Raw genomic sequence first — 57,671 nt, 5'->3', positions numbered from 1 at the left:
GTATCTGCAAATAGCGGAATTAGACAAGCGTTAAAAGATGCCGAAACCAAGCATGGTTGGACAACCTATGTGCCTAAATTTGAATTTACCACAGACAATGCAGCAATGATAGCTATTGTTGGCTACCTAAAATTTTTAGATGGTGACTTTGCAGCACAAAATGTTATGGCCAACTCTAGACTTAAAATATAATTGCGATAGTACTAAAAGCAATAATTTATCTTCATTTAAATTTTAATTTTGTTTTTTTGTTGAAATTAAAATTCCTTTATAAAAAATGAAAACCCTTATTAAACTTACTATTTGCTTACTAACTGTTTCTATATATGCTCAAAAAGATTTAGAAAAAGAATTAGATACTATTATAACGGTAGAACAAGCTGAAAAATTTTTGGTAAGTAAAAAATCTAGAAAAAATAAAATTTTAATTTTTAACGAAGAAAAGCACAAAACCAAACTGGCTACAAAATTAATGAACACTAGTGTTGGTGGTACAGAGGTCGTTAAATCGGAATTTAATACAACACATTACAAGGTTATAGATAAAACAGACGAGAGACATTACCGTATTAGTTATATCTATTTTGATGGTAACACGCTAGATGCGACACAAATTGTACAATATAAAAATGAAATATTTAAATCTTTTGAAGAAGGTATAAGTTTTGACGATTTAGCAAAGCGTTATTCTATGGATAAAAACGCTAAACGTGGTGGAGATTCTGGATGGCTAAAAGAAGGAAAAATGCCTTTAGAAGTGGAAGAACAAGCCTTTAATTTAGATAATAAACTAGATACCCTTTATACTGTAAGAGTTGAAGAAAGCAATGGTTTTTATATTATTTTAAAAACCGAAAGAATTAAAAAGATTAAGGAAATTAAAGTTTTAAAGGTAATCGCAAAATAAGTGATATGCAATTATTTTACAATCCAGATATAGCTCCAGATACTAATCAATTTTCGTTTCCTAAGGACGAGAGTAGGCACATTGTTAAAGTATTACGTAAAAAAACAGGTGACCTACTTAATATTACCAATGGTAAAGGGTATTTATTTGAAGCCGAGTTGACCATTGCAGATCAAAAAAACTGTGTTGTAAATATTTTGAACACCACACATCAAGCGCCTAAAAATTATCAATTACATTTAGCTGTTGCACCAACTAAAATGAATGATCGTTACGAGTGGTTTTTAGAAAAAGCTACAGAAATTGGTATTACCAGCATCACACCAATAATTTGTGATCATAGCGAAAGAAAAGTGGTCAAAATTGAACGTTTTGATAAGATAATTCAATCTGCAATGAAACAATCTTTAAGCTGCTACTACCCTATTTTAAATGCGCCAATAACGTTTAAAGACTATATTAATCAAGGTTTTGATGGAGATACCTATATTGCTCATTGCGAGGAAACCGATAAAAAATCTTTAAAATCACAAGTACTTCCTAATAAAAAAATTACCATTTTAATTGGACCTGAAGGGGATTTTTCTGTTAAAGAAATAAAAATGGCAATTCAGAATAAATTTATTCCTGTAACTTTGGGAGAAACAAGGTTACGTACAGAGACTGCAGCAATAGTTGCATGTCATAGTATTGCTTTTATAAACGAGTAATTTATGAAACTAAGACACTTAATAGTATTTTTATTATTCTCTGTTTTCTTACATAGTCAAGATTTAGCAATACTAAAATATAAAGGTGGTGGAGACTGGTACAGTAATCCAACAGCACTACCTAACCTTATTAAGTTTTGTAACGCAAATATTGATACCAAAATAAATACAAAACCAGAAACCGTAGAAGCAGGAAGTAGTGATGTTTTTAGGTTTCCTTTGTTACACATGACAGGTCATGGAAATGTAATATTTGACGATGACGAAGCTGAAAATTTGCGTATTTATTTAAAGTCAGGTGGTTTTTTGCATATTGATGACAATTATGGAATGCAACCTTATGTTGTTGCAGCTTTAAAACAAATTTTTCCAAATCAAGAATTAGAAGAGCTTCCAACAACACATCCAATTTTTAGTACTGCTTTTTTATTTAAAGACGGATTACCAAAAATTCATGAGCATGACGGTAAAAGACCACAAGCTTTTGGATTATATCATGACTCTAGATTAGTGGTACTATTTACTTTTGAAAGTGATTTAGGAGACGGTTGGGAAGATCAAGAAGTACATAATGATCCAGAAGATATCAGACTTAAAGCTTTAAAAATGGGAGCTAATATTGTTAAATATGCTTTTGAAAATTAATTTGAATAAGCCTAACTTCTATTACATACTTTAAATTATATTAGCTTAAATCATTTTAATTTTAACTAATATTATCTTTATTTACTAATAGGTATTAAATAGCATCAATAAATTTGCAACTTACACACTACAATTCAAAATTTAAACAACAACAATTTCCTGTAACAGTTGTATGTCAAAACGTTTCAAACGCACCAAATATTGGAAGTTTGTTTAGAGCTTGTGATGCTTTTGGTATAGAAAAATTAATATTTTGTGGAACAGACATTCCTTTAGGTCGAAAAATGACCAAAACTTCTCGTGCTACAGAAAAGTCTGTGAATTATGAAATGCATAAATCAGCATTTGAAGTAGTTAACAAATTAAAGGAAAACAATTATTTTATTCTTTCTTTAGAAATATCTACAAATAGTCAAGCATTAAATGAAGTTAAATTTAATCCTAATCAACCTATCGCTTTAATTATAGGAGATGAAAACTTTGGAGTATCCGAAGATATCTTAAAAATTAGCGATGCCATAGTACATATAAATATGTTTGGCCAAAATAGTAGTATGAATGTTGTTCAAGCTACTAGTATCACACTATATGAAATTACTAAACAGTTTTCGCTAAAATAAATTTCAATAATTATATATTTACATATATGACTTCAAGAACAATTGCAAACGGAATTTTAAAAGCTTGTGCTGTCCTATTAGGATTAGCCTTATTAATATGGTTTGTGTATAAGATACAATCTGTAATTGTTTATTTGGTAATAGCTGGAGTTGTATCCTTGTTGGGACGACCATTAGTCGTGTTTTTAAAAAATAGATTAAAATTTTCCGATACGCTGGCTGTAGTATCTACCATGATATTATTTTTAAGTCTTGTTTTCGGGTTAATTAGTTTATTTATCCCTTTAATTCTAGAACAAGGACAAAATTTATCTTTATTAGATATAGATTTATTACAATCTAATATCGAAAACTTATATAAGGAAGCAATAAGTCATTTTGGCTTAAGCACAAACGAAGTGGAAGAATCTTTCAAAGACTCTAAAATAATGTCAAAAATTAATTTTGGAGTTATACCAGAATTTTTAAACTATTTTATATCAGGATTAGGAAGCTTTAGCATAGGATTATTTTCAGTACTTTTTATTTCCTTTTTCTTCTTAAAAGACAGCAAATTAATGAGTACAGGTATAGTAACTGTGCTTCCTAAAAAGCATGAAAAAAGATTAAGAAAATCGTTTGTAACTATTCGTGATTTACTAACAAGATATTTTGGAGGCTTAGTATTACAACTATTAATACTATTTACAATTTACTCTATTGTACTATTAATTTTTGGAATCGAAAACGCTGTAATCATAGCAACACTATGTGCATTACTAAATATAATACCATATGTAGGACCAATAATTAGTGCATTTTTGCTAATCCTGTTAAGTATGTCTAGTAATTTAGGTGAAAATTTTAGCGATGTAATTTTACCAAAAACAATGTATGTAATGATTGGTTTTATAATCGCACAACTTGTAGATAATTTTATTAGCCAACCTTTTATATTTTCTAAAAGTGTTAATTCTCATCCTTTAGAGATATTTTTAGTAATAATCATAGCAGGATTACTTTTTGGTATAGTTGGTATGATATTAGCTGTACCAACCTATACAGCAATAAAAGTGATTTCAAAGGAGTTTTTATCAGAATACAGAGTGGTAAATAAATTGACACAAGGCTTGGATGACTAATTTTAATAAAGACATTTTAGACCCCAAAATACAAGAATTCATTAATCAAAATATTAATTCTGACGTAGCCAATTTAGCTTTAAAAGGAATTCCCTTTGATAATAATTTAAAACAAGATATAATCACACAAATTGAATCTAAAAAAAGTGTGAAAAAAATTACCGACTTGGTTTAATACTCCTAATATATACTTTCCTCCTAAACTTAATATAGAGCAAACATCCTCAGAAGTTACAGCACAATATAAATCTAATTTAATTTCAGGAAAATCAATCATTGATATAACGGGAGGATTTGGTGTAGATTGTTACTATTTTTCAAAAAAAGTAGATACAGTAATACATTGCGATTTAAACGTTAATTTATCTAAAATAGTAGAAAAAAACACCTCTAAGTTAAAAGTAAACAACATAACGTTTCATGCAAATGATGGCCTAGAAGTTTTAAAAAATATAGGTAAAAAAGTAGATTGGATTTACATTGATCCATCAAGAAGAAATGATATTAAAGGTAAAGTTTTTTTACTTAAAGATTGCTTACCAAATGTTCCAGAAAACTTGGATATGCTTTTTCAGTATTCTAAGAATATAATGATAAAAACGTCACCAATCTTAGATATTACCTCTGGAATTAGCGAATTACAAAACGTAAAACACATTCATTGTGTAGCAGTAAATAATGAAGTAAAAGAGCTTTTATGGATTTTAGAAAAAAATTTTAGTAATAAAATAGAAATCAAAACAATAAATATTACCAATAAAGATACACAGCGTTTTAATTTTAATTTAAAAAACGAATTAGAAACTATTCCTACTTACAGTCAACCTTTAAATTATCTATACGAGCCAAATACAGCCATTTTAAAGTCAGGAGCATTTAATAGTATTGCAGGTGTTAAAAACATATATAAACTACACAAACACTCGCATTTATATACAAGTAATGATTTAATTGAATTTCCTGGAAGACGTTTTAAAATAATCAAAACAATTCCATACAATAAAAAATCTTATAAAAAAGAAATAAACTTAAGTCAAGCAAATATTACCACACGAAACTTTCCTGAAACAGTTGCTCAAATTAGAAATAAGTTTAAAATTAAAGATGGTGGTAAAAACTATTTATTTTTCACCACCATCCTCGAAAACTCAAAAACTATTATAAGTTCAGTAAAAATTTAATCTAAAGTTAAAATGATTGGTTCATTAACTTCATTAAAATTGTTAATTACGATTTCTACTTTAGTACAAGTAGACATATCTAAAACAACTTTACTGTCTGATACATTGTTTGCAGACCCATCAATACTAAAAATAGTTTCTCCTTCATTAAAACTTGACCAAGAAGATGAAGTTCCAGGAGCTAAATTTAAAATTTCAAGAACATTTTGGTCAATATCTATAATTGTAAACGTATACGCTATCGTTCCATTGTTAATTAGTCTAGATTGTGGATCTTGATTATCACAAAAAGTAGTTGCTGTTGCTTCACTCATTTTTGTAGAATTGCTAGAATTCTGACCCTCTAAAGGTTCTAGACTACAACTAGTTGATGTGAAAATAAGGCATAGACATGCCACGAATTTAAGTAGGTTATTCATTTATAAAAATTATTATATGTAAACTTTTGCTTACATATCGATTTGGGAGTGCAAAATTAATCATTATTTCGAAACAAAATAATTTTTTTGAAACATTCGATGAAATGCAATTTAAATAAATAACCGCTTAAAAACCAACACTTTATGTTTGGCTAAAAAAAAGCTTCACTATTTCTAATGAAGCTTTAAGTAAGCTAATTTTTTATTCATATTGCTTTCCTTTTTCGTCGGTAATAAATTTATTAAATATTTAAACTTTCAAAAATAATTAACGCGTACTTAATTGATAAATTAAGAATCTTTTATAATACCATAAAAATGGTATCAAGATTAATTATTAAGAGATATAACAATTATTACTTCTATCTTAAAAGTATTTAAAGAATAGTAAAATATAAGAAATCAATATAAAACAAAAAAGCTTCACTATATCTAGTGAAGCTTTAAGTGAGCCCGACAGGATTCGAACCTGTGACCGCCTCCTTAGAAGGGAGGTGCTCTATCCAGCTGAGCTACGAGCCCGTAGCAATAAAAAGTCGGGGTGGCAGGATTCGAACCTGCGGCCTCCACGTCCCAAACGTGGCGCGATAACCGGGCTACGCTACACCCCGAAAAAGGTTATCAAAATAAAAATTTTGAGAAAATAATAGCGGAGAGACAGGGATTCGAACCCTGGGTAAGTGTTTCCACCTACGACGATTTAGCAAACCGCTCCTTTCGGCCACTCAGGCACCTCTCCGTTAATTATGTTGTAATGAACTTTGCAATTAATTGCGGGTGCAAATCTAAGATATCATCTTAAATTACACAACATTTTTTACTGTTTTTTTTGAAAAATTATTCAGGGTATTCAATTCTAAGATGGTAAATATTTGCAAGCTTGCGTTTTAGCACTTTTTTAATGGATTCAATTTCTTTAAAAGTTATGTTAGCATTCAAAAATTGACCGTCATCTTTTTGTTTATTTATGATATTTTCGACAAAATTATCAATTTTACTTGATGTTGGTTCTTTTAAACTTTTGGAAGCTGCCTCTACACTATCACACATCATTAAAATAGCAGTTTCTTTACTAAAAGGTTTTGGACCTGGATAAGTAAAATCTTCGATGTTTACAGCTTCACTATTAGCCTTTTCTTTCATATAAAAATAATAGACTTGACTTGTACCATGATGCGTTCTAATAAAGTCTATTACACGATCAGGTAGATTATATTTTTTAGCTATTTCAATTCCATCTAAGACGTGGTTAATAATTATTTTTGCACTTTCTTTTGGTGATAATTCATCATGACTATTAATTCCTGAAGATTGATTTTCTGTAAAATAGGTTGGCGATTTCATTTTTCCTATATCATGATACAATGCACCTACCCTAACTAGCATTGCATTGGCTTCAATCTCATTGGCTGAAGCTTCAGCTAAATTTGCTACATTTAATGAGTGATGAAAGGTACCTGGTGCTTTATTTGATAATTCTTTTAAAAGTTTAGAATTGGTGTCGGATAATTCTAATAATGAAACATCAGACACTAAACCAAATAGTTTTTCATAGACATAAATTAAAGGTTGCACAAATAAGGTTGCAAGTCCGCATAATATAAATAGTCCAAAGGTTTCCCATTTTAAGTTATCAATACTTGCTTCATGTATTACAAAAAAAGCAAAGTAAGCTATAATATAAACCAATGTAATTTGTCCAACTGATATAAAAAGGTTTGCTCTTTTATATAATTCTGATACTGTTAAAATAGTAACTATACCTGCTATTATTTGTAAAAACATATACTCATAGCTATTTGGTACAATAGAGCCTAATAACAAAACAGTAATTACATGTGTAAACAAACCTAATCTGGCATCAAAAAAAGCTTTTAATACTAAGGGTAAAATTGCTATTGGTACCAAATAGACGTATTCTGAATTATAATTTATGATTAACGTAGTAAGTAATACAATAATTAAGACGTTAAAAAATATAAAAGTAACTTTAGTATTGTTTTTATAAACATCTAACCTATATTTTCTAATAAATAATAACAGCATTAATAACGCTAAAGCAACTAATAATGTGTATGCAAAAACTATCCAATTATAGCTAGATTTACTCCAAACCTGAGACTCATATTCCTTTGATAATGAATTTAATACCTGATATTTATCATCATTTACCACCTCTCCTTTTGATATTATTAAGGTCCCTTTATCAATTACACCTCGATTACTAGAAATCTTATCTAAAGACTCTTGTAATACATTATCTGTAAGGGTTTTATTATAAGATAGGTTGGATTGTATGATATCAAAAAACAAAGCTGTCAATTTATTTGAATATCTAAATAAATTTTCGTCTTTCAATTCTTTTTCAATATTGTCTTTTATATTTCCTTGTTTTTTTAAATTAGTATATAATGCAGATTTTTTTTCAACATTATCAACTAAAATTACCACGTTACTTTTTTCGTTAATTTTAAGATCTTCATTTAATATACCATACTGATAAAGATTATTCAGTATCACTAAACCTTTAGATTTTAACTTATTAAAGTTACCAATAGAATCATTAAATGTTTTATTAAAAGCATTTTCATATTCATTTTTTACTTTTTCTTCAATGGTTTCGTTTTTATCAAAAAAATAAGTGGTTTGAGCTTTTATAAGCTCTTGCTCTTCTGTAACTTTAAGCTTTGATTTTTGAATTGCAAAATTAAAAGGTGCATATAAATTTTCGGTTTGCCAAGGTTTCCCTTTTTCAAAATTATACTTAAACCGTCCGCTTTTTGGAAAAATAAAAACGATTAAAAATGTTGTTGCTAAAAACAATAATATCTTATAAAACTGAGAATGGTTTTTATAAATGGTATTAATTTGATCTTTCATGCTTTAATCTCGTGTTTATCAAATGTAACAAATTATAACCCTATTATTAAGTTATAATCCCAAGAATAACCTAAATTTTATTAAAAAATTAGTAATTTCGTGGGACTAATATATTACATAAAAATTATGAGTAAAAAAGTCGTTATTGTCTCTGCTGCTAGAACACCAATAGGTAGTTTTTTAGGAGCTTTAAGCACTGTACCTGCTACAAAATTAGGAGCTATAGCTATTAAAGGAGCTTTAGATAAAATAAATTTAAAACCAGAATTAGTACAAGAAGTATTAATGGGAAATGTTGTTCAGGCTGGTAATGGTCAAGCACCAGCTAGACAAGCTGCTATTTATGCAGGAATACCAAATACAGTACCTTGTACAACTATTAATAAAGTTTGCGCATCTGGTATGAAAACAGTCATGCAAGCTGCACAAAGTATTGCTTTAGGTGATAATGATATAGTAGTTGCTGGAGGAATGGAAAACATGAGTATGATTCCGCATTACCTTCATGCTAGAACCGGAACTAAATTTGGTCCAGCTACTTTAATTGATGGTTTACAAAAAGACGGTTTAGTAGATGCATACGATCAAAATGCAATGGGTGTTTGTGCAGATGCTTGTGCTACAGAATATAACTTTTCAAGAGAGGATCAAGACAACTACGCTATACAAAGTTACAATAGATCATCTGCTGCATGGGAAGCCGGGAAATTTGATAACGAAGTCGTTCCAGTAGAAGTTCCACAAAGACGTGGAGAACCTATTATTGTTAGTAAAGATGAAGAATTTACTAATGTTAAAATGGATAAAATACCTGGTTTAAGACCTGCTTTTAGTAAGGATGGAACTGTAACTGCAGCAAATGCATCTACTATTAATGATGGTGCTGGTGCAGTGGTGTTAATGAGTGCTGAAAAAGCTGAAGAATTAGGTTTAACACCTCTTGCAACAATTTTAAGTTATGCAGATGCTGCTCAAGAGCCAAAATGGTTTACAACTGCTCCTGCTAAAGCTTTACCATTAGCTATTAATAAAGCTGGCATCGATCTTAAAGATGTTGATTATTTTGAATTTAACGAAGCTTTTGCTGTAGTTGGATTAGCTAATATGAAAATTTTAGGTCTAAACGATTCTAATGTTAACGTAAATGGTGGTGCTGTATCACTAGGTCACCCACTTGGATGTTCTGGAGTTAGAATTTTAATTACGCTACTTAACGTTTTAGAACAAAATGACGCTAAAATTGGAGCTGCTGCTATATGTAATGGTGGTGGTGGTGCTTCTGCTATGGTTATTCAACGTCACTAAAATCAACAAATGCAGTTCGGAATTTGTAATTTAAGTATTTTACCTTTAAGATTAGAACCATCTGATACTAGCGAATTAGTTTCGCAAGTACTATATGGCGATTTATTTAAGGTTTTGGAGCAACGTAAACAATGGAGTAAGATTAGATTAGCCTATGATAAATATGAAGGTTGGATTGATAATAAACAGTATTTAGAAATTACTGAAGAATCCTATCAAAATCTAAATTTAGAAGCTCTAAAACTATCGTCTGATTTAGTTGAATTTGTTCAAGACGAAAATCAGCTATTAAATACGATTGTTTTAGGTTCAACTTTAAATGGGTTATCGTTATTAAACCATACTTATGAAGGTGTTTATGTTGATAAACAAAATCCTAAATCTGAAATAATTTCTACTGCATTTAAATATCTTAATTCACCTTATCTTTGGGGAGGAAAAACACCTTTTGGAATTGATTGTAGTGGTTTTACTCAAATGGTTTATAAACTAAATGGTTATAAACTATTACGCGATGCTTCGCAACAAGCAAGTCAAGGTGAAGCTTTAAGCTTTATTGAAGAGAGTGAACCTGGTGATTTAGCCTTTTTTGATAATAACGAAGGTGTTATAACACATGTTGGTATTATAATGAAAGACAATTACATTATCCATGCTCATGGTAAAGTAAGAATAGACCGTTTAGATCACAGTGGTATTTATAATTCTGATAAACGAATGCATACCCATAAACTTAGGGTTATTAAAAAGATTATATAACATAAAAAAGCCTTCATTAAATGAAGGCTTTTTTTATTCTACTTAATAAATACTACTATTTATTAATATGGCTTTTAGCTTCTTTAGCTTTTTCTGTTTCACCTAAAGCATTATATATATTTGCCAATTGCTCGTATATTGAATCTGGAGCTTTTGGATCTATTTTTATATAATTTAATAACGTATTTGCACCATCATTAAACAGCTGACCTTTTTGATTTTTTAATTGGTCATATTTTAAATTATCAGCTTTACTAGTTCCTAAGCTATTCATTTGCTCAATCAATGCATTACCTTCTGTTATGTATGAAGTTGATAAGTTTAATGCAGCATCAGAGTTTTTTGGATCTAATTCTAATACCTTTTCAAAAGACTTTCTAGCTTTTGCTATCTCATTACTATTCATATACACAACACCAATGTTATAATGGATTGTAGGATCGTTAGGCACTTTTAAAGCTGCTTCTTGTAATAACTCTTGAAACTTAGCAGTATCACCCATTTTATTATAAATATTAGCTTCGCTAATAATTAAGTTGACATCTTCAGGATTGTTCTTTTTTGCTGTAGCAATAGCCTCTAATGCTTTATCATTTTCGCCTTTATTAGCGTAAATTAAAGCAATATTTTTAGTGATTTCACCTGCTCTAGATTCTGTTTGTCTTTCACCTGGATTTTCGTGTGTTCCAAGTTTTACGTAGTTATCTCTAGCATTTTTTTCTAAAATCTCTTCTTCTCCATTTGCTTTGTTTGTTGCAAAATACTCTGTACCAACACCTGTATAACCTAATTCATTAAGTTGTAAATAGTATTTTAAAGCACCATCCATATCTTGATTGTTAATAGCACTAGAAGCAGCATAATATAAGTACGCTTGCTCTTCCTTATTTACATTATAAAGATTTTCAAAAGCAACTGCTGCTTTACCAAACTCTTTAGTCGTAAAAAAACCATTAGCCTTAGTTAATAGGTCATTTTCAATATCTTGTCTTAAAACAGTTACGTCACTATTATCTGCTGTTACTTTATCTAAAAGTGTTGTTGCTTTTAAAACATCTTCAGCACTAGAAGTTCCATTAGCAAAATATGCATTTGCTGCAGCTAAATAATACTTATCTTTTAATTTATCGTCCATAGATCCTATCATAGGTTCTAATTGCGTGATTAAGCTTTTAGCTTCAGCATAATTATTTTTATTTACTGCCTTTTCTAAAGCTTTTACTTCTTTTTTCTGAGCAAAAGAAAACACTGTTACAAGTAATGCTATCGCAAGAATTAATTGTTTTTTCATTATTAGTTTTTTTTAATTGTTAAATTTAAAATTATTCTTCTTCTGTAATATCAATAGTTGTGCCATCTTCAGCATCTGTACTGTTTTCTAGACCTTCCAAAGTTTCATCTAATTCTTCTTCATCGTCCTTCATTACTTTTGCAACTGCTGCTATTGAGTCTTTTCCTTTTAGGTTAATTAATTTTACACCTTGAGTTGCTCTACCCATAGTACGTAAACTTTCTACAGCCATACGTATTGCAATTCCAGATTTATTTATAATCATTAAATCATCAGTATCTGTTACTGTTTTGATTGATACTAAATCTCCTGTTTTTTCAGAAATCGAGATGGTTTTAACTCCTTTACCTCCTCTATTTGTAATTCTATAAACCGCTTCTCCATCTTCTGGATCATCTATATAAGTACGTTTACCATAACCGTTTTCAGAAACTACAAGAACTGTTTCTTCTTGTGGGTTTTCTACGATTACCATACCAATTGCCTCATCTTTTGGATGTGCTAAAGTTATACCTCTAACACCAGATGCATTTCTACCCATTGGTCTAGTTTTAGCTTCTTCAAATCTAATGGCTTTACCAGATTTAAGTGCTATCATTACTTGACTGTTTCCAGTAGTTAATTTAGCTTCTAGTAACTCGTCATCCTCCTTAATAGTAATAGCATTAATACCATTAGTTCTTGGTCTAGAATATTGCTCTAAAGCAGTTTTTTTAACTTGACCTTTTTTAGTAGCCATTATTACATAATGACTATTAATGTAGTCTTCGTCTTTTAAATCTTGAGTACAAATAAACGCCATTACTTTGTCGTCTTGCTCAATATTTATTAGGTTTTGGATTGCTCTACCTTTAGAGGTTTTACTTCCTTCTGGTATTTCGTAAACACGCATCCAGAAACATTTACCTTTTTGAGTGAAGAATAACATGTATTGGTGATTTGTACCAACAAATAAATGTTCTAAGAAATCTTCATTTCTAGTTGTAGATGCTTTTTGTCCTACTCCTCCTCTATTTTGTGTTTTGTATTCTGTTAAAGACGTTCGTTTAATATAACCTGCGTGCGAAATAGTAATTACTACTTGTGCATCAGGTATCATATCCTCGATGCTTAAATCTCCACCTGCATATTCTATTACAGAGCGACGTTCATCTCCATACTTTTCTTTAACAACTATTAATTCATCCTTAATAATTTGCATTCTGCGATCTTTTTTATCCAGAATATCTTTAAGGTCTTCAATAGTTTTCATTATCTCTTCATACTCACTACGCAACTTGTCTTGCTCTAGACCAGTTAATTGACGTAGACGCATCTCTACAATAGCTTTTGCTTGTATTTCTGAAAGTTTAAAACGTTCTATTAAGTTGTTTCTTGCTTCGTCTGCGTTATTAGAAGCTCTAATAATAGCAATTACTTCGTCTATATTATCAGATGCAATAATAAGTCCTTCTAATATATGTGCTCTTTCTTCTGCTTTACGCAACTCATAAGTCGTACGTCTAACAACTACTTCATGTCTGTGCTCAACAAAATAGTGAATCAATTCTTTTAGATTCAATAATTGTGGTCGACCGTTAACTAAAGCAATATTATTTACACTAAAAGAAGACTGTAGTGCTGTATACTTGTATAGTTTATTTAATACAATATTAGGAATGGCATCACGCTTTAACACGTAAACAATACGCATACCGTTTCTATCAGACTCATCTCTAATAGTTGCTATTCCTTCAAGTTTTTTCTCGTTAACTAAATCGGCAGTCTTTTTAATCATGTCTGCCTTATTGACTTGGTATGGTATTTCTGTAACAATAATACACTCTCTACCTTGAACTTCTTCAATATTAGCATTACCACGCATTACAATACGTCCTCTACCAGTATGAAAAGCCTCCTTTACACCATCATATCCATAGATTGTACCTCCTGTTGGAAAATCTGGAGCTTTAATATGTGTGATTAATTCGTCAATTTCAATATCGTTATTTTCAATATAGGCAATTGTACCATCAACCACTTCTGTTAAGTTATGAGGTGGCATATTAGTAGCCATACCTACAGCAATACCTGATGCTCCATTAACTAAAAGTCCTGGAATACGTGTTGGTAAAACAGTCGGTTCTTCTAAAGTATCGTCAAAATTTAATTTATGATCTACAGTTTCTTTATCAATATCTGCCAACATGTCTTCAGATATCTTACGCATACGTGCTTCTGTATAACGCATTGCAGCTGGACTATCTCCATCCACTGATCCAAAGTTACCTTGACCGTCTACTAACATGTAACGTAAACTCCACTCTTGAGCCATACGTACCATTGCGTCATAAACTGATGTATCTCCATGTGGATGATACTTTCCTAAAACCTCTCCAACTATTCTTGCTGACTTTTTATGTGCGGAACTTGCTCTAACACCCAGTTCATGCATACCGTAAAGTACACGTCTATGTACTGGTTTTAAACCATCTCTTACATCTGGTAAAGCACGTGACACAATGACTGACATTGAATAATCAATGTAAGCCGACTTCATTTCATCTTCAATATTAATTGGAATGACCTTTTCTCCTTCTGCCATATATAAATTTAATTAGTTTTATTCATTATTTCAAAACACGCTAATATAAAACTTTCATTAGTAACGGTAAGCCTTTTAAGTCTATTTTTTGATGTTTTTTATTAACAATTACGTACTCCTTTTTAGTTAATAACTCAATTGTGCTTTATTTTGAAATATTCACTACTTTCAAACCTCAATTAATTAACATATTATTTAAGGTATAGTTTTTGCCATTACTAATTATGTTTACTATTTTTAAAGCTGAAAGGAATAAATATATGGATGATAATTTTTCACCAAGAGTAAAAGACGTCATTGCCTATAGTAAAGAGGAAGCATTGCGCTTAGGACACGACTTTATAGGCACGGAACACTTAATGCTTGGTTTATTAAGAGACGGAAACGGAAAAGCAATAAATATTTTAAATGCGTTGGATATTGATTTAAATCATTTAAGACGAAAAGTTGAAATATTAAGTCCTGCTAATCCTAATACCACAATAATTTCTAACGAAAAGAAAAACTTACACTTAACACGTCAGGCAGAACGTGCGCTTAAGACTACTTTTCTAGAAGCAAAACTGTTTCAAAGTACATCAATAAATACTGCACATTTATTATTATGTATTTTAAGAAACGAAAACGACCCTACTACAAAACTTTTAAATAAGTTAAAAGTAGATTATGATAATGTTAAAGAACAATTTAAGTCTATGATTACAAACGACGATAACTTCGAAGATATAACTGGAGCTCCAAAAGCTGAGTCATTTCAGGATGATTCCTCTGCAGAAGACTCTAGTTCTAAAGACATATTTAATACACCTGGAGCAAAAGGCAATAAAAAATCTAAAACACCTGTTTTAGATAATTTTGGACGCGACTTGACAGCTATGGCTGAAGAAGGTAAACTTGATCCAGTTGTGGGACGTGAAAAAGAAATTGAGCGTGTGTCTCAAATACTTTCGCGTCGTAAAAAGAACAACCCTTTATTAATTGGTGAGCCTGGTGTTGGTAAATCTGCAATTGCTGAGGGTTTAGCAAATCGTATTGTTAAACGTAAAGTATCACGTATTTTATTTAACAAACGTGTAGTTACTTTAGATTTAGCAAGCTTAGTTGCTGGTACTAAATATAGAGGACAGTTTGAAGAGCGCATGAAAGCGGTTATGAACGAGCTTGAAAAAAATGACGATGTTATTCTTTTTATTGACGAAATTCATACCATCGTTGGTGCTGGTGGAGCAACAGGAAGCTTAGATGCTTCTAACATGTTTAAACCTGCTTTAGCCAGAGGAGAAATACAATGTATTGGTGCTACTACTTTAGATGAGTACAGACAATATATTGAAAAAGATGGGGCTTTAGAGCGTCGTTTTCAAAAAGTAATTGTTGAACCTACTTCTGTGGAAGAAACGATTGAAATTTTAAACAATATTAAAGCTAAATATGAAGATCATCATAATGTAACGTATACCGATGAAGCTATTGAAGCTTGTGTAAAGTTAACTAACCGTTATATGACTGAGCGTTTTTTACCAGACAAAGCAATTGACGCTTTGGATGAAGCTGGCTCAAGAGTACACATTACAAACATTGATGTCCCTAAGCAAATAATCGAATTAGAGAAAAAATTAGAGGACGTTAGAGAGACTAAAAATACGGTTGTTAAAAAACAAAAGTACGAAGAGGCTGCACGTTTACGTGATGACGAAAAACGCTTAGAAAAAGAATTAGCTGTTGCACAAGAAAAATGGGAAGAAGACACTAAACTACATAAAGAAATAGTATCCGAAGACAACGTCGCTGATGTTGTAAGCATGATGACAGGAGTACCTGTTAATCGTATCGCGCAAACTGAAAGTAACAAACTTGCCTTACTACCTGATTTAATAAAAGGTAAAGTAATAGGTCAGGATGATGCAGTTGCAAAGGTTGTTAAAGCTATACAACGTAATCGTGCTGGTCTTAAAGATCCTAATAAACCAATTGGTTCGTTTATCTTTTTAGGTCAAACAGGAGTTGGTAAAACGCAATTAGCAAAAGTATTATCTAATCAATTATTTGATAGTGAAGAAGCTATGATAAGAATTGACATGAGCGAATACATGGAAAAATTTGCGATTTCAAGATTAGTTGGTGCACCTCCAGGATATGTAGGTTACGAAGAAGGTGGACAATTAACTGAAAAAGTGCGTCGTAAACCTTATGCTGTAATTCTTTTAGATGAAATAGAAAAAGCACATCCAGACGTTTTTAACATGCTATTACAAGTCTTAGACGATGGTTATTTAACTGATAGTTTAGGTCGTAAAATAGATTTTAGAAATACCATAATTATTATGACTTCTAATATTGGAGCAAGAAAATTAAAAGATTTTGGTACAGGAATAGGTTTTGGTACTGCTTCTCAAAAATCTCAAGAAGATGCTAACTCTAGAAGCGTTATTGAAAATGCACTTAAAAAATCATTTGCTCCAGAATTTTTAAATAGAATCGATGACGTTATAGTATTTAATGCGTTAGAAAAAGAAGATATTAATAAAATTATTGATATCGAATTAGATAAATTACTAAAACGTATTGATGGTTTAGGTTATAAACTAAAATTAACCAAAGCAGCAAAAGATTTTATTGCAGAAAAAGGTTTTGATAAGCAATATGGAGCACGACCTTTAAAACGTGCTATACAGAAGTACGTTGAGGATGCTCTTGCTGAAGAAATTATCACTTCAAAATTACAAGAAGGCGATAAAATAGTAATGGATTTAGATACAAAAACTGATGAAATTACTATTGCTATTGAAAAAGCAGAAAAACCTGCAGAATCTTAAAATTAGAAATATATTTGCATAATATTAAAAGCTTCACTAACTTAAGTGAAGCTTTTTTAATTAATTATATTTGATGAATTTTACGAAAACAAAATTATCTTTTTGCACGCTATTGGTTTCTGACAATATAATGATTGCTGAAGTAAATGAAGGCGTTGTATTTAATCAAGACATATCCGATGAGATTATCTATTTTGCTAGTGTAGCATTTAAAAATAATCCATTTGTATATATCACTAATAGAATACATTCATATGCAGTAGATCCTACAATATATAAAGGCGTATCACAAATAGAAACCCTAAAAGGATTTGCAGTAGTATCCACTACTCTAGCAGCTAGAAATGCAGAAATCGAACGGTTATTTTTAAATAAACCTTTCGAGATATTTTCAGATATTGAAGACGCTAAACTTTGGGCAATTCAAATACTAAATAAGACTATAGAATTAAAATAATTCTTCAGAATCTATACCTAATGTTTGAATAAATTCAATCGAAGCTTGAATATCATCATGTAAAATTTCGTCCTCTTTAATAAAAGGTACTACTTCACGATAACTAAAAATAAATTGCTCTATAAATTGGCTTGATTTTAAAGGTGCTCTAAATGCTAATGCTTGAGACGCATTAAACAGCTCAATAGCCAAAACGCGTTCTACATTATTAATTAAAGTATACGCTTGTGTAGCTGCATTGGCTCCCATACTTACGTGATCTTCTTGACCATTACTAGAGACAATACTATCTATACTTGCAGGAGATGCTAATTGCTTATTAGCACTAACTATACTTGCTGCAGTATATTGCGGAATCATAAAGCCTGAGTTTAAGCCAGGATTATCAACTAAAAACGCTGGCAAACCTCTTAATCCTGATACTAATTGAAACACACGTCTTTCTGATATATTACCTAATTCTGCCATAGCAATTTTTAAATAATCTAATGCTAAAGCTAAGGGTTGTCCATGAAAGTTTCCTCCAGAAATTATTTCATCTTCTTTAGTAAAAATATTAGGATTATCTGTAACCGAGTTAATTTCGGTCTCAAACGTTTTTGCTACAAAAGCTAAAGTATCTTTAGTTGCTCCATGCACTTGTGGTATACACCTAAAGCTATAAGGATCTTGTACGTGTTGTTTTTCTTGACTAATTATTTGACTACCTTCTAAAAACGCACTAACACGACTTGCAGTTTCTAATTGCCCATTATGCGGTCTTACTAAATGTATTAATTCATTAAAAGGCTCAATTCTTCCATCAAAAGCATCAATAGATACACTTCCAATTAGGTCTGCTAAATAGGATAATTTATAAGATTTAAGCAATAAATAAGTCCCATAAGCACTCATAAATTGTGTACCATTTAATAACGCCAACCCTTCTTTAGATAATAATGTAATAGGTTGCCAATCAAATTGTTTTAAGACCTTTTCAGCCTCTAATACCGCTCCTTTAAAAGTAACTTTACCTTTTCCAATTAACGGTAAAGACATATGTGCTAAAGGCGATAAATCTCCAGATGCACCTAAAGAACCTTGAGTATAAACTAAAGGTAATATATCGTTATTATAAAAATCTATTAAACGTTTGACTGTTACTAATTGTACTCCAGAATGACCATAACTTAAGGATTGTATTTTTAATAAAAGCATTAATTTTACAATAGGTTCTGGTACTAAATCTCCAGTCCCACAAGCATGAGACATCATTAGATTTTCTTGTAACTTTGTTAAGTTTTCATTACTAATCTTAACATTATATAACGATCCAAAACCAGTGTTTATACCATAAATAGGTCTTGTCTCTGATTTTAGTTTTTCATTTAAATACGTACGACATTCATTGATTTTATCAACAGATTCTGAAGATAATTCCAATTGTTTTTGTTCTAAAATAATAGATTGAATTGTTGCTAAATCTAAAGATTTTGAGGATATAATGTGAGTTGTATTCATTTGTATTTTTTGTCTGGTCAAAAGTCATCATAACTTAAATAATATGCAAGTATTTGTTAATAATTAAACAAATACTTTAAAACTTGTATTATTCTATATATTTTTGAGAAAATAAAAATTTAAATAATGAAAAAACTATTAGTTTGCTTAGCAGCTTTATCTATCGTTGCTTGTAAAAAAGAAGCTCCAAAAGATTACGCCACTTTTTCTGGTAAAATAGAAAATAAAAACAGTGATTCTTTATTTGTATACCAAGGTCGAGACTTTAAAAAAACAATTAAGGTAATGGAAGATGGTACATTTAGTGACACTTTAAAAGTAACTACTGGTGTTTTTGGAATTTACGATGGTAAAGAGCAAACAACTGTATTTTTAGCAAACGATATGGATTTAAAAATGACTTTAGACGCAAAAATGTTTGACGAGTCAATTAAATTTAGTGGTAAAGGTGCGGAGAAATCTACTTTTTTAGTGGATAGAATTAAATTTGAACAAGATTTAGTAGATGTGGAAGCTTTAAAAAATCTTGAAGCTTCAAATTTAGATGCAAGTTTAGAGGATATTAAAACTAAAATGCTTGCTTATTATGACAAAAATGAAGCTATAGATTCTACAATTATTTCAGAAGCTAGAAAGCAAGTGGATCCAATGTTAAAAGGATTAAAAGGTTATGTTTTAAGTGGTATTAAACTTAAGGAAGAATTTCCTGCAGGATCACCTTCTCCTACTTTTGAAAATTATGAAAACTACAAAGGTGGTACAACTTCTTTATCTGACTTAAAAGGTAAATTTGTGTATATAGATGTATGGGCAACTTGGTGTGGTCCTTGTATCGGAGAAATTCCTTCATTAAAAGCTTTAGAAAAAGATTACGAAGGTAAAAACATTGCTTTTGTTAGTTTATCTACTGATGATGGTAGAGGTTATAGAGCAGATAGTAAAGAGGAATCTTTTAAATTATCTAAAGATGGTTGGAAAAAAATGATTGAAGAAAAAGAAATGGGAGGCATTCAATTATTTGCAGATAATGCTTTTGAATCTGACTTTGTTACAGGTTACAAAATTAACTCTATTCCAAGATTTATCTTAATTGATCCAAATGGAAATATTGTTAATGCTGATGCACCAAGACCTTCTTATCCAAAAATCAAAGAGTACTTTACATCTATGGGTATTTAATCCTAAGTACAATTATTTTATAAAAAAAAGCGAACTGAAAAGTTCGCTTTTTTTGTGCTCTAATTTATTTACTTTTATTTTTTTGCATCGCTATCAGCATTTTCTATTTCTGGTTGCTCTGGTTGTTTAAATAAATCTAGGTAAGCCAGTGGAATACCTTCAATAACATGACTTGCTATAAAACTTTGATATCCTAATTCCTCTACTAATAAATCTGCAGATTTACCATGTAAATACACTCCAAATATAGCTGCTACTAATGGATCATAACTCTGAGCTATTAATCCAGAAATTATACCTGTTAAAACATCTCCTGTTCCTGCTGTTGCTAACCCTGGATTCCCTGTTGCATTAACATATAATTTATCTTGATAAACAGTTATAGTATTTGCTCCTTTAATTATAATAATACATTTATACTTTTTAGAAAACGCCTTGGTCTTTTTAAGTTTATCAAATTCATCTTTCCATTTCCCAACCAATCTTTCTAACTCTTTAGGATGCGGAGTTAAGACTGTGTTTTCTGGTAGTAATTTTAATAACGCTTTCTTTTTAGCTAATATATTAATTCCGTCTGCATCAATAACTAAAGGTGTTTTATTGACTTTTAAAAATGCTTCAAAAGCATCAATTGTCTTAACATCTGTCCCTACACCTACTCCAAACGCAATGACATTAGGTTGTATATCAAATGCTATGGATGTGATTATTTCTTCATCTGCATCTGTAATAACCATCGCTTCTGGAAAACCAACTTGTAAAGGTATGTAACCACATTTAGGCGTATAAGCTGTTACTTTTCCTGCTCCAATTGCAAGTATACCTTGACTAGCTAAAGTAACAGATCCTATTTTTCCGTAACTACCTCCAATAACTAAAACATGTCCAAAACTTCCTTTATGACTATATTTTTCTCTTGGTTTATATAACGGTAAGACTTCATTTTTTCCAATTAATTCCGCTTCGGTTGGTGTGGTGTAAAGATATTCTGGATCAATACCAATGTCTAAAACTTCCCATTGTACAGTGTATTTTGCAGTTTCAGGCAAAAAGAAAACTAATTTAGGCGTCTGAAAACTTAAAGTGTAACCAGCATTTACCACACACTCTGCATCCACAGGTGCTGTATCTGTAGCCAAACCAGAAGGTATGTCTATTGATAATACAAAAGCTTTTGTAGCTCTAAAATAATTAAATAATTGCTTAATCCAACCTTCCACAGGTCTGTTTAAACCTATACCAAAAATAGCATCTACTATTATATCTTTTTCATTTATAGCAGGTAATTCACTAGCATCATTTAATAAAACAGGCCAATCTTTGGTAGTGCTTTTTATGCGTTCGTAGTTATTTAAAAAATCTTTAGAGCGTGTTGTACTATGGTTAACAATATAAGTTTTTACATTATATCCATGAGTGGTCAAGTGTCTTGCAACGACTAAACCATCACCTCCATTATTACCTATCCCACAAAATACGTGAATTGGAACCTGTGCACCTTGCATACGCATATGCAACCAATTAAAGATTTGCGTTCCTGCACGTTCCATCAAATCTGTAGATGTAATACCTTGTTTTTTAGCAGTTAAAGCATCACCTTCATAAATTTGTTCTTTCGAAAATATTTTCATTTTAATAATATATTGGCTAATAATTATCAATCTCGCAAAAATTGACGTTTAGTTTTTTTGATAAAAGTAAAAGTAATACATTTGATAGGTATAGATGCATAAAATGAAAAAAAGACATACTATTTTTACGTTAATTATGACCATTACCCTTTTGGGTTAATAGCTATATATCCTTCCGTTTGGGTAGTTTTTTAACTACAATTCCTATCTTAAATTAATTTGAAATGAAAGTATTAAAATTTGGAGGTACCTCTGTAGGTACTGCTCAAAACATAAAAAAAGTTATAGCCATTCTTCAAAAAGAATCACTATCTAGTCCTATAGTGTGTGTTGTATCTGCTGTTGGTGGTATCACTGACAAATTGTTACAAGCAGGTGAGTTAGCTAAACAAAAAGACAAAAGTTATCTAACTGTTTTTGATAAAATTAAAAGCATTCATTTTAAAGTTATTGAAGGCTTAGTTAATAATCCTAAGTTTATTTTAAAAGAAGTTGATGCAACGTTTGAAAACTTAAAACAACTATTAAATGGTATTTATTTAATTAATGAGTTGTCTCCTAAAACATCTGATAAATTAGTAAGTTATGGCGAATTATTGTCTTCATTTATCATTGCAGAAGTCATGGAAGACTTGAATCTAAATACGGTTTTAAAAAATAGCCAAGAGTTAATAATTACAAATAATAACTTTACAAAAGCTGAAGTCAATTATGATGTAACCAATAAAAATATCGTAGATTATTTTAATAAAGCTAACCAACTTATCACTATTTTACCAGGTTTTGTTTCTAAATCACAAAGTGGAGAAACAACAACTTTAGGTCGTGGTGGATCAGACTTTACAGCTGCTATTGTTGCTGCAGCATTAAAAGTAGACCAATTAGAGATTTGGACAGATGTTAGTGGTATGTACACCACAAATCCTAAGTTAGTAAAACAAGCGTATCCAATAGCCAATTTATCTTATCAAGAAGCTATGGAATTATCTCACTTTGGTGCTAAGGTTTTATATCCTCCAACGGTCCAACCTGTTTTAAATCTATCTATTCCAATACATATCAAAAACACATTGCATCCAGAAGCTTTTGGGACTATTATTTCTAATCAAAAAAAGGAAAGTCATCTAACGGTTAAAGGGATTAGTCATATTGACAATGTTGCCTTATTAACATTGGAAGGTAGCGGTATGGTTGGTATTCCTGGGTTTTCAAAACGATTGTTTGAAACTTTGGCTAACGAGAAAATAAACATCATATTTATAACACAAGCATCTTCTGAGCATTCTATTTGTTTTGGAATAGATGTTAGTAATGCAGAACAAGCAGAACAAGCCATAAACACAGCATTTGAATACGAAATTTCGCTGCATAAAATTAATCCAATAATTGTTGAAAAAGGATTATCCATTATCGCGTTAATTGGTGATAACATGAAGAGTCACCAAGGTATTAGCGGAAAACTTTTTAGTACTCTTGGAAAAAACAATATTAACGTCAGAGCTATTGCTCAAGGCGCATCAGAAAAAAACATCTCTGCAGTTATTAATCAAAGTGATGTTAAAAAAGCATTAAATAGTTTACACGAGCGTTTCTTTGAAGTCAATACTAAACAATTAAATGTGTTTATTACAGGAATAGGAAATGTTGGCGAAAAACTAATTGATCAAATCAAACAACAACATAACTTTTTAAAAAAGAATCTAAAATTAGATGTAAAAATTGTTGGAATGTCTAACTCCAGAAAAATGATTTTTAATCCTAACGGAATAGATTTAAATAATTGGACAGAACCATTTCATCATGCAGACAAATCAAGCATAGAAGGGTTTTATCAAAAAGTAATAGAGCTTAATCTTAGAAACAGCATTTTTGTGGATGTTACCGCAAATAAAGACGTCGCTTCCGTTTATGAAAACTACTTAAAACAAAGTGTTGCTGTTGTTGCTTGTAATAAAATAGCTTGTTCGGACAAGTATGCAAACTATAAAAACTTACAAGATTTATCATTAAAATATAATGCACCTTTTTTATACGAAACTAATGTTGGTGCAGGTTTACCCATCATAAACACACTTAACAATTTAGTTGCATCTGGAGATAAAGTAATTAGTATACAGGCGGTTTTATCTGGTAGCTTAAACTTTGTGTTTAATAATTTTAGTGATAAAAAGAATTTTCATGACACGGTAAAACAAGCGCAATTTGAAGGCTATACAGAGCCTGATCCACGTATTGATTTAAGCGGAATTGATGTGGCTAGAAAAATATTAATTCTAGCACGTGAAAACGGAATTCCGATGGAAATCGAAGATATTACAAACGATTCGTTTTTAACTGAAGCAAATTTGAAAAGCGATTCTGTTGACGATTTTTACGATACTTTAATTAATGACGAAGCACATTTCCAAAAACTATATGCTTCGGCTACAGCCAATAAATGTCAACTTAAATATGTTGCCGAATATAAAAATGGAAAAGCAAAAGTAGGCTTACAAGAAGTACCAGAAGGTCACCCTTTTTATAACCTTGAAGGAAAAGATAACATTGTTATGTTTTACACACAACGCTATCCAGAACAGCCTTTAATAGTTAAAGGTGCTGGTGCTGGAGCAGATGTTACTGCATCCGGATTATTTGCAGATATTATCAGAATAGGTAATAAATAAGGCATATCACAGTTAGCATTTAGTAAAAATAGTACCGCTTTCGCGGAAATTATAAAAAGGAGTTTAAATGAACGAAATCAAAATATTCTCGCCAGCCACAGTCGCTAACGTTTCTTGTGGATTTGACGTCTTAGGCTTTTGCTTAGATACTATTGGTGATGAAATGGTGATTAGAAAAACCACTGAAAAAGGAATCAAAATAACCAAAATTGTTGGTGCAGACCTTCCTTTTGAAACAGATAAAAATGTTGCTAGTGTTTCGGCTTTAGCCTTATATAATGACGCTAATCCTGATTGTGGATTTGAAATAGAGATCTATAAAAACGTAAAACCAGGAAGCGGAATTGGAAGCAGTTCTGCCAGTGCAGCCGGAAGTGTGTTTGCTATAAATGAGTTGTTAGGCAGACCGTATAACCAAACCCAATTAACTGATTTTGCCATGAAAGGCGAAGCTGTAGCTAGTGGATGCGAGCATGCAGATAATATTGCGCCTGCCCTATTTGGCGGTTTTACATTAGTAAAAAGTACTTCGCCTTTACAGGTATTGCAATTGCCAACGCCTGATGATTTATTTGTGACTATTATCCATCCACAAATTGAAGTTAAAACGTCTGAAGCGCGTGCTATTTTACCACAACAGATTCCGTTGCAAAACGCCATCACACAATGGTCAAACGTTGGTAGCTTAGTCCACGCTTTACATACTAACGATTATAGTTTACTTAGCCAATCTTTAACAGATGTGGTTGTGGAGCCTTACAGAAGTCAATTAATCCCTCATTTTAATTCGGTTAAAACCGAAGTTATAAAAACAGGCGCTTTAGGAGCCGGAATTTCAGGTTCGGGACCATCGATATTCGCTTTGTCAAAAGGTAAAGAAACTGCTGAAGCTGTAGCCCAAGCAATGACTACTATTTATACTAAAACGGACATTAGTTTTAATACTTATGTGTCTAAAATTAATACAGAAGGCATGAAAATATTAAGTTAATTGCCATTACTAGTAGATAAAAAATTGAAAACAGATTACCACGTCCTTTGTTTACACAAAGACAAACAAAAATAAAAAAATGAACTACTACTCATTAAACCATAAAGCACCAAACGCAACATTTAAAGATGCTGTTATAAAAGGATTAGCGCCAGATAAAGGATTATATTTTCCAGAAAGTATAACACCTTTACCAGCTTCATTTTTTGAAAATATTGATAATTTAAGTTACAACGATATTGCGTTTGAAGCCTTGCAACAATTTGTAAGTCCAGATATACCAAAGGATGTTTTAAAAACTATTATTGCTGAAACCTTATCATTTGAATTTCCTGTTGTAAAACTGAATGACAACATCTCAACGCTAGAGTTATTTCATGGACCAACTATGGCTTTTAAAGATGTTGGCGCTCGTTTTATGGCGCGTTGTTTAGGCTATTTTAATAAAGACAACACCAATCAAGTTACAGTATTAGTTGCCACTTCTGGAGACACAGGAGGCGCAGTTGCCAACGGTTTTTTAGGTGTAAAAGGCGTTAATGTTGTGATTTTATATCCTTCAGGAAAAGTAAGCGATATTCAAGAAAAACAATTGACAACCTTAGGTCAAAACATTAAAGCTTTAGAAGTTGACGGTGTGTTTGACGATTGCCAAGATATGGTTAAGCGTGCTTTTTTGGATGATACATTAACAAGTAAAATGCAATTAACGTCTGCAAATTCTATTAACGTAGCGCGTTGGTTGCCACAGCTACTCTACTTTATGTTTGCTTACAAACAATTACACAAAACACATAAAGAGATTGTGTTTTCTGTACCAAGCGGAAATTTTGGAAATGTATGCGCAGGAATGATGGCACAACAATTAGGCTTACCTATAAAACATTTTATTGCGTCAAATAACCAAAATAATGTGGTTACTAATTACTTAAAAACGGAACATTACACACCAAAACCATCAGTACAAACCATAAGCAATGCTATGGATGTTGGTAATCCGAGTAACTTTATCCGTATTCAGGAAATCTATAAAAACAACTTTAGCACATTAAAAGAAAACTTATCCTCTTTTAGCTTTACAGATGAAGAAACAAAAGTGGCTTTAAAAGAGATTTATAGCCAATATAACTACGTTGCAGACCCACATGGTGCTGTTGGTTATTTAGGATGTAAAGCCTATTTAAAAACACATCCTAAAGCACATTGCGTGTTTTTAGAAACTGCACATCCCACAAAATTTTTAGATGTTGTTGAAGACGTAATAAAAGTAAAGCAAGTGTTACCACCACAAATTGAGGCAGTAATGGACAAAACAAAAGTAGCCACTAAAATTAGTAATTACGAAGGTTTAAAGTCGTTTTTATTGGCTTAATATTGACGGTTTTGATTAGTTTTACAGTCTAAAATCAATCAGAACAATGACATTTGTACATGACCATATTGCATTATCTGTAAAGAATGTTAACCTATCGGTTAATTTTTATCAACGTGTTTTTAATTTAAAAGAAATTAAAAACACAGCTTCTAACTCCAAAACCAGATGGTTAGCACTTACGGATAAAAAACAAATCCATTTAATACCTAGACCAGAACTGGAGGTTAAAACCAATAAAGCGGTTCATTTTGCTTTGGCAACACCTAACTTTGATTCTTTTGTAAAGCACCTTAAAAGTTTAGATATTTATTATTCTGATTGGCGCGATACACCTAAAAAAGATTATGTGCGTGATGATGGTGTCCAACAAATCTACTTTCAAGATCCTGATGGCTATTGGATTGAAGTAAACAATGCGGAATAGTAGCGTAATTTTAAAATAAAAAAAGCTACCAAATGGCAGCTTTTTTTATAGTTTGGATTATAACTTAATGATTATCCATTAACTTTTGATACTGTATTTAATGCATCACCAATTAAAGTTTCACCTTTTAAAATCTCGAATGTAGCATTATTTGCAACATCATCATTTAATGATCTTACTAAAGTTTGCGCAACATCGTTTCTGCTAATCTCTCCGCTTTTATTTAGCTTTGTTTCTAATTGTATTTTGTTGGTTAATTCTCCGTTAGTTAAGGATCCTGGTCTTACAATACTATAATTTAATCCGCTAGACTTTAAATACTCATCTGCATTGTGCTTAGCTTTTAAGTAGTCTTGTAATTGCTCAGCTTTTTCTGGTTGATCTGCTCCCATTGAGCTTAACATAACAAATTTTCTCACCTTATATTTATTAGATGCATCGATCATTCGTTTTGCACCTTCTTGATCTACTTCCACTACTTTTTTTCCTCCAGAACCTGCAGCAAAAACAACTTTATCAATAGTTTTATTAAAAGCACCAGAAACGTCCTGCTCTAAATCTGCTAAAACTGTTTCGATATTTTTAGCTTTAAAATATGGGATTTGCTCTTCCTTTCTAACCATTGCAATTGGGTTAAAATATTGAGATTCGTTTAAAAGATTTACTATTTTTTTCCTGTGGTACCATTTGCACCTGCTACTAATATATTTTCCATACTTAAATATAACCGCTAATTGCTTGCTTACCAAAAAACAAACATTGGTTTAACTTTAGTTTAATAGAATAAACACGGTTATTTAAGCTTATATTAATTTTTTTAACATTTGAAGTTATCAATTATAATATCGATCTTATAAAAAATAATAACTTCAAAATATCAAATATGACTATAAATAATAAATTAATTAGCAAAGGATTTGTCCTTGCTGGTATAATGAATAGCTCAGTATTACTTTTTTCTAGAGGTTTTACCAATAAGACTATTAACACTTACGATCCAGATGTAATGTCCAATTTTGGTATGTTGATGATTTTAATTTGGGGATTAGCTTATATATCTGTTGCGTATAGATTTAAAAATCTAAAAGGGCTGGTTGCTGTTTTTGCTATCGAAAAATTGATTTATGGATGCGTCTGGTTGCAATGGATAATGACTAATGATGTTGGCCAAGTTTACATAGAAGATAAAATGGCTGGCATATTTTACTCTATATATGGACTAAACGATTGGTTGTTTTGTGTTTTCTTTTTGTATGTTTTTATTAGATTATTAAGACAACAATAAAATTAAAGGCTACTATTTTATAAGATATTACTTAGCTAAAATAATGTCGTATCTTTGCCTTCACTTTAAAATTAAATGTTTTAATGACAGAAATAGACTTTGCGCTAAACCAAAAACAAGATACCGAAATCATAGAATTGGTAGGTACTGTGTTATGGAACAAAGCCAGTGAAGTTAATAGTTTTGAACAACTGTCTGAACCCGAAAAAACGTTTGTTTACATTGATATTTTTGAAGGTGAATTAAATAATGGTGGATTGTTTGACTTTTTTTACAATACATCTGGAGCTTTTGCCCATCAAGTATTGGATGCCTATCAAGCGATTGGTGCTGAGGAATCTGCTACAATTGTAAGTCAAGCTATAGCCTTGTTTCCGGAGTTACCAGTATCCAAAGACCTTTTTGTTAGAAGACAATTGATGTCTAATTTAAAGCAAACTGTATTAGATGAATGGGAAAAACTTGAGTCACAATTTTTTAATTCTGAAGAAGCTATTGTAACCTTACTAATTGCTTACATTACAATTAATAAAACCTATTTTGAATATTAACATGGTATATTCCGCAACACCTTTCTATCTTATGACTTTACATGTCAAAACTACCCAAAGCGCATAAATTTGTTGATCTTTCTGATTATGGAAGACCAATAGCAAGACATATTGCAAATCGTTTAAAACACACCAATTTTACTCCTGTACATGTCACCTTAGCCTTTATAATTTCAGGCTTAATAGCTATTTATTGTATTATTGAAAATCTATATTGGTTAGCTGCATTTTTTTTAATACTTAAATCTATTTTGGATGCTGCAGATGGTGAGTTAGCTAGAATAAAACAAACACCTTCGTATACTGGACGCTACTTAGACTCGGTTGCAGATATTATTTTAAATGCAATTATATTTAGTGCTATTTGGTATGTTACTAATACATCAATCTGGCTTACTATTATAGCTTTTTTAGGTGTCCAATTACAAGGTACTTTATATAACTACTATTATGTGATTTTAAGAAATAAGTTTGAAGGTGACACCACAAGTCGCATTTTTGAAACCAAAACACCTACAGCCTTAGCTGGTGAGAAGCAAAGCAACGTAAATATTCTTTTTAAATTATATAAAATACTTTATGGTGGATTTGACAAAACCATTTACTTTTTAGATCCAAGAGCTGCTTATGGCAAAGTATTTCCTAAATGGTTAATGACAAGTATATCTACTTTTGGATTAGGATTTCAGTTATTACTAATTGCTTTATTTTTAGTCTTAGGGTTAAAACACATGATTATCCCATTTTTTGTAGGATATTCTGGAATGATATTTATTTTTATTGCTATTAGAAAAGGTTTTTACAAATAAAAACAGCACTTGAAAAAGTGCTGTTATGTTTTATAAAGTTGTTACTGTATTTTTATCTGACTTGTTACTATATACATAAGTATATAACCACATAAGTGTAAAAGACGGAATGATATCTAAACCTGGTAAAGCTTCTTCTATAAAAGAAAAAACTGCTGCTATCCTACCTGTTCTTCCTTTATATAATTTAGTCATCAACCAAGCAGATGCTGGAGCCCAAACGATATCTGAAAACTCTCCTATTCCAGGAATAATAAAGGAAACATAACCTAAGGCATCAAAGATTAATCCTAAAAATAGTTTTGTGTACTTGTTTGTGTTATTAAAATTCATTGATAATATTTTGTAATTCTATTTTAGATAAAGCAAATAGTATTCCAAAAAATCTAACTTAATTTTTAAATAATTAGGTTTAAAAACTCAGTTCGTGTTTCAATGTTTTCAAAAGCACCTCTAAAACCTGAGGTTGTTGTTACACTATTTTGTTTTTGTACACCTCGCATTTGCATACACATGTGGCTAGCTTCAATAACTACAGCAACGCCTTCAGGTTTTAATGTGTCATTTATGCAATCCAATATTTGATGTGTCAACCGCTCTTGCACTTGCAATCGTCTAGAAAATACATCTACAATACGTGGCAACTTACTTAATCCAACAATGTGTCCATTAGGTATGTATGCAATGTGTGCTTTACCAAAAAAAGGTAAAATGTGATGTTCGCAAAGCGAATAAAACTCGATATCTTTTACAATAACCATATCGTTGTACTCTTCTTTAAACATGGCTCCTTTTAGGATATTAGCTGCATCTTGATTATAACCTTGCGTTAAAAACTGCATGGCTTTTGCAGCACGTTCTGGTGTTTTTATTAAACCTTCACGAGTGGTATCTTCACCTAAATCTTCAATAATATTTTTATATCTGTTTTTGACATCATCTGTCACTTTTATATTGTACTCTTCAAATTTTTTATAGGGCATTTTTTGAGCTATTTTCTTTTAATTTATTACTGTAATAGGTTTTCAATTTAGTGATTTTTGGATCGATTACAAACTGACAATATGATGCTTCTCTGTTTCGGTCGTAAAAGGTTTGATGTTCTGCTTCAGCTATATAAAAAGGACCTAAAGCGGTAACCTCTGTAACCACCTTGTTTTCAAACACTTTTTCGTTTTCTAAAAACTGAATAAAGCCTAAAGCCTCTTCTTTTTGTTCTTCAGAATTATAAAAAATTGCAGACCTATACTGTGTTCCAATATCGTGACCTTGCCTATTTAATGTTGTTGGATCGTGAGTTGCAAAAAAGACTTCTAACAATTCTATATAACTAATCACTGTATCATCAAAAAATATTTGAATACCTTCTGCATGACCTGTTCTACCTGTTGTAATTTCGCGATATGCAGGATTTTTAATTGCTCCTCCTGTAAATCCAGAAACAACCTTTTCTACCCCTTTTAACCTTAAAAAAACTGCTTCGGTACACCAAAAACAGCCTCCAGCAAAAGTGGCTACTTTTAAATTTTCTTTTTTCATCTTATAAAAATAACTATTTCTGTTTAGCTTATGTCACTGAAAACTATAACAGAAGTGAGTTTTAACGTTTAATTATGAGTTTATTTTAACTTCAAAATTAGATTTGCATTTGTAAACTGTAACAAAGCAAAGTTTTATCTGTCTTTAATACAGTAACAATCAACCAAAAAGCTAAATGAAACCTTTCTTTATTCTAATTTTCGCATTACTAGTATCTAATCAATTACTAGCCCAAGACAAAAAATTATATCAGATAAAACGAACAGAAATACCTATAAAAATTGATGGTGTTTTAGATGATACTGCATGGAAAGATGCACAAATTGCCACTAATTTTACCGAGTTTAAACCTGATGTTGGTGATACTGCAGCAGCCAATAAAACAACTAAAGTCCGAATGACTTATGACGATTCTGGTATATACGTGTCTGCTTACTGTTATGACAATCCAGAAGATATTATGCGTCAATTTACGCAACGTGATAATTTTGGACAGTCTGACTTTTTTGGTTTAATATTTAATCCAAATAACGATGCACAAAACAATACTGAGTTTTTTGTGTTTAGCTCAGGTACACAAGCAGATGCTGTTGAAAGCCCAAATTATGGTGAAGATTTTGGATGGAATGCGGTTTGGGAAAGTAGTGTTCAAATAGTTGAGGATGGTTGGATTGTAGAAATTAAAATACCATATAGAGCATTACGTTTTACGCAACAGGAAGACCCAACTTGGGGTATTCAGTTTCATAGACATTATAGAAAAACGCGCGAACAAATGACGTGGAATCCTATTGATGTTACCAAAGGAAATATAGGTTTATATAATGCCGAATTAAATGGAATTAAAAACATTACGCCACCTACTAGACTAAGCTTTTTCCCTTATGCTTCGGGATTAGTAAGTACATTTGATGGTGAGACTGAAAGCGATTTTGCTGCTGGTTTAGATATTAAATACGGAATTACAGAAAATATAACTTTAGATGCGACTTTAATACCTGATTTTAGTCAAGCAGGTTTTGATGATGTCCAATTAAATCTAGGTCCTTTTGAGCAACAATTTGCAGAACAACGTCAATTTTTTACTGAAGGTGTAGACCTATTTAGTAAGGGTAATTTATTTTATTCTAGACGTATTGGAGATCGTCCATCAGGAAGATTAAACCTTAATGCTAATGAAACCATTGGTGAATATCCAGAAAAAGTGCAATTACTAAATGCTGTTAAAGTCTCAGGACGTACTAAAAACGGATTAGGTATTGGATTTTTTAATGCTATAACTAAAAAAACAGAAGTGGATATTACCAATGTAGATTCTGGTGCTAAACGATCTCAAATTGTAGAACCATTGGCTAATTATAATATTATGGTATTGGATCAACAGTTTAATAAAAACTCGTCAGTGACATTAATCAACACTAATGTTACTAGAGATGGTGATTTTAGAGATGCTAATGTTACAGGTTTATTATTAGACTTAGTTAATAAGAAGAATACATATGGTGCAATTGCCGAAGTTAAAATGAGTACATTCAATGATGTTCCTGATACAGAAAATGGATATACTGCAAGATTAGGTGTTGGTAAAAATAGTGGAAAAATAAGATATAGTGTTACTTACGATTATGCAGATGAAAACTATGATATTAATGATTTAGGAATCTTATTTAGAAATAACTATAGTAATTATAATGCAGAAATTAGCTATCGTACGTTTGAGCCAACTAAAAACTTTAATAATACTTATTTTGGAACTTGGTTAAACTATAACCAATTAGCTAATCCAAATACCTTTACAGGTGCAAATACTGGTTTTAATTTTAATGGTCAGACCAAAACATTACATAACCTTGGAATTAATGGAAATTGGAATTTTGGAAAACAATATGACTATTTTGAACCACGTAACGGTTTTGATAGCTATTTTGTTACAGAAAACTATGCACAATCTAATATGTGGATTTCTAGTAATTATAATTTGTTTTTTGCGTTAGATGCTAATCTAGGATATGGTCGTTTTTTTAATGATGATCGCAAAAACTTTAATAACATTTGGTTTGGACTAAATCCACGTTTTAAATTTAATGACAAATTTTTAATGGTTTTAGGTTTTGATTATGATAATTATACTGCTGACAGAGGTTATGTTAATGGACAAGAAGTAAATGATGAAATTATTTTTGGTCAACGTGACAGAATAGATATGACAGCCAGCATATCTGGTAGTTATAACTTTAATTCGTTTAATGCTTTAACATTAAGTTTTAGAAACTATTTAAGTACTGTTACTTATGATGATAGCATGTATACTTTACAAAGTGATGGCTCACTAAACAGATCTGACATATACACTAAAGACAATATAAGTAGTGATCCTGATTTTGACCCAGATATTAATTTTAATACTTGGAATTTAGATTTAAGTTATACATGGCAGTTTGCTCCTGGTAGCCAACTTACAGCGTTGTATAGAAACCAAATTTTTAATTTTTCAAATAACTCGGAAGCTGGTTTTTTTGACAGTACAGAAGACTTATTTAAGCAAGAACAACGTAATACTTTTTCTTTAAGAATGGTTTATTTTATAGATTATAACGATTTAAAAAAAGTATTTCAAAGAAAAAGCTAAAACAACTTAAAGTTGCCTAATACGTTATAAAGTGGTAATTTCCGTACTTTATATTAGACTATGATTAAAGCAAAAAATATACATAAATATTACGATGATTTACACGTTTTAAAAGGTGTAGATGTACATATTAAAAAAGGTGAAATTGTATCCATAGTTGGCGCTTCTGGTGCAGGAAAAACAACATTGTTACAAATTTTAGGAACCTTAGATTTTATTGAAAATAAAACCGACAGTCAATTAACAATAAACGGTAAAGAAATTACAGGTTTATCAGAAAAGCAATTGGCACAATTTAGAAATCAAAATATTGGATTTATTTTTCAATTTCATCAATTACTGCCAGAGTTTACCGCTTTAGAAAATGTTTGTATTCCAGCTTTTATAAAAGGCACTAGTAAATCTGATGCAGAAAAACGTGCTAAGGAGCTACTTGATTTTTTAGGTCTATCTCATAGATACAACCATAAACCAAACGAATTGTCTGGTGGAGAGCAACAACGTGTCGCTGTAGCAAGAGCTTTAATAAACAATCCAGAGTTAATCTTTGCAGATGAACCTTCAGGGAATTTAGATAGCGAAAGTGCCGAAAATTTACATAATCTATTTTTTAAACTGCGTGATCAATTTGGACAAACCTTTGTAATTGTTACTCACAATGCAGACTTAGCTAATTTGGCTGATCGTAAATTAACAATGGTAGATGGAAAAATAGTTTAAAATATGATTATACTTTTTAAATCTGTTTTTAACTACATTAAAAATCCACGGTTAAAACCTTTAAAGCACGCTACATTTAAGCAAAAAATGGGGTTGGTATTACAATGTATACCACTATGCATTATGCTTGGTCTAGGATTTGGTCTATTAACTATTATATTAGAAGCTTTAGGTCTTTACAGTTCTGATTCACACTCAATAAATAAATTATTAGAAGAGCAATCTAAAATCAATATTATATTAAGTGCTGTTATATTAGCTCCTGTTCTTGAAGAATTAATATTTAGAGGTCCTATGACCTTATTTAATAAAAAATATTTTAAGTTAGGCTTTTACATGCTTACTATTATATTTGGTTATGTACATATTTTTAATTTCGAAGTTACACCTCAAATACTATTATTGTCTCCATTATTAATAGCTCCACAATTGGTGGTAGGATCAGTATTTGGTTATGTACGTGTGCGTTTAGGATTAATCTATTCTATGTTTTTACATGCTAGTTACAACGGGATTTTAGTAATTCCGGCTGTATTATTTATAAACTAATCGTAAAAATAAAATTAACTTTTTTAGATAAATCAAGACCTTCTGCAACTTATCAAAGCTAAAAATAAACGCTTAAACTTACGCAACCAATAGACTAAAATTGTATCTATAAATAAAAAAGGATGTTTAAAAAAATTGGGAAGTCTATTGTGTTTTTTCTTGTTTTACAAGTTGTATTATATTCTTGTTGTAAAGAAAAAACTTACAATGTTGATTTACAACACATACAAATTTTACAAGACGATAATGAGACACAAACTGTTACATCAGAAGATTTAATTATTTATCTCGATTTTATTTATAACTATGATGAAGTGGCATCTATCTTAAATTCTAATTTAAACTTTAATACTGCTTTAGCAACGACTTGTCCCGACAATATCTATAATTATAATTTTAGTTTCACAGACTTAAATATTACAGCTGATGCAGATATTAATGGTATTGAGGCTGGCCTTAGTATAAATAGTCTTATGAAATTTTCTTATAATAACATTGATGACCTATTAGACATTAGTCAATTTTATAATCCTACAAATAATGAGGCTTTTTATACACCAGAAGCACCTCAGACATTATTATTTGTATTTGATCAAGACATTCCATCCAATACCCAATTTAAATTAACATTTACAGTTCAAACCTCTAATGAAATAACTTATACTTTTACATCCAACACCTATATAATTGAATAATTAATGACTAACAAAGAGTTAAAAGAATTTTTAGACGCTAAAGTAGAGCTATATAACAAACCTGATTTTATTGATACTGACCCAATACAAATTCCGCATTTATTTAGTAAAAAAGAAGACATTGAAATTGCTGGTTTTTTAAGTGCTACAATTGCTTGGGGAAATAGAAAAAGTATAAATACCAATGCTCATAAAATGATGCAATTATTAGATCAAGCACCTTTTGATTTTGTAATGAATCATGAACCATCAGATTTAGAAAAATTAGAATCGTTTGTACATCGCACATTTAATGGTTTAGATTTTATAACTTTTATAAAAGGTTTACAACACATTTATTTAAATCATGACGGTTTAGAAGCTGTGTTTAAAAAACATGCCGAAAAGGATAGTTTGCAAAAGTCTATACATAATTTTAAGCATGTTTTTTTTGAAATCGAACACCTACAACGAACACAAAAACATATTAGTGATCCTTTAAAAAATAGTGCTGCAAAGCGTATCAATATGTTTTTAAGATGGATGGTAAGACCTAATAATACAAATGTAGATTTAGGGATTTGGACTAGCCTATCTCCTGCCCAACTATCATGTCCTTTAGATGTCCATTCTGGTAATGTGGCTAGAAAATTAGGATTATTACAACGAAAACAAAATGATGGCAAAGCATTAGCCCAATTAGACGCAAGTTTAAGATTATTAGACCCTAACGATCCAGTAAAATATGACTTTGCTTTATTTGGATTAGGTGTTTTTGAAAAATTTTAATCTTTTGAAACTAAAATATCATTATTTTCGTACATACATTTTCAAAATGTAAGTAGAACTATCCATTTATGATTGTACCAGATTTTCCCAAAAACGAAATAGAACGCTTATCCGAAGTTAAAAAATATAAGATTTTAGACACCTTACCAGAAAGTGATTTTGATAATATAACAAGTCTAGTTGCGACTATTTGCGAAGTGCCAATTTCTTTAATTACCTTACTTGATACAGACCGTAATTTTTTAAAATCTCATCATGGTTTAAATGTTCAAGAATCACCAAGAGACATCTCTTTTTGTGGTCATGCTATATTACAAAGTCAAGATATTTTTGTGGTAGAAGACTCTAGAAAAGATAATCGTTTTAAAGATAATCCATTAATAGATCAATTTAATGCTATATTTTATGCTGGTGTCCCATTACGTAACAAAGATGGCTTAGCTTTAGGGACATTATGTGTTTACGACCATGAACCTAGACAACTAACAGAAATTCAGAAAAAAGCCCTTATAACTTTAGGTAAACAAGTCATGAACTTATTTGATCTAAGATTAAATAATAGGCTTTTGGATGAATCCAAAAAAGAGTTATTAGAGCGTAATGCTGATTTAAGCAAATTTGCTAGTCACGTGTCTCACGATTTAAAATCTCCATTAGCTAACATTATATCTTTAACTGCTTTTTTAAAGGAAGAAGAAGGTAATGTTTTTACTGAAGAATCTATTGATTACATTAATTATATTGAAGAGTCTGCAGATTCTCTTAAAAATTATATTGACGGAATTTTAATTCATTATAAAGCTAACGAGCTATTAAATGAAGATAAACAAAGCATTGCCTTAAATACGCTATTTGAAGAAGTTAAACGCATACACCTGTTAGACGGTTTACAATTTAAAATAAATACAAAAAACCAAAACATATTTATTAATAAAGCTGCTGTTACTCAAATTTTAATAAATTTAGTGGACAACGCCTTAAAATATAACAACAAACCAAATCCAGAGGTTATTTTAAACTATTCTGAAAATAAGAATTTTCATATTTTCTCTGTGACAGATAATGGAATTGGTATTGCGCAAGAGCAACAAAACGAAGTATTTAAATTATTTAATAACAACAATCAAACAGACGTAAAAGGTAATAAAGGGACTGGAATTGGATTGTTTACTGTAAAAAACTTAGTCAAAAAACTGAATGGTGATATTGTTTTAAAATCCCAAATTGGCATAGGTAGCACTTTTACCTTTACCATCTCTAAATAAAAAAAGCCTAATCTTTCGATTAGGCTTTTTAAATTTTTGAGTGATAAACTAAGATTTTTTCATCTGCTTCATAAGCTTTTTTAGTCAAAGTCTCTTGATCTTTATAAAGCGTACCGCTCATTCCTAAGCATTGTCCATCCTTTAATTGTAAAGTTTTTTGGTCCACAATGTACGTACCATCACTTTTAACAATTGTTCCGTTATTTAATTTTAAATCTCCTTTTAATGGTGCGACACCATCTGCTGTGTAATGAAACACTTTACTATCTAAAAGTATAACGTAATTAGAATCTTCAATCTGTTTAGCGTCTTGAGCCATCATAGTATTGATTCCAAGAAAAACGGTAAATGCAATAAGAATTAATTTTTTCATTTTATATATTTTTAAGTTTAGCCAAATGATTTTATAATTAGTTGTAAATCATTCTCTAAGTTAAACATTTCAACTTTTATGCCAAACTTTTTATCAAATATTTAGCCTTTTAACCAAGCTTGTCTTACTGCTTTTTGTGCATCTGTAGCGTTAGCATCTTCGACTAATTTTGTTCCGTTAGTATAAGACTGAGTTAATTTAGTTTTAATAACTATTTCTTCTCCTTTTCTATCTAAAACAACATTAATGTCTGTACCTGGTTGCCACATGTACATTGCAGTTAAAATTTGTTGTGCTGTAGCTAAAGTTAACTCTTTACCATCAACTGATTTTAAAACATCTCCTGGTAAAACACCATTGTCATTCCAAAAACTATTATCCTTAACCGCTTCGCTAAAAGGAATAGTCATTGTTGCTCTATCTGGAGCAAAAATTAAAGTTCCGTCGTTTTGGATGTAGTTAGTTTTAACTTTTCCAGTATCTAAACTTAATCCTACTTTTTTAAAGTAAACCGAATAATCTATTGGTGTACCACCAACAACATGCGTGTTTAAAAATTCGCCAACACTAGGATAAGTCATTGCAGTAATTTCTTCTATTAACTTATCATCTTCAAAAGGTTTGTTTTTTCCGTATTTGTTAGATAATTCTTTCATTAAAGATAAAATACCTCTGTTACCATTACTCTCTTCACGTAAGATAATATCAATACACATACCAATTAAGGCACCTTTCATGTATACATTATAGTACTGTGGTGCGTAAGGTTCGTCTAAAACGTTTTCACTCATTACCGTAAAACTCATGCTATCATCTAAGTTAGCTGAAGTTTGAATTTTACCTAATATATCTCCATAAAACTCTTCCGAGTCAATTAAATCTTGATCCACTTGGAATAGTGTTGCAAAATATTCTGTTACACCTTCATACATCCATAAATGCTTAGAAAATGTTGGTTGGTTATAATCAAAATAATGTACATCTTCAGAATGCACACTTAATGGTGTAACAATATGAAAAAACTCATGAGATACTACATCAATCATACTTTCTGCTAAAGCTTCAAAAGGCATATCTTCTTCTAAAACAACTACAGTAGATGTGTGGTGCTCTAAAGCTCCAAAACCTTTTGGTGATTCTGGTTTACCTTCAGATAAATATAAATAGATATCGTAACGAGGTGTACTATTAACGTCTCCTAAATATGTTTTTTGTGCTTGCATCATTTTTTGCATTACTTCTTTTATGCTTGCAGCACTATGCACTTTGTTTGGAGAATACACACTCAAAACAATTTTGATATCTCCAACCTGAAATTCTTCGACATCTAAATCACCATAAAACATTGGATTGTCTGTAATATCAAAATAACGTGGTGCAAAATAACTTGATGTTGCTAATTTACCATCTTCACTTACTGTTTTTCCAGTTTCTTGTAAAGCAGAAGTACGTTTAAAATCTGCAGGTGCAGTAACATCTAAACTATATTGGCTGTCTTTTAGGTTGTCAAAATAACCTATAAAACCATGTAAGTTTAACACGTAGTTAGTAGGCTCTATATTTGTTCCTGCTGGAGAAAAAGGAGCCTCTCCACCTATTCCACCTGTTACTTCTTGATCAAAAGTATCATTAGCATTATAAGTAATATAATCTAATTGAGTAGCATTAGCAATAGTCCAAGTATTAGTGTCTACTTTAACTGTTGGCAACTCATTACCCTTATAATCAAACGCTTTAAAGTCGTCTACATATTTTCCAAAATCACTTACAGAGTACGTCCCTTGAACAACTCGAGGTAGTCTATACGTTACTGTTTGCTCTGTAAAACGTCCTGGATTAATTGTTACAGGTGCTTTGTCATTAAGTACTTTAGACAAATCAATAGAGGTTACAATTGGCGACTGAGACGCTAATTTGTCTGATGTTTTTGTGCTATTACATCCAACCAATAATAGTCCTGTTGCAATAGTTGTTACTAAAAGTTTTTTCATTTTTTATGTTTATTTGTTAATGGTCTTGTTTAGAAGACGCTCAAAAATAAAATTTGTTACACAATCTTGAGACTAAGTTTTTGTTAAATTGTTAATTTTGAAATAGGCTTTATATAAATGCAATTATTATCTTTGACAAACTTTAAAATTAATGCAGTTTAAATATCCCGAACTTCTTTACGCGCTTTTCTTACTGCTTATTCCCATTATTGTTCATTTATTTCAGCTTAGAAAATTCCAAAAAGAGTATTTTACAAATGTTGCTGTTTTAAAAAAATCCAATTACAAACTAGAAAAAGTGCAGTCATAAAAAAATGGTTAACACTGCTTACTAGACTATTGCTTTTAGCTGCTATAATTATAGCTTTTGCACAACCTTTTACTTCAAAAACAGATACGTTTAATGCTAAAAAAGAGATGGTTATTTATCTAGATAACTCCTTTAGTATGCAAGCCAAAGGAAACAAAGGCGAATTACTTAAACGTGCTATCCAAGATTTAATTGAAACCATTCCTGAAACCGAAACCTTATCGCTTATAACCAACACAGATAGCTACAAAAACACCACTATAAAAGCAATAAAAAACGAGTTGTTGCAATTAGATTACTCCTCTAGTCAACTAGCTTACAATGCAGCGTTATTAAAAGCAAAACAATCGTTTTCTAATCAGGCTAACACGCTTAAAAATGTGATATTTATATCAGATTTCCAGCAAAAAAATACAGACTTTAATATTGATTCAGACTCAACATCTACTTTAAATTTAGTTAATTTAAAACCTGTAAATAAAGCCAATACAACCATTGATAGTGTATATGTTTCTAGTCAAGATGCTAATAATTTAGAATTAACGGTTGTTTTAAAAAACAATGATACAGCAACTAGTAATATTCCGGTTTCATTGTACAATAATGATAATTTACTATCTAAGGCTTCAGTTGAAGTAAATGGGCAAGGTACTACTGTGTTTTCACTTCCAAATAATCAAATTATAAAAGGAAAAATTACCATTGATGACACACAATTACAATTTGATAACACCTTATATTTTAATATTAATAAACCTACTAAAACAAACATATTAGCGATTAGTAACTCTGGTGGCAATTATTTAAGCAGAATTTTTACGGAAGACGAATTTAAATTTACTTCAATACAATCCAATACATTAGATTATAGTTTATTTGATGCTCAAAATTTAGTGATTTTAGATGAAATTGAAACGATACCAGAAAGCCTAACTACTGCATTAAAAGTATTTACGGACAATGGAGGTTATGTTGTTTTAATCCCTTCAGACAAAGGTAATCTTAAGGACTATAATACCTTTTTACAACGTTTTAACACCACTCCTTTTGGAAATTTATTAACTACACAAAAACGTATTACTACCATAAATTATAGCCATCTATTATACACAAATGGTGTGTTTGAAAAACGCGTTGATAATTTTCAATATCCAAAAGTAGAACGTTACTATCCGCAAAATAATGTTAAAGCAACTAACGTTTTACAATTTGAAGACGGTAAATCCTTTTTGTCTCAAAACGGAAATTTGTATTTATTTTCAGCTCCAATAAACGATACTAATTCTAATTTTAAAAATATAAATTTAATTGTACCTACGTTTTACAACATTGCCAAACAAAGTTTAAATACAGGTACGTTATATTATACTATTGGTCAAGATAATAATTACGATGTTGCTATTAATTTACAACAAGACGCAGTGCTAACATTAGTAAAAAGAGAAAACAAAATCATCCCAGAGCAAAATTATTTTAATAATAAAGTGGTTATTAAAACCAATGATTTACCAGAACAAGCTGGTGTTTACGATTTAAAAAATAAAACCGAAATCATCCAAAATGTAAGTTATAATTACGATAGGTCAGAAAGTGATTTAACCTATATTAACTTGGATAATTACAAAAACATCACTGTTAGCGACTCAATAGCTAATATTTTTGATTCAATAAATAACGATAGTAAAGTTAACCAATTATGGAAATGGTTTGTAATTTTGGCATTAGCTTTATTAATTTTAGAAATGCTCATCTTAAAATATTTTAAATGAACGTCTTAATAAAAACAGCAACAATAATTGATTCTTCAAGCCCTTTTCATAATCAGGTTTGTGACGTATTAATTCAAAAAGGAAAGATTAGTAAAATTGCTACAAGCATAGAAAATACTAACAATTATAAAACCATAAGTTTAGACAACTTACACCTATCTCAAGGCTGGTTTGATAGTAGTATTTGTTTTGGAGAACCAGGTTTTGAAGATCGCGAAACAATTGATAATGGTCTAAAAACTGCAGCTAAGTCAGGCTTTACAACTATTGCCTTGCAGGCCAATACTTTTCCAATTATAGATACTAATGCCAATGTGGCTTTTGTACTTTCCAAAGCGCAAAATCAAGCAGTAACCTTGTTACCAATTGGTGCTTTAACTAAAAATAGCGACAGTGTAGATTTAGCCGAACTTTTTGATATGAAAAACGCAGGAGCTGTAGCGTTTTCCGATTACAAAAAACCAATAACTAACCCTAATTTGTTAAAAATCGCATTACAATATGCAAGCAATTTTGACGGATTAGTATGCTCTTTTCCTTTAGAAACAAGAATTTCTGGTAAAGGCATTGTCAACGAAGAATTAACAAGCACTTCATTAGGTTTAAAAGGTAGTCCTAATTTAGCTGAAGCAATGCAAGTTGCTAGAGATTTGTTTTTGTTAGAGTATGCAGGCGGAAAGCTACACATACCAACAATTTCAACAGCAGAAAGTGTTGCATTAATAAGAGAAGCTAAACAAAAAAAACTAGACGTTACCTGTAGTGTAGCCATCCATAATTTATGTTTAACAGATGCTGTTTTGGAAGAGTTTGACACTAATTACAAAGTTAATCCACCGTTAAGAATACAAAAAGATATTGATGCTTTAATTGAAGGTTTAAAAGATGGCACGATAGATATGGTTACAAGTGATCATAATCCAATGACCATAGAAGATAAAAAAGTAGAATTTGATCATGCTTCCTTTGGTACCATAGGACTAGAAAGTGCATTTGGCGCATTAAACACCTTATTTTCTACAAAAAAAACCATTCAATTACTTACAAAAGGTAAAGCAAGATTTGGTCAAAATAACAACACTATTGAAGAAGGTCAAATAGCTAATATAACGTTATTTAATCCAGATATTAAATACGCTTTCGCGGAAACTGATATTGTTTCAAAATCAAAAAACAGTGCTTTTTTAGGACAAGAATTAAAAGGAAAAGCATACGGAATAATTGCAAATAACAAAATAGTATTATAATACAATGAACCAACAAACTATTGAAGAAGGTAAATCATTAGCTGTAATTAGCTACCTAACCATAATTGGTAGCGTCATAGCAATAATAATGAATGGCGAAAAGAAAAACGACTTTACAAGTTTTCATAACAGACAAGGTTTAGGCTTATGTCTTTTATGGATGATTATTGGCTATTTTGTTAGTCAATTTGATAATATGCAAATCTCAATTGCTTTTTGGGTAAGCATGGGAGCACTTTTATTTTTAGGAGTAATGACTGCTATTAATGGAACAATGAAACCTATTCCTTTTGTTGGACCAATTTTTCAAAAACTATTTAAAGGACTTGGTAACTAATGGAAAACTTTAACCTACATCACATAACTAGACCATCGTCTTTAAAAGACAAAGCTCCACTACTAATCCTATTTCATGGCTATGGTAGTGACGAAAATGACTTATTTAGTTTTGCTGCAGAATTACCAGAAGAGCTTTTTATAATATCTGTGAGAGCGCCTTATCCAATGCAACCTTATGGTAATGCTTGGTATGCAATTAATTTTGATGCAGATCAGGGAAAATGGAGTGATAATGAGCAAGCAAAACAATCTAGAGATTTAATAGCTAATTTTATAGATCAGGCTACAGCTAATTATCCAGTAGATAAAAATAATGTATCCTTACTTGGATTTAGTCAAGGCTGTATTTTAAGCTATGCTGTTGCCTTAACCTATCCAGAAAAAGTAAACAATATTGTAGCTTTAAGTGGATATATAAATGAAGATATATTTGAAGTTAAAGACGCTTCTGCCTATAAACATTTAAACTTCTATTGTTCTCATGGTACTGTTGATCAAGTAATTCCTGTGGATTGGGCTAGAAAAGCACCTAAATTTTTATCGGCTTTAAACATCAAAAACCAATTTAACGAGTTTCCTGTTGGACATGGTGTAGCACCTCAAAATTTTTACGAGTTTAAAGATTGGTTGCAACACTTAATATAAAATTTTATCAAAAAATAAAAAGCCCAAATTAAACTTATAATTTAATTTGGGCTTTTCTGTTTAAACAACTTACTTTCTATCTAGTATAAAGTAAATAGTCCAAAACTTCAAATTCTATTTTTTTATCTGTTGTTACAAAGTACTTAATTAGTATTTCTCCCCAATAACTACCATCAGAAAAATCTGCAATAATCCATCTATGATTTAGCATTTTAATAGTATTAAACTGCATTTTTCTTCCTTCAGAAGCTGCAAAGGGTATTAAAGGATGGTCACCTTCAGCTTCATTTAATTTATATAATTCGTTTTTGATATAAGGAATCATAACATCGCTATCCAATTTTTTATTATAAAAATAATCTTTAGCTTCTTGACTATATCTTAAATCAAATAATGTCAAATCAGATAATTCTTCGTTTTGAAGATTTAAAGAGTCTTGTAGTATAACTGATCTCTCCTTAAGTTTTTCCATTCGTTTTGCACTGTCATCCAATATTTTTTTAGAATTAACATATTGAAACACCACAATTAGTGATGTAAAAATAAACAGGTACATAAAGATTTTGTTCTTCATTTTATATAAATAGTTTAAATAGTGATTTCTAGTTTATCGTAAGCCAAAAACACATTGTCTGGCAGCTTTTGTTGTACTTCGTCATGAAATCCTAATAAATGACTAATATGTGTTAAATAGGCCTTTTTAGGTTTGATGATGTTAATAATTTCCAGCGCTTGTTCTAAATTTAAATGTGAAATATGTTCTTTCTCTCTTAACGCATTTATTACCAAAACATCCAAATTTTTAAGTTTATCTAATTCGGAACTAGAAATGGTTTTAATATCTGTTAGATAAGCAAACTTGTCAAATCTAAAACCAAAAACCTGCAATGTATAATGTAAGCCATCAATAGGGATTATTGGCAAATTGTTAATCGTAAAAGGTTTATTTGTAATGGTATTGACTGCTACAGTTGGTGCACCTGGATATCTGTTTGTTGTTGCAAAAACATATTCAAACCTTATTTTAAGTTGCTCAATTACACGCTTATGCGCATAAATAGGCAATTCGCCTTGTCTAAAACAAAATGGTCTTATATCATCTAAACCAGCGGTATGGTCTGCATGTTCATGCGTAAATAAAAGGGCATCAATTTTTTCCGGATTAGCATGTAACATTTGCTGTCTAAAATCAGGACCACAATCTATTACAAACGTACTATCCTCCCATTCTATCATAACAGAAACGCGTAAACGTTTGTCTTTAGGATTTTTACTTAAACATACAGGATGTGTGCTTCCAATTACTGGAATTCCTTGTGATGTTCCTGTGCCTAAAAATGTTATTTTCACTTGATGATTATTTCTCACAAAAATAAGTTATTTTTTTTGTTTGATATAGTTATTTGGTACCTTTGTAAAACTTAACATCATAGGGATTTTTATATGGAAATTAGGCTAAAAGGAGATAAAGAATTTGAAAATATTCCCTCTTTAAAAGATAAAGCACTTCGTATTAATTTAAACGAAAATATTTACGGTACGTTTGCCGAAATAGGTGCAGGACAAGAAACTGTACGCCACTTTTTTAGAGCTGGAGGTGCCTCTGGGACTATTGCAAAAGCTATGTCTGCTTACGACAAAGATTTTAGTGATGCTATTTACGGAATTGAAAACGACAGACGTTATGTTACCGAAGCGCGTTTACGTAAAATGGTCTCTCATGAAATAAAACTTATTGAAGAGCGTATTGATCGTGAAAAAAATCCAAATAAGATGTTTTTCAGTTTTGCAAATACTGTGGCTACAATTGATTTTGCAAAAAAATACAAAGGTCATGGATGGGTTGGAATTAAATACCAAATAGATCCAGCTGAAGAAGAGTATAATGAGATTGTATTACACCTTCGATTTAAAGAAAATGATGCAAGATTGCAACAAGAGACTTTAGGTATTTTAGGTACAAACCTTATATATGGTGCTTTTTACAAGTACAATGAACCTAGAAAATTATTGCGTTATTTATATGACCATTTAGATAAAGACCAAATAGAAATTGATACTATTAATTTTTCTGGTCCTGTATTTAAAGATGTAGATAACCGTTTAATGAGTTTACAACTAGTTAAAAACGGAATGACAGATGCTGTCATGTTTGCTCCTGACGGAAATAACGTGTTACCTGCTAGAGTCCTTTACAAGAAAAATATATTAGCGTTACGTGGTAGTTTTAGACCAGTAACCAAAGTAAACATTGACATGTACGAAAAGTCATTGGATATGTTTATCAAAGAAAATAAAGTAGATGAGGATAATACTCAAGTAATTTTTGAAATTACTTTATCTAATCTAAGAGCTGAAGGCGAGATTGATGAGCAAGATTTTATGGATCGTGCTAGACTTTTATGTTCTTTAGGTCATACAGTGTTAATTTCTAACTTCCAGGAATATTATAAGTTAGTAGAATACTTCTCTCAATACTCTAAGAGTAGAATGGGATTAGCTATGGGAGTTAATAACTTAGTAGATATATTTGACGAGAAATATTACAGACATTTAAGTGGTGGTATATTAGAAGCTTTTGGAAAATTATTTTTCAAAGATCTACGCGTATACCTTTATCCAATGCGTGATGAGGATGGCTCATTAACAACAAGTGATAACTTAAAAGTACATCCTAGAATGAAAGAATTATACAAATTCTTTAAATATAATGGTAAGGTTGTAGATATTACAGATTATGATCCTAACACTTTAAATGTATTTTCTAGAACAGTATTAAAAATGATTTGTGATGGTGAAGAAGGTTGGCAAAGTATGCTACCTGAAGGGGTTTCTAAATTAATTATGCAACAAAGCTTATTTGGTTGCGAAATTGAAGAAATTCAAAATAAAAACTAATTACTATAATTTTAAATAAATAAAAGCGACTTTAATTACTTATTAAAGTCGCTTTTGTTTGTAGTGGTCAATGTTTCTTTTTAGGGACTTATAGTTTACTTTATGTTTCATTTTAGACTACATACTAATAAAATCAAATGTCGTACCAAAAATTAATTTTTTGAAAAAAAGATTACAACTATATATTTTTTTCAATCTTACCTTTTACATCTTTAAAAAAAGATTTCATAAATTTAAAATCCGCTTCCATATTATCTGTAGGATAAAAAGGCTCTGAAACACTATTTTGCTTATTACCAAAATCTAACGTAAACATAATAATGGGCACATTAGCTTGTTTAGCGATGTAGTAAAATCCAGTACGCCATTCGTCAACCTTACTTCTAGTGCCTTCTGGTGCTAATGTTAATCTAAATTCTTCTTTGTTTTCAAACAATTTAGCTATAGTTTGTACTTTATTCTCTTTATTTTTTCTGTCCACTGGTACACCTCCAACTGCTCTAAAATAGTAACCAAATGGCCAAGTAAATAATTCTTGTTTACCTATAAAGTTAGTTTTGACCTGTGTCACTTTTCTTAATAAAATTCCGATAATAAAATCAAAATTACTAGTATGAGGAGCAGATATAATAACCGCTTTTTTAATAATATCTTTTGAAAAGTTAATATTACCAACAACCTTCCATCCCATTATCTTAAAATATATAAGTTTAGCTAACCAGTGCATATTACATTTTTTGATATAACGCTTTTAGCGTATCATGAGTAATAGTTTTTTTCCAGTTTTTACCAATTGCATTTTCCCAAAGTGGCTCTAAACTTAAAGCTACATTAATCATAACATCAAAGTCCTTATCTGATAAATCGGCACAAATACCTTGAGGTAAAACTATATTATGTTTGGCTTTCATTTTTTTAAATTCAGCAACACCTTCAGGATAATACGCTTCTAAATGATCAAAAACAATACAATTACCAATACCATGTTTAACACCTAGTAAATAACCTAAACCATAACTCATTGCATGTGCTACACCTACTTGAGAATAAGCAATGCTCATGCCTCCATGCCAACTAGCCATCATTAATTTATCTTGAGACTCTTGCTCTGATAAATCATCACTTAAAAATATTTCTTGACATAACTCTAAAGCTTTTTCTCCGTAAGATTGGCTAAAAGCATTTAGATATGTTCCACTTAGCGATTCTATGCAATGTACGTAACAATCCATACCTGTATAAAACCATTGATCTTTAGGAACATCTTTAGTTAATTCTGGATCTAAAAGCACTTGATCAAATGGAGTAAAGTCACTATTAATACCCAATTTACGTTCTGGTCCTGTTAAAATAGTTGTTCTAGAAACTTCTGCTCCTGTACCTGATATTGTAGGTATACCTACGTGAAATACAGCTGAATTTTTAACTAAATCCCAACCTTGATAATCTTTACTTTCACCATCATTATTTAACATAATGGCAACTGCTTTTGCAATATCTAATATAGAACCTCCACCAATACCTATGATACCAGATGGTCGTTCTTTAAAGTTTAAAATAATATCCTCCACATATTGATCAACCTGCTCTGTCTTTGGTTCTTCCAATGTTGAAACATAAACCACTTTGTCTAAATATGACAAAGGTATTCTGGAGGTTAACCACGCATCTCCTTTAAAAATATCGTCTACAAAAAATATAAATGGCGCACTAGTATTTAACCGCTTAGGCTCTATAATATCGCTTAATTGATTAAAACTACCTCGTCCAAATATAACTTTGGACACCATTGGAAAATTTTTATAACTCATTGACTTGTCGTCTTAGTTTGTAAATTTATTACTTATTTAAGTTTTTCTGAAACATTTCTGAAAATAATGCTAAATGATATCCATCAACTAAGGCATGATTTACATTAATAGCAACATTCATTATTAACTTATTATCTTGCTTTACAGCTTTACTAAATGCTAGTTTAGGCACTGAGTCCATTTCACCTGAAACAGGCTCTTTATGACCTGAAAAATTAAGCCAAGGTATTGCTGAACAGTGTACGCAATTTAAACCATTAACTGGAGGAAAAAGAGATGGACTGTTTTCGATTCTATCTACTTCTTTAGATAAGTTTGTTAAAAACCCATCTAAATCTTCGGTAAAATTTATAAATGAAAATCCAAAAGTTTTATCACTTCGCATAATTGTTGCAGATGCATGTATCGTATCATACACTTGAATAGTATCCTTCACTACTCTATATTTTAAATTGTCTACAGCATTTATAGCTTGCATACAAGCATGAAGATAAACGCCAAAAAAACTGACGTTATTATCTTTTGCATACTGGTAAGCGTTACCTACTTCAAAAGGTATAGTGACTCCAAAATAGGGATCTTTTAACTTTGAAAAGTGTTGAAAATGTTCTTTTCTGTTCCAAGTATTTATATCTAAAGTCTTCACTAATTATTGTAATAGTTTTGGTAAGTCTAATAGACTTTTAATTGTTTTATATTGCTTTGACTGATTAACATTTACGTCCACCTGCTCATGCAACCATGTGGTATGAAACGGTACATGAATAGCGCTTGCTTTAATATTAATTAAAGGTAGTATGTCCGATTTTAAAGAATTACCTATCATTAAAAACTCTGAAGGTTTTATATCTAAATGGTTTAATAGTTTGGAGTAGTTTGCTTCTTTTTTATCACTTAATACTTCAATGTGGTGAAAATAATCTAACAAACCTGACTTTTCAAGTTTACGTTCTTGATCCAGTAAATCGCCTTTTGTAGCGACTATTAATTTATACTTTTTGGAAAGCTGTTGTAATACTTGCTCAACACCTTCTAAAAGCTCTACTTCTTTATTAATCATTGTTTTACCAATGTCTAAAATACTAGATATGGTTTGATTTGAGACTGTGTTATTGGATAACTCCAAAGCCATTTCGACCATTGATAACACAAAGCCTTTAACTCCATAGCCATAGACTGGAAGATTTTTCATCTCCATTTTAAATAGCTCTTGGTCTATTTTATTAGCAGTTTCAAATGGGCTTAGTAATTTAGCAAACTCCAACTCTGCATCTCTAAAATAGGTTTCGTTAATCCACAAAGTATCATCAGCATCAAAACCAATGACCTTTATTTGACTGTAATCTATTTCCATAGTTTTTTTGCTCTTTCTAAATCTTCTGGAGTATCAATCTCTACACCTTGCACATTAGTTTCGACCATTTTAATACGTTTTCCGTATTCTAAATATCTAATACATTCAATTTTCTCTGAAGCTTCAAGGCTTAACATTGGTAAATTATAAAAATCTAATATGGCTTGTTTTCTAAAAGCATATACGCCTTTATGTTTGTAATAGTTAACAGATACAGTCTCATCCCTTGGATAAGGTATTGGACTTCTAGAAAAGTATAATGCAAAATTATTTTGATCCACAATTACTTTTACTGTATTTGGGTTTTTAATTTCGTCCCAATCGGTAATGTGTACCATTAATGATGCTAAATCAACTTGCTGTTCTTTGTCTTCTTTAAAAACTTGAATTAATTTTTTAAGCGATTCAACTTCAGTAAAAGGCTCGTCGCCTTGCACATTAATAACAATATCAATATCTAAATCCGCTACAGCTTCTGCAATGCGATCACTACCACACTCGTGCTCTTTTTTACTCATCATTACATGACCACCAATTTTAGAAATTTCGTCAAAAATGATATCACTATCAGTCACTACGATAACATCATCAAATAAATTTGTGTTTACTGTAGCTTCATAGGTACGCGTAATTACAGGTTTTCCGTTTAAATCTTTCATTAATTTACCAGGAAAACGTGTCGCACTATATCGTGCAGGAATCATTGCTATTATTTTCATCTAAGAATTAAATTGGAGTATAAAAATATAATAATTTAATGGTCTTCTTCAAAAAAATCGTCTTTAAAACCTATTAAATACAATTTTTCTTTTGCTCTGGTAATTGCTGTATACAACCATCTTAAATAATCTTTGTCTATTCCGTTAGGCAAATAGGGTTGTTCTACAAAAACGGTATTCCATTGTCCACCTTGCGATTTATGGCATGTAATGGCATAAGAGAATTTAACTTGAAGTGCGTTAAAGTACTTGTTGCCTTTAATTTTCATAAATTTTTTATAGTTACTACTTTCATCTTCATAGTCTTTTTGGACTTCTTGATACAATCTATTAGAGTCTTCATAGGGTAAAGATGGTGTTTCTGCTTCTATGGTATCTAACATCAAAACGGTTTCAAAAGGTATCATTTTAGGATAATCCACCATTCTAACTTTTACTTCTGCAAATCTAAAGCCATACAATTCTTTTATGCTAAAAATTTCAAGCACTTCAATAATATCACCATTTGCAATAAATCCTGCCTCAGAGGTTGGTTTTATCCAAAAATAATTATTCTTAACTGCCATTAAAAAATCTCCTGCAGACAACTCGTTTTCACTAAATAAAATACGACTGCGTATTTGTTGATTGTACAAATTAGCACGCTTGTTGCTTCTAACTATTATACTAGTTTCTTCGTACCCTAGATTACTATAGGAGTCATTTATAGCATCCATAATTTCATATCCATCTACCAACCTAACAATATCTTTAAACGACTTTAAGTTAAATTTAAAACTATCGTAAAAACTTCCTGCAATGGTCTCTCTTAATAACGTAGCGTTTTCTAATATTCCCGAATCCTCGCCTTGTCGCACTACTTCATCTAGTTCCATTTTGGTAACTGACTTATTATAGTTTAAGCTCAACGTGTTTTCATCTAACGCTGGACTTAAATCTAATTTTACAGGTGGTAATTGGGCTGTATCACCAATAAGTAACAATTTACACCTATGTCCTTGATAAACATACTGCATTAAATCGTCCAGAAGTGATCCGTTTTCAAAAAGTTTAGAATCGCTAGGCGAATCTGGTATCATTGACGCTTCATCAACAATAAAAATGGTGTCTTTATGCTTATTTGGTTGTAAAACAAATTTTACGCCACCACCTTTTTCCTTTTTAGGAAAATATATTTTTTTATGGATGGTAAACGCTTCTTTTTTGGAATAATTAGAGATAACTTTTGCTGCACGACCTGTTGGAGCCATTAACACAGCACTTTTTTTTGCTTGCCATAAATTGGCTACAATCGTACCAATAATGGTGGTTTTACCTGTACCTGCGTATCCTTTTAGCAAAAACACGCCATTTTCTCTTTCATTTAAAATAAACTCAGAAAGTTGTAAAAGTAAAATATCTTGTTTTGACGTCGGATTAAACGGAAAATGCTGTTTTATAAGGGAATAAAATTGCGAACTGGTCATTAAATAGTGTGGATTGAAAACTTTTTATCAAATATATAAATCATTTTTACCAACAATGGTTTTTACGAATAAAAAAATTGTAGATTTGTCACAGACCTTAATTAAATTTAATAAATCACTATGAAATTAGCACTTATTATAATTGGAGCAATCCTATTAACCATTTTAATTGTTTGGCTTATTGATAAATTTGTTCCAACAAAAGCAAAACCTTTTATTACTATTGCGCTTTGGGGCCTTATTATCTTTTTAGGATATTTAACTTTTAACTCTGTTTATGGTGAGATAAAATTTAATCAATTAAAAGAAAAAAGATATGCTTCAGCTATTAACCGTTTAATTGATATTAGAGATTCTCAATTAGCACACAGAACTGTAACTGGTAAGTTTACTAAAAGTTACGACTCTTTAATTAAATTTATCGAAAATGGTAAATTTACTATTATAGAAAGAAGAGACTCAAGTGTTGTTGATGAAGAAAGAACTAAAGCTTATGGTGGTGTGACGTCTTATAAAGATATTGTTATCACTGATACAATTGGATTTGAATCTGTTAAAGAAAGATTATTTAAAGGATCAGACAGATATAAACAAATGATGAATGTTCCTGTAGGTAAAGATGGTACTAAGTTTACTATGGATGCTGGAGAAATTGAAGATGAAAATGGTAATAAAATTCCTGTTTTTGAAGCATTTGTTAAAAAAGACGATATTCTTTTTGATCAAGATAAAAATTTAGTTCTTAAAGAAAACCAAGTAATATCTGTTGAAGGTGTTAATGGTGATGCTTTACGTGTAGGATCTATGAGTTCTGCTAAAACAATTGGAAACTGGCCTAAAACTTATGGCTCAAACGAATAAGGAATATAATCATTTAACCAACCTAGAACTGTCCATTCAAATTAGTTTGAGTGGACTTTCTTTTTGTGTTTTAAACCCAGATACTAAAACCATTATCGAGTTAAAATCTCAGGTCTTTAGTATAAAAAAAACACCAACAGAACTTCTAGACGCAGTAATACACCTTTTTAATACGGAAGAAATTTTAAATCAAAACTTTTCCTCAATTAACATAATACATGTTAATGATTGGTCCACCTTAGTACCAAAAGCACTGTTTAAAGAAGATTATTTAGCAGATTATTTAAAATTTAATACCAAGATTTTAAAAACTGACTTTATTACTTTTGACGAGATTATTACCAATGAAAGCGTTAATATTTATGTTCCGTTTACTAATATAAACAACTATATTTTTGATAAATATGGTAGTTTTACATACAAACACTTCTCTACTATACTAATAGAACAATTATTAGTTAAAGAAAAGCATTCTAGCGTGACTAAAGTTTACGTTAATATAGATACTAATAACTTTGAAATAATAGCTATTAAAGAAGGTGGATTACTACTTTATAACACCTTTGAATATCATACAAAAGAAGATTACATTTATTATCTTTTATTTACTTTAGAACAATTACAGCTTAATCCAGAAACACTACAACTAGTTTTACTAGGATTAATTAATAAAGAAGATGATTTATATAACATCACTTATAAATACATCCGAAACGTATCTTTTGGAAATAGAATGGATACCTATAATTTTACAAAGACACCAACAACAAATTACTCTTATTTCACCTTACTAAAAAGCTTATAATGCGCATTGTATCAGGACAATTTAAAGGACGAAGAATTACAGCACCTAAAAAGCTACCTGTAAGGCCTACAACAGATATGGCTAAGGAAGCTTTGTTTAATATACTTAACAATCAATTTTACTTTGATGATGTTTCTGTATTAGACTTATTTGCAGGAACAGGTAACATAAGTTACGAGTTTGCTTCTAGAGGTACACAAGAAATTTTGTGTGTAGACCAAGATTATGGCTGTATAAAATTTATTAATGAAACTGCTGAAAGTTTTGAAATGGATATCCAAACCATAAAAAGTGATGTTTTTAAGTTTTTAGAAAAAACAAAACAGCAACATACAATCATTTTTGCAGATCCACCATACGACTTTACAGAAGAAGCCTTTTCTAAAATACCAGAGCTTGTATTTGAAAATAACCTTTTAGAGTCTGAAGGATTATTAATAATAGAACATTCCAAGCACACAGACTTATCAAACTTAAAGCAGTTTGTACGTTCCAAAAGTTATGGCGGAAATGTATTTAGCTTTTTTGAGAATGAAGCGTCAGACGAAGAAGAATAAACAAAAAAACCATCTATAATAGATGGTTTTTTTTATAAATAAGTAAATCTATAAGCCGGATTTTGTACTCCCTAAAGAGCCCTTATCATTTATCTGAGCTTGCTGTTACCAACACGCTTTAGCTACCTACCCTCTAACAATCGCGCGTGCACGCTCAAACGTTAGTATACATGGTATTGCACCTCATAGAGTTTACCTGGTTTCACTACAGCATGACCTGTACATACTTTCTGTTGCACTTTTCCTCACCTCTCGATGGATGGCTGTTAGCCACTATGATTACACTATGGTGTCCGGACTTTCCTCTTTAAAATTAATTTAAAGCGATAAGGCGATTTACTGCTGCAAAATTACAACAAACTAAACATTTTTAAAGCTAGAAACTTTAAATAGTTTTAACCATTACCTGTATTTTAAATTTGTTGATAACTATAAATAAAATCAAGGCTAAGACTTCCTAATTAACCTGCTATTTTTTAAATTTGTTGTTCAATAATTAGTCATGGAGCATTTTGTAGTATCAGCAAGAAAATACAGACCACAAACCTTTAAGGATGTTGTAGGTCAAACTGCTATTACTAATACTTTACTTAATGCTATTGAAAATAATCATTTAGCACAAGCGCTACTTTTTACAGGACCAAGAGGTGTTGGAAAAACAAGTTGTGCACGTATTTTGGCTAAAATGATTAATAGTGATGGTAACGAAACAGGTGAAGAAGACTATGCGTTTAATATTTTTGAATTAGATGCTGCTTCAAACAACTCGGTAGACGATATAAGAAACTTAACAGACCAAGTTAGGATTCCGCCACAAGTTGGAAAATATAAAGTCTATATTATTGACGAGGTCCACATGTTATCTCAAGCTGCTTTTAATGCTTTTTTAAAAACATTAGAAGAGCCACCAAAACATTGTATTTTTATTTTAGCAACTACAGAAAAACATAAAATTATACCAACGATACTATCGCGTTGTCAAATTTTTGATTTCAAACGTATAACTGTTAAGGATGCTAAAAATTATTTAAAATACATCGCTGAAGAGCAAGGTATAAATGCTGAAGATGATGCTTTACATATTATCGCTCAAAAAGCGGATGGAGCTATGCGTGATGCTTTATCTATTTTTGATAGAGTTGTAAGTTTTTCTGGTAAAGACCTGACACGACAATCGGTTACAGAAAATTTAAATGTTTTAGACTACGAAACCTATTTTGAAAGTACAGATTACATTTTAGAAAACAAAATTCCAGAACTTTTAATCCAATTTAATAAAACGTTGGCAAAAGGTTTTGATGGACATCATTATATAGCAGGTTTAGCCTCTCATTTTAGAGATTTACTAGTTTGCAAAAATCCATCAACTATTGAGTTACTTGAAGTTGGAGATGATACTAAAAATAAATATTTAGAGCAATCTAAAAAAGCAGAACAAGACTTTTTAATAAAAGGTATTAATCTAGCTAATGACTGCGATTTAAAATATAAAAGCAGTAAAAACCAACGACTGTTAGTTGAACTAACACTAATGCAACTTGCCTCTATCACTTTTGATGGAGAAAAAAATAGCAGTCGGTTCATAATACCACCTTCATACTTTAAAAAAATAGGAATTAAACCTATTAAGGTTGTAAAACCGGTTCATGTTGAAAACACATCTGTATCTCAACAAAACAATACAAAAGTTAATCCTGAATTACAAAAGCAAGCAGAACCAACCAAACCTAAAATTGTCTTGGAAAATGGTATTGCTTCTAGTAAAAAAAGAACTTCAGGTTTATCCTTAAAAAGTATTAGAGCTAAAAAAGAACATCAAATAAAACAATTAGATGTTGTTGTTGATGAGGAAAATTTACCAAGAGAACCTTTTAATCAAGATGAATTAACTGAAGTTTGGAATGCTTTTGTACATCAAATAGAAAAAGAAGGTAAATTTAATTTAGCCTCTATCCTATCTATTGATAAACCAACGTTGGCAGAAGATGGATTTTCAATTAAATTGACGTTTCCAAACGCTACAAATAAAGTTGAAGTCGAAAGACAATCCTTTGACTTGATGTCCTATTTAAGAAAAAACTTAAAAAACTACGACATTGCTTTAGATATAAACGTTAATGAAGAGTTAGATACTAAATACGCTTATACACCTATTGAAAAATATGAAAAGCTTAAAGAAAAAAACCCTAACTTAGAGCTGCTACGTAAAACCTTTGACTTAGATGTTTAATCATGAATAAATTAGCAGTAATATT

General features: G+C 30.7%; 55 protein-coding genes, 3 tRNA genes, 1 other RNA gene and 2 pseudogenes (2 of these 61 cut by a window edge). 37 read left to right on the top strand and 24 right to left on the bottom strand.

The window, feature by feature from the left end; genetic code table 11:
• From tsaD to AC0L3M_RS03495, 8 genes are all read left to right on the top strand, one after another.
• Nucleotides 1-192 carry the final stretch of a tRNA (adenosine(37)-N6)-threonylcarbamoyltransferase complex transferase subunit TsaD gene (gene tsaD, locus AC0L3M_RS03530; protein ID WP_473431853.1) on the top strand. It extends 831 nt beyond the left edge of the window, so only the last 192 of its 1,023 coding nucleotides appear in the window; its start codon lies beyond the left edge, outside the window; its stop codon occupies nt 190-192.
• Nucleotides 193-277: 85 nt separating this feature from the next.
• Entirely contained in the window at nt 278-907 is a 630-nt protein-coding gene (locus AC0L3M_RS03525; protein WP_473431852.1) for a peptidylprolyl isomerase, read from the top strand.
• A gap of 5 nt (nt 908-912) precedes the next feature.
• A complete protein-coding gene (locus tag AC0L3M_RS03520) occupies nt 913-1,617 on the top strand; it encodes a 16S rRNA (uracil(1498)-N(3))-methyltransferase (protein ID WP_473431851.1) in 705 nt (234 codons plus the stop codon).
• 3 nt (nt 1,618-1,620) lie between these two features.
• Nucleotides 1,621-2,262, top strand: coding sequence for a DUF4159 domain-containing protein (locus tag AC0L3M_RS03515; protein WP_292945871.1), 642 nt, complete (start codon nt 1,621-1,623; stop codon nt 2,260-2,262).
• A gap of 113 nt (nt 2,263-2,375) precedes the next feature.
• The gene (locus tag AC0L3M_RS03510; RefSeq protein WP_473431850.1) at nt 2,376-2,882 is read left to right on the top strand and encodes a TrmH family RNA methyltransferase; all 507 of its coding nucleotides are present in this window, start codon (nt 2,376-2,378) and stop codon (nt 2,880-2,882) included.
• Between the two features lie 26 nt (nt 2,883-2,908).
• Complete coding sequence (locus AC0L3M_RS03505; RefSeq protein WP_292945877.1) at nt 2,909-4,003, top strand: AI-2E family transporter; 1,095 nt, start codon at nt 2,909-2,911, stop codon at nt 4,001-4,003.
• A complete protein-coding gene (locus tag AC0L3M_RS03500; protein WP_473431849.1) occupies nt 3,996-4,178 on the top strand; it encodes a hypothetical protein in 183 nt (60 codons plus the stop codon). The genes AC0L3M_RS03505 and AC0L3M_RS03500 overlap by 8 nt, the downstream gene beginning before the upstream one ends.
• Before the next feature lie 415 nt (nt 4,179-4,593).
• Complete coding sequence (locus AC0L3M_RS03495; protein ID WP_473431848.1) at nt 4,594-5,184, top strand: THUMP-like domain-containing protein; 591 nt, start codon at nt 4,594-4,596, stop codon at nt 5,182-5,184.
• On the opposite strand, the gene AC0L3M_RS03490 is transcribed toward AC0L3M_RS03495, so the two are convergent.
• From AC0L3M_RS03490 to AC0L3M_RS03470, 5 genes are all read right to left on the bottom strand, one after another.
• Nucleotides 5,181-5,498, bottom strand: a complete 318-nt coding sequence (locus AC0L3M_RS03490; protein WP_473431847.1) for a hypothetical protein — start codon at nt 5,496-5,498, stop codon at nt 5,181-5,183. The two genes, AC0L3M_RS03495 and AC0L3M_RS03490, sit on opposite strands and share 4 nt — an antisense overlap.
• 553 nt (nt 5,499-6,051) lie before the next feature.
• Nucleotides 6,052-6,125: transfer RNA gene (locus AC0L3M_RS03485), tRNA-Arg, on the bottom strand.
• A gap of 14 nt (nt 6,126-6,139) precedes the next feature.
• Nucleotides 6,140-6,214: transfer RNA gene (locus AC0L3M_RS03480), tRNA-Pro, on the bottom strand.
• Nucleotides 6,215-6,253: 39 nt separating this feature from the next.
• Nucleotides 6,254-6,342 (bottom strand) — tRNA-Ser (locus AC0L3M_RS03475).
• Nucleotides 6,343-6,440: 98 nt separating this feature from the next.
• On the bottom strand, nt 6,441-8,483 hold the full coding sequence (locus AC0L3M_RS03470) for an HD family phosphohydrolase (RefSeq protein WP_473431846.1): 2,043 nt from the start codon (nt 8,481-8,483) through the stop codon (nt 6,441-6,443).
• Nucleotides 8,484-8,609: 126 nt separating this feature from the next.
• Here AC0L3M_RS03470 and AC0L3M_RS03465 point away from each other — a divergent pair, with 126 nt between their 5' ends.
• Complete coding sequence (locus tag AC0L3M_RS03465; protein WP_292945887.1) at nt 8,610-9,788, top strand: acetyl-CoA C-acyltransferase; 1,179 nt, start codon at nt 8,610-8,612, stop codon at nt 9,786-9,788.
• Nucleotides 9,789-9,797: 9 nt separating this feature from the next.
• Nucleotides 9,798-10,547, top strand: a complete 750-nt coding sequence (locus AC0L3M_RS03460; protein ID WP_292945889.1) for a C40 family peptidase — start codon at nt 9,798-9,800, stop codon at nt 10,545-10,547.
• Between the two features lie 55 nt (nt 10,548-10,602).
• On the opposite strand, the gene AC0L3M_RS03455 is transcribed toward AC0L3M_RS03460, so the two are convergent.
• On the bottom strand, nt 10,603-11,838 hold the full coding sequence (locus AC0L3M_RS03455; protein ID WP_473431845.1) for a tetratricopeptide repeat protein: 1,236 nt from the start codon (nt 11,836-11,838) through the stop codon (nt 10,603-10,605).
• Nucleotides 11,839-11,869: 31 nt separating this feature from the next.
• The gene (gene gyrA, locus AC0L3M_RS03450) at nt 11,870-14,422 is read right to left on the bottom strand and encodes a DNA gyrase subunit A (protein ID WP_292945895.1); all 2,553 of its coding nucleotides are present in this window, start codon (nt 14,420-14,422) and stop codon (nt 11,870-11,872) included.
• Between the two features lie 260 nt (nt 14,423-14,682).
• On the opposite strand from gyrA, the gene AC0L3M_RS03445 reads away from it, so the two are divergent.
• Both AC0L3M_RS03445 and AC0L3M_RS03440 read left to right on the top strand, forming a co-directional pair.
• Nucleotides 14,683-17,238 (top strand): ATP-dependent Clp protease ATP-binding subunit, encoded by a 2,556-nt coding sequence (locus AC0L3M_RS03445; protein WP_473431844.1) that lies wholly within the window; start codon nt 14,683-14,685, stop codon nt 17,236-17,238.
• 73 nt (nt 17,239-17,311) lie between these two features.
• The gene (locus AC0L3M_RS03440) at nt 17,312-17,695 is read left to right on the top strand and encodes a hypothetical protein (protein WP_473431843.1); all 384 of its coding nucleotides are present in this window, start codon (nt 17,312-17,314) and stop codon (nt 17,693-17,695) included.
• Here AC0L3M_RS03440 and hutH read toward each other — a convergent pair.
• Nucleotides 17,687-19,195, bottom strand: coding sequence for a histidine ammonia-lyase (hutH, locus tag AC0L3M_RS03435; RefSeq protein ID WP_473431842.1), 1,509 nt, complete (start codon nt 19,193-19,195; stop codon nt 17,687-17,689). The genes AC0L3M_RS03440 and hutH overlap by 9 nt on opposite strands.
• A gap of 126 nt (nt 19,196-19,321) precedes the next feature.
• Here hutH and AC0L3M_RS03430 point away from each other — a divergent pair, with 126 nt between their 5' ends.
• Nucleotides 19,322-20,374: a TlpA family protein disulfide reductase gene (locus AC0L3M_RS03430; RefSeq protein WP_145001599.1), complete on the top strand. Its 1,053-nt coding sequence runs from the start codon at nt 19,322-19,324 to the stop codon at nt 20,372-20,374.
• Between the two features lie 74 nt (nt 20,375-20,448).
• Here the strand turns inward: AC0L3M_RS03430 and AC0L3M_RS03425 are convergent, their stop codons facing one another.
• Nucleotides 20,449-22,005, bottom strand: coding sequence for an NAD(P)H-hydrate dehydratase (locus tag AC0L3M_RS03425; protein ID WP_473431841.1), 1,557 nt, complete (start codon nt 22,003-22,005; stop codon nt 20,449-20,451).
• Nucleotides 22,006-22,229: 224 nt separating this feature from the next.
• Here AC0L3M_RS03425 and thrA point away from each other — a divergent pair, with 224 nt between their 5' ends.
• The 4 genes from thrA to AC0L3M_RS03405 all read left to right on the top strand — a co-directional run bounded on the left by thrA (nt 22,230) and on the right by AC0L3M_RS03405 (nt 27,461).
• A complete protein-coding gene (gene thrA, locus AC0L3M_RS03420) occupies nt 22,230-24,671 on the top strand; it encodes a bifunctional aspartate kinase/homoserine dehydrogenase I (protein WP_473431840.1) in 2,442 nt (813 codons plus the stop codon).
• A gap of 67 nt (nt 24,672-24,738) precedes the next feature.
• Nucleotides 24,739-25,662 carry a homoserine kinase gene (locus tag AC0L3M_RS03415; protein WP_473431839.1) on the top strand — a complete coding sequence of 308 codons (924 nt, stop codon included), beginning with the start codon at nt 24,739-24,741 and terminating at the stop codon, nt 25,660-25,662.
• Nucleotides 25,663-25,741: 79 nt separating this feature from the next.
• Nucleotides 25,742-27,034, top strand: a complete 1,293-nt coding sequence (thrC, locus tag AC0L3M_RS03410) for a threonine synthase (protein WP_473431838.1) — start codon at nt 25,742-25,744, stop codon at nt 27,032-27,034.
• A 46-nt stretch (nt 27,035-27,080) separates the two neighbouring features.
• Nucleotides 27,081-27,461: a VOC family protein gene (locus AC0L3M_RS03405; protein ID WP_473431837.1), complete on the top strand. Its 381-nt coding sequence runs from the start codon at nt 27,081-27,083 to the stop codon at nt 27,459-27,461.
• 71 nt (nt 27,462-27,532) lie between these two features.
• Here the strand turns inward: AC0L3M_RS03405 and AC0L3M_RS03400 are convergent.
• Nucleotides 27,533-28,176, bottom strand: a pseudogene (locus tag AC0L3M_RS03400) (SDR family oxidoreductase).
• 168 nt (nt 28,177-28,344) lie between these two features.
• Here AC0L3M_RS03400 and AC0L3M_RS03395 point away from each other — a divergent pair.
• From AC0L3M_RS03395 to AC0L3M_RS03385, 3 genes are all read left to right on the top strand, one after another.
• The gene (locus tag AC0L3M_RS03395) at nt 28,345-28,746 is read left to right on the top strand and encodes a hypothetical protein (RefSeq protein WP_473431836.1); all 402 of its coding nucleotides are present in this window, start codon (nt 28,345-28,347) and stop codon (nt 28,744-28,746) included.
• Nucleotides 28,747-28,829: 83 nt separating this feature from the next.
• Nucleotides 28,830-29,297 (top strand): DMP19 family protein, encoded by a 468-nt coding sequence (locus tag AC0L3M_RS03390; protein ID WP_473431835.1) that lies wholly within the window; start codon nt 28,830-28,832, stop codon nt 29,295-29,297.
• 41 nt (nt 29,298-29,338) lie between these two features.
• Nucleotides 29,339-30,106 carry a CDP-alcohol phosphatidyltransferase family protein gene (locus tag AC0L3M_RS03385; protein ID WP_473431834.1) on the top strand — a complete coding sequence of 256 codons (768 nt, stop codon included), beginning with the start codon at nt 29,339-29,341 and terminating at the stop codon, nt 30,104-30,106.
• 30 nt (nt 30,107-30,136) lie between these two features.
• Here AC0L3M_RS03385 and AC0L3M_RS03380 read toward each other — a convergent pair whose 3' ends face one another.
• The 3 genes from AC0L3M_RS03380 to msrA form a co-directional block, all read right to left on the bottom strand.
• Nucleotides 30,137-30,439, bottom strand: a complete 303-nt coding sequence (locus AC0L3M_RS03380; RefSeq protein ID WP_292945935.1) for a hypothetical protein — start codon at nt 30,437-30,439, stop codon at nt 30,137-30,139.
• Nucleotides 30,440-30,504: 65 nt separating this feature from the next.
• Nucleotides 30,505-31,089: a GTP cyclohydrolase I FolE gene (gene folE, locus AC0L3M_RS03375; RefSeq protein ID WP_473431833.1), complete on the bottom strand. Its 585-nt coding sequence runs from the start codon at nt 31,087-31,089 to the stop codon at nt 30,505-30,507.
• Nucleotides 31,079-31,645 (bottom strand): peptide-methionine (S)-S-oxide reductase MsrA, encoded by a 567-nt coding sequence (gene msrA / locus AC0L3M_RS03370; RefSeq protein WP_473431832.1) that lies wholly within the window; start codon nt 31,643-31,645, stop codon nt 31,079-31,081. The genes folE and msrA overlap by 11 nt, the downstream gene beginning before the upstream one ends.
• Nucleotides 31,646-31,820: 175 nt before the next feature.
• Between msrA and AC0L3M_RS03365 the strand changes: the two genes are divergently transcribed.
• The 6 genes from AC0L3M_RS03365 (at nt 31,821) to AC0L3M_RS03340 (ending at nt 38,271) form a co-directional block, all read left to right on the top strand.
• Nucleotides 31,821-34,274 (top strand): DUF5916 domain-containing protein, encoded by a 2,454-nt coding sequence (locus tag AC0L3M_RS03365; RefSeq protein WP_473431831.1) that lies wholly within the window; start codon nt 31,821-31,823, stop codon nt 34,272-34,274.
• 60 nt (nt 34,275-34,334) lie between these two features.
• Nucleotides 34,335-34,994 carry an ABC transporter ATP-binding protein gene (locus AC0L3M_RS03360; RefSeq protein WP_292945945.1) on the top strand — a complete coding sequence of 220 codons (660 nt, stop codon included), beginning with the start codon at nt 34,335-34,337 and terminating at the stop codon, nt 34,992-34,994.
• Between the two features lie 123 nt (nt 34,995-35,117).
• Nucleotides 35,118-35,543 carry a CPBP family intramembrane glutamic endopeptidase gene (locus AC0L3M_RS03355; RefSeq protein WP_473431830.1) on the top strand — a complete coding sequence of 142 codons (426 nt, stop codon included), beginning with the start codon at nt 35,118-35,120 and terminating at the stop codon, nt 35,541-35,543.
• Between the two features lie 122 nt (nt 35,544-35,665).
• Nucleotides 35,666-36,238: a hypothetical protein gene (locus AC0L3M_RS03350; RefSeq protein WP_473431829.1), complete on the top strand. Its 573-nt coding sequence runs from the start codon at nt 35,666-35,668 to the stop codon at nt 36,236-36,238.
• 3 nt (nt 36,239-36,241) lie between these two features.
• On the top strand, nt 36,242-37,006 hold the full coding sequence (locus AC0L3M_RS03345) for a TIGR02757 family protein (protein ID WP_473431828.1): 765 nt from the start codon (nt 36,242-36,244) through the stop codon (nt 37,004-37,006).
• Between the two features lie 68 nt (nt 37,007-37,074).
• Complete coding sequence (locus AC0L3M_RS03340; protein ID WP_473431827.1) at nt 37,075-38,271, top strand: sensor histidine kinase; 1,197 nt, start codon at nt 37,075-37,077, stop codon at nt 38,269-38,271.
• A 28-nt stretch (nt 38,272-38,299) separates the two neighbouring features.
• Here the strand turns inward: AC0L3M_RS03340 and AC0L3M_RS03335 are convergent, their stop codons facing one another.
• A complete protein-coding gene (locus AC0L3M_RS03335; protein ID WP_473431826.1) occupies nt 38,300-38,644 on the bottom strand; it encodes a DUF6799 domain-containing protein in 345 nt (114 codons plus the stop codon).
• Between the two features lie 101 nt (nt 38,645-38,745).
• Nucleotides 38,746-40,635 carry a M61 family metallopeptidase gene (locus tag AC0L3M_RS03330; protein ID WP_473431825.1) on the bottom strand — a complete coding sequence of 630 codons (1,890 nt, stop codon included), beginning with the start codon at nt 40,633-40,635 and terminating at the stop codon, nt 38,746-38,748.
• A 151-nt stretch (nt 40,636-40,786) separates the two neighbouring features.
• On the opposite strand from AC0L3M_RS03330, the pseudogene AC0L3M_RS03325 reads away from it, so the two are divergent.
• From AC0L3M_RS03325 to AC0L3M_RS03305, 5 genes and pseudogenes are all read left to right on the top strand, one after another.
• A pseudogene (locus AC0L3M_RS03325) lies at nt 40,787-40,953 on the top strand (BatA domain-containing protein); the annotation flags it as partial.
• 21 nt (nt 40,954-40,974) lie between these two features.
• Nucleotides 40,975-42,714 carry a vWA domain-containing protein gene (locus AC0L3M_RS03320; RefSeq protein WP_473432526.1) on the top strand — a complete coding sequence of 580 codons (1,740 nt, stop codon included), beginning with the start codon at nt 40,975-40,977 and terminating at the stop codon, nt 42,712-42,714.
• Nucleotides 42,711-43,961 carry a dihydroorotase gene (locus AC0L3M_RS03315; protein WP_473431824.1) on the top strand — a complete coding sequence of 417 codons (1,251 nt, stop codon included), beginning with the start codon at nt 42,711-42,713 and terminating at the stop codon, nt 43,959-43,961. Before AC0L3M_RS03320 ends, AC0L3M_RS03315 begins: the two co-directional genes overlap by 4 nt.
• A gap of 4 nt (nt 43,962-43,965) precedes the next feature.
• Nucleotides 43,966-44,298, top strand: coding sequence for a hypothetical protein (locus AC0L3M_RS03310; RefSeq protein ID WP_292945971.1), 333 nt, complete (start codon nt 43,966-43,968; stop codon nt 44,296-44,298).
• Nucleotides 44,298-44,945, top strand: coding sequence for an alpha/beta hydrolase (locus tag AC0L3M_RS03305; RefSeq protein ID WP_473431823.1), 648 nt, complete (start codon nt 44,298-44,300; stop codon nt 44,943-44,945). Before AC0L3M_RS03310 ends, AC0L3M_RS03305 begins: the two co-directional genes overlap by 1 nt.
• 76 nt (nt 44,946-45,021) lie before the next feature.
• Here AC0L3M_RS03305 and AC0L3M_RS03300 read toward each other — a convergent pair whose 3' ends face one another.
• Both AC0L3M_RS03300 and AC0L3M_RS03295 read right to left on the bottom strand, forming a co-directional pair.
• Nucleotides 45,022-45,519: a hydrolase gene (locus AC0L3M_RS03300; protein ID WP_473431822.1), complete on the bottom strand. Its 498-nt coding sequence runs from the start codon at nt 45,517-45,519 to the stop codon at nt 45,022-45,024.
• Between the two features lie 14 nt (nt 45,520-45,533).
• Nucleotides 45,534-46,295: an MBL fold metallo-hydrolase gene (locus AC0L3M_RS03295; protein ID WP_473431821.1), complete on the bottom strand. Its 762-nt coding sequence runs from the start codon at nt 46,293-46,295 to the stop codon at nt 45,534-45,536.
• A 93-nt stretch (nt 46,296-46,388) separates the two neighbouring features.
• On the opposite strand from AC0L3M_RS03295, the gene AC0L3M_RS03290 reads away from it, so the two are divergent.
• A complete protein-coding gene (locus AC0L3M_RS03290; RefSeq protein ID WP_145001572.1) occupies nt 46,389-47,843 on the top strand; it encodes a TonB-dependent receptor in 1,455 nt (484 codons plus the stop codon).
• Nucleotides 47,844-48,021: 178 nt separating this feature from the next.
• Here AC0L3M_RS03290 and AC0L3M_RS03285 read toward each other — a convergent pair whose 3' ends face one another.
• Genes AC0L3M_RS03285 through AC0L3M_RS03260 form a run of 6 tightly spaced genes read right to left on the bottom strand, consistent with a single transcriptional unit; the run spans nt 48,022 to nt 53,193 of the window.
• A complete protein-coding gene (locus AC0L3M_RS03285) occupies nt 48,022-48,570 on the bottom strand; it encodes a 1-acyl-sn-glycerol-3-phosphate acyltransferase (RefSeq protein ID WP_473431820.1) in 549 nt (182 codons plus the stop codon).
• A 1-nt stretch (nt 48,571) separates the two neighbouring features.
• Nucleotides 48,572-49,654 (bottom strand): iron-containing alcohol dehydrogenase family protein, encoded by a 1,083-nt coding sequence (locus AC0L3M_RS03280; protein ID WP_145001570.1) that lies wholly within the window; start codon nt 49,652-49,654, stop codon nt 48,572-48,574.
• A gap of 28 nt (nt 49,655-49,682) precedes the next feature.
• On the bottom strand, nt 49,683-50,300 hold the full coding sequence (locus AC0L3M_RS03275; protein WP_473431819.1) for a CatA-like O-acetyltransferase: 618 nt from the start codon (nt 50,298-50,300) through the stop codon (nt 49,683-49,685).
• Between the two features lie 3 nt (nt 50,301-50,303).
• The gene (locus AC0L3M_RS03270; protein WP_292945993.1) at nt 50,304-51,008 is read right to left on the bottom strand and encodes an HAD family hydrolase; all 705 of its coding nucleotides are present in this window, start codon (nt 51,006-51,008) and stop codon (nt 50,304-50,306) included.
• Entirely contained in the window at nt 50,999-51,727 is a 729-nt protein-coding gene (gene kdsB / locus AC0L3M_RS03265; RefSeq protein WP_473431818.1) for a 3-deoxy-manno-octulosonate cytidylyltransferase, read from the bottom strand. The genes AC0L3M_RS03270 and kdsB overlap by 10 nt, the downstream gene beginning before the upstream one ends.
• A 35-nt stretch (nt 51,728-51,762) precedes the next feature.
• On the bottom strand, nt 51,763-53,193 hold the full coding sequence (locus AC0L3M_RS03260; RefSeq protein ID WP_145001566.1) for an ATP-dependent DNA helicase: 1,431 nt from the start codon (nt 53,191-53,193) through the stop codon (nt 51,763-51,765).
• Nucleotides 53,194-53,313: 120 nt separating this feature from the next.
• Here AC0L3M_RS03260 and AC0L3M_RS03255 point away from each other — a divergent pair, with 120 nt between their 5' ends.
• Genes AC0L3M_RS03255 through rsmD form a run of 3 tightly spaced genes read left to right on the top strand, consistent with a single transcriptional unit; the run spans nt 53,314 to nt 55,416 of the window.
• Nucleotides 53,314-54,054, top strand: coding sequence for a hypothetical protein (locus AC0L3M_RS03255; protein WP_261375307.1), 741 nt, complete (start codon nt 53,314-53,316; stop codon nt 54,052-54,054).
• Nucleotides 54,038-54,859, top strand: coding sequence for a DUF3822 family protein (locus tag AC0L3M_RS03250; RefSeq protein WP_292946004.1), 822 nt, complete (start codon nt 54,038-54,040; stop codon nt 54,857-54,859). The genes AC0L3M_RS03255 and AC0L3M_RS03250 overlap by 17 nt, the downstream gene beginning before the upstream one ends.
• A complete protein-coding gene (rsmD, locus tag AC0L3M_RS03245; protein WP_145001564.1) occupies nt 54,859-55,416 on the top strand; it encodes a 16S rRNA (guanine(966)-N(2))-methyltransferase RsmD in 558 nt (185 codons plus the stop codon). The genes AC0L3M_RS03250 and rsmD overlap by 1 nt, the downstream gene beginning before the upstream one ends.
• A 35-nt stretch (nt 55,417-55,451) precedes the next feature.
• Here the strand turns inward: rsmD and rnpB are convergent.
• Nucleotides 55,452-55,759: RNase P RNA component class A (rnpB, locus tag AC0L3M_RS03240), an RNA gene on the bottom strand.
• A 159-nt stretch (nt 55,760-55,918) separates the two neighbouring features.
• Between rnpB and dnaX the strand changes: the two genes are divergently transcribed.
• Both dnaX and AC0L3M_RS03230 read left to right on the top strand, forming a co-directional pair.
• Complete coding sequence (gene dnaX, locus AC0L3M_RS03235) at nt 55,919-57,646, top strand: DNA polymerase III subunit gamma/tau (protein WP_473431817.1); 1,728 nt, start codon at nt 55,919-55,921, stop codon at nt 57,644-57,646.
• 2 nt (nt 57,647-57,648) lie between these two features.
• Nucleotides 57,649-57,671: the 5' portion of a hypothetical protein gene (locus AC0L3M_RS03230; RefSeq protein WP_473431816.1), read on the top strand. Its footprint extends 514 nt past the window's final position; 23 of the gene's 537 nt are visible here — the first part of the coding sequence; its start codon is at nt 57,649-57,651; its stop codon lies off the right edge, out of view.

It is taken from the genome of Olleya sp. KJ81-1 (assembly GCF_055808135.1).
Note: the sequence above shows the minus strand (reverse complement) of the source record. Positions and strands in the feature narration are given on the sequence as shown.

What these genes read in the sequence shown, in the direction of transcription:
- AC0L3M_RS03525 (WP_473431852.1), top strand. Translation starts at nt 278, where the DNA reads ATGAAAACCCTTATTAAACTTACTATTTGCTTACTAACTGTTTCTATA.
- AC0L3M_RS03520 (WP_473431851.1), top strand. Translation starts at nt 913, where the DNA reads ATGCAATTATTTTACAATCCAGATATAGCTCCAGATACTAATCAATTT.
- AC0L3M_RS03515 (WP_292945871.1), top strand. Translation starts at nt 1,621, where the DNA reads ATGAAACTAAGACACTTAATAGTATTTTTATTATTCTCTGTTTTCTTA.
- AC0L3M_RS03505 (WP_292945877.1), top strand. Translation starts at nt 2,909, where the DNA reads ATGACTTCAAGAACAATTGCAAACGGAATTTTAAAAGCTTGTGCTGTC.
- AC0L3M_RS03500 (WP_473431849.1), top strand. Translation starts at nt 3,996, where the DNA reads ATGACTAATTTTAATAAAGACATTTTAGACCCCAAAATACAAGAATTC.
- AC0L3M_RS03495 (WP_473431848.1), top strand. Translation starts at nt 4,594, where the DNA reads ATGATAAAAACGTCACCAATCTTAGATATTACCTCTGGAATTAGCGAA.
- AC0L3M_RS03490 (WP_473431847.1), bottom strand. Translation starts at nt 5,498, where the DNA reads ATGAGTGAAGCAACAGCAACTACTTTTTGTGATAATCAAGATCCACAA.
- AC0L3M_RS03470 (WP_473431846.1), bottom strand. Translation starts at nt 8,483, where the DNA reads ATGAAAGATCAAATTAATACCATTTATAAAAACCATTCTCAGTTTTAT.
- AC0L3M_RS03465 (WP_292945887.1), top strand. Translation starts at nt 8,610, where the DNA reads ATGAGTAAAAAAGTCGTTATTGTCTCTGCTGCTAGAACACCAATAGGT.
- AC0L3M_RS03460 (WP_292945889.1), top strand. Translation starts at nt 9,798, where the DNA reads ATGCAGTTCGGAATTTGTAATTTAAGTATTTTACCTTTAAGATTAGAA.
- AC0L3M_RS03455 (WP_473431845.1), bottom strand. Translation starts at nt 11,838, where the DNA reads ATGAAAAAACAATTAATTCTTGCGATAGCATTACTTGTAACAGTGTTT.
- gyrA (WP_292945895.1), bottom strand. Translation starts at nt 14,422, where the DNA reads ATGGCAGAAGGAGAAAAGGTCATTCCAATTAATATTGAAGATGAAATG.
- AC0L3M_RS03445 (WP_473431844.1), top strand. Translation starts at nt 14,683, where the DNA reads ATGGATGATAATTTTTCACCAAGAGTAAAAGACGTCATTGCCTATAGT.
- AC0L3M_RS03440 (WP_473431843.1), top strand. Translation starts at nt 17,312, where the DNA reads ATGAATTTTACGAAAACAAAATTATCTTTTTGCACGCTATTGGTTTCT.
- hutH (WP_473431842.1), bottom strand. Translation starts at nt 19,195, where the DNA reads ATGAATACAACTCACATTATATCCTCAAAATCTTTAGATTTAGCAACA.
- AC0L3M_RS03430 (WP_145001599.1), top strand. Translation starts at nt 19,322, where the DNA reads ATGAAAAAACTATTAGTTTGCTTAGCAGCTTTATCTATCGTTGCTTGT.
- AC0L3M_RS03425 (WP_473431841.1), bottom strand. Translation starts at nt 22,005, where the DNA reads ATGAAAATATTTTCGAAAGAACAAATTTATGAAGGTGATGCTTTAACT.
- thrA (WP_473431840.1), top strand. Translation starts at nt 22,230, where the DNA reads ATGAAAGTATTAAAATTTGGAGGTACCTCTGTAGGTACTGCTCAAAAC.
- AC0L3M_RS03415 (WP_473431839.1), top strand. Translation starts at nt 24,739, where the DNA reads ATGAACGAAATCAAAATATTCTCGCCAGCCACAGTCGCTAACGTTTCT.
- thrC (WP_473431838.1), top strand. Translation starts at nt 25,742, where the DNA reads ATGAACTACTACTCATTAAACCATAAAGCACCAAACGCAACATTTAAA.
- AC0L3M_RS03405 (WP_473431837.1), top strand. Translation starts at nt 27,081, where the DNA reads ATGACATTTGTACATGACCATATTGCATTATCTGTAAAGAATGTTAAC.
- AC0L3M_RS03395 (WP_473431836.1), top strand. Translation starts at nt 28,345, where the DNA reads ATGACTATAAATAATAAATTAATTAGCAAAGGATTTGTCCTTGCTGGT.
- AC0L3M_RS03390 (WP_473431835.1), top strand. Translation starts at nt 28,830, where the DNA reads ATGACAGAAATAGACTTTGCGCTAAACCAAAAACAAGATACCGAAATC.
- AC0L3M_RS03385 (WP_473431834.1), top strand. Translation starts at nt 29,339, where the DNA reads ATGTCAAAACTACCCAAAGCGCATAAATTTGTTGATCTTTCTGATTAT.
- AC0L3M_RS03380 (WP_292945935.1), bottom strand. Translation starts at nt 30,439, where the DNA reads ATGAATTTTAATAACACAAACAAGTACACAAAACTATTTTTAGGATTA.
- folE (WP_473431833.1), bottom strand. Translation starts at nt 31,089, where the DNA reads ATGCCCTATAAAAAATTTGAAGAGTACAATATAAAAGTGACAGATGAT.
- msrA (WP_473431832.1), bottom strand. Translation starts at nt 31,645, where the DNA reads ATGAAAAAAGAAAATTTAAAAGTAGCCACTTTTGCTGGAGGCTGTTTT.
- AC0L3M_RS03365 (WP_473431831.1), top strand. Translation starts at nt 31,821, where the DNA reads ATGAAACCTTTCTTTATTCTAATTTTCGCATTACTAGTATCTAATCAA.
- AC0L3M_RS03360 (WP_292945945.1), top strand. Translation starts at nt 34,335, where the DNA reads ATGATTAAAGCAAAAAATATACATAAATATTACGATGATTTACACGTT.
- AC0L3M_RS03355 (WP_473431830.1), top strand. Translation starts at nt 35,118, where the DNA reads ATGCTTGGTCTAGGATTTGGTCTATTAACTATTATATTAGAAGCTTTA.
- AC0L3M_RS03350 (WP_473431829.1), top strand. Translation starts at nt 35,666, where the DNA reads ATGTTTAAAAAAATTGGGAAGTCTATTGTGTTTTTTCTTGTTTTACAA.
- AC0L3M_RS03345 (WP_473431828.1), top strand. Translation starts at nt 36,242, where the DNA reads ATGACTAACAAAGAGTTAAAAGAATTTTTAGACGCTAAAGTAGAGCTA.
- AC0L3M_RS03340 (WP_473431827.1), top strand. Translation starts at nt 37,075, where the DNA reads ATGATTGTACCAGATTTTCCCAAAAACGAAATAGAACGCTTATCCGAA.
- AC0L3M_RS03335 (WP_473431826.1), bottom strand. Translation starts at nt 38,644, where the DNA reads ATGAAAAAATTAATTCTTATTGCATTTACCGTTTTTCTTGGAATCAAT.
- AC0L3M_RS03330 (WP_473431825.1), bottom strand. Translation starts at nt 40,635, where the DNA reads ATGAAAAAACTTTTAGTAACAACTATTGCAACAGGACTATTATTGGTT.
- AC0L3M_RS03315 (WP_473431824.1), top strand. Translation starts at nt 42,711, where the DNA reads ATGAACGTCTTAATAAAAACAGCAACAATAATTGATTCTTCAAGCCCT.
- AC0L3M_RS03310 (WP_292945971.1), top strand. Translation starts at nt 43,966, where the DNA reads ATGAACCAACAAACTATTGAAGAAGGTAAATCATTAGCTGTAATTAGC.
- AC0L3M_RS03305 (WP_473431823.1), top strand. Translation starts at nt 44,298, where the DNA reads ATGGAAAACTTTAACCTACATCACATAACTAGACCATCGTCTTTAAAA.
- AC0L3M_RS03300 (WP_473431822.1), bottom strand. Translation starts at nt 45,519, where the DNA reads ATGAAGAACAAAATCTTTATGTACCTGTTTATTTTTACATCACTAATT.
- AC0L3M_RS03290 (WP_145001572.1), top strand. Translation starts at nt 46,389, where the DNA reads ATGGAAATTAGGCTAAAAGGAGATAAAGAATTTGAAAATATTCCCTCT.
- AC0L3M_RS03285 (WP_473431820.1), bottom strand. Translation starts at nt 48,570, where the DNA reads ATGCACTGGTTAGCTAAACTTATATATTTTAAGATAATGGGATGGAAG.
- AC0L3M_RS03280 (WP_145001570.1), bottom strand. Translation starts at nt 49,654, where the DNA reads ATGAGTTATAAAAATTTTCCAATGGTGTCCAAAGTTATATTTGGACGA.
- AC0L3M_RS03270 (WP_292945993.1), bottom strand. Translation starts at nt 51,008, where the DNA reads ATGGAAATAGATTACAGTCAAATAAAGGTCATTGGTTTTGATGCTGAT.
- kdsB (WP_473431818.1), bottom strand. Translation starts at nt 51,727, where the DNA reads ATGAAAATAATAGCAATGATTCCTGCACGATATAGTGCGACACGTTTT.
- AC0L3M_RS03260 (WP_145001566.1), bottom strand. Translation starts at nt 53,193, where the DNA reads ATGACCAGTTCGCAATTTTATTCCCTTATAAAACAGCATTTTCCGTTT.
- AC0L3M_RS03255 (WP_261375307.1), top strand. Translation starts at nt 53,314, where the DNA reads ATGAAATTAGCACTTATTATAATTGGAGCAATCCTATTAACCATTTTA.
- AC0L3M_RS03250 (WP_292946004.1), top strand. Translation starts at nt 54,038, where the DNA reads ATGGCTCAAACGAATAAGGAATATAATCATTTAACCAACCTAGAACTG.
- rsmD (WP_145001564.1), top strand. Translation starts at nt 54,859, where the DNA reads ATGCGCATTGTATCAGGACAATTTAAAGGACGAAGAATTACAGCACCT.
- dnaX (WP_473431817.1), top strand. Translation starts at nt 55,919, where the DNA reads ATGGAGCATTTTGTAGTATCAGCAAGAAAATACAGACCACAAACCTTT.